Origin of the sequence: Shewanella insulae, from assembly GCF_009831655.1 — a bacterium.
Lineage (GTDB): Bacteria > Pseudomonadota > Gammaproteobacteria > Enterobacterales > Shewanellaceae > Shewanella > Shewanella insulae.
The window spans coordinates 57672-115342 of the sequence record NZ_WRPA01000002.1 but is presented as its reverse complement, the minus strand read 5'-3'; the positions used below and the strand labels follow the sequence as shown (position 1 = coordinate 115342).

Sequence of the window (57671 nt, the reverse complement as noted above, 5' to 3'; positions counted from 1 at the left end):
AACATCGTCGATGTTGTCATTGTAGGCCGCGGCAACATAGTAGTTCTGTGCCTTGAGCGCCTTGTCACCTAAGGTGGCGCTGAGGGCGTACATATTGTCTGGGGTCTTGCGCTCGTTGCCGTCATAGGTCACATAGTTGTCTTCCATCAGATAGGTGGCATTCAATGTGATGAGATTGGCGATCTTGGGTGAGTAGTAGGTGATACCGTCGGCGGTGCGCGACTGACCTGCGGCCAGCAGATCGATATCTGAGTTGGTGTTACCGAAGAGGTCGAAGCCGCCTTCGGATGCCTTAAATACGGTATCGTTACGACCCACCAGGGCGGTACCTGCGGCGCTTCTTAGGCCCAGGTAGGTGTTACGGGCAGCAAAGGTATCGCCCGAGTTGTCAAAGTTACTGACACCAAACTCCATCTGGTAGATCACTTCCAGGCCGTCGCTAACTTTCTCACTGCCCTTCACTCCCAACCAGGAGAAGTTGTTTTCTATTATGGTGCCATCTTTCTGGTTTTGGGTCGCGATGCCATTATCCGAGTGAGTGAATGCAAGATCGGCACGGCCATAGAATTGAGGGCCGTCGGCGACTGCCGAGAATGAGGTGGCTGCGAGAGTGGCGAGGATGCTTGCCGATAGAACAGATTTTTTCATTGTCATCTTCCTGTAGCGATTATGGCCATCTCGAAGAGGGCCTTCTGATTTTAGCTAGCTAGCGTCATCGGCCCAGAGGGAGCATTCTTGGCCGCTAATGCTGTGTCGCGGCATCAGTGTGCCCAGATGTGCAATGTTGAGATGTGATCTGCGTCACGATGCTTGGGTTTAACGTGAGTTTTATCATGTTGTTTTACAATTAAAAACAGTGGCTTAATCTGTTTTTTACCCCATGTCACCCTCTGCTTGCCAAGATGCTGCAATCGCCCTAATGGCTTAACACTTGTTGCAGTTTTTCTTTTTTGGGGTTTTGCCCGGTATTGCGGTAAAATTGGCGGGTTTTTAGTTATCTTAACGGAGCCCATCTTGAGCCAGCCTGAACTCTCTGACGCCTATCTCAATCGCTTTGCCGGTATTGGCCGCCTATATGGTGCCAAGGCCCTGACTCAGTTTGCCCAGTCCCATGTGGCTGTGGTCGGTATAGGCGGAGTCGGCACCTGGGTGGCCGAGGCGCTGGCCCGTAGTGGCATAGGCGAGATCACCCTGATCGATCTCGACGATATCTGTGTCACCAACACCAATCGTCAGCTGCATGCTCTAAAGGAGACGATAGGCGAGTCTAAGGTGGCCGTGATGGCTGAGCGTATCATGCAGATCAACCCTGAGTGCCGGGTGAATCAGGTAGAAGATTTCATTACCACAGATAACCTGAATGACTACTTCAGTGGGCGTAAGCAGGGCGGTAGCCTGGACTATGTGGTGGACTGTATCGATGCGGTGAAGCCTAAGGCGGCGTTGATCGCCCACTGCAAGCGCCAGAAGCTGCCCATAGTGACGGTGGGCGGCGCCGGTGGCCAGACGGATCCCACCCAGATCCAGGTAACGGATCTGGCCAAGACCTATCAAGATCCACTGCTGGCCAAGGTGCGAAATCTGCTGCGCCGCGAATATAACTTCTCCAAGAATGTGCAGCGCCGTTTTAGTATCGAGGCGGTATTCTCTACCGAGCAGCTGGTCTATCCCCAGGCCGATGGCAGCGTATGCAACGTCAAGGCGACGGCCGAGGGTAGCATGCGTATGGATTGCGCCTCGGGATTCGGTGCCGTGACCGTGGTAACTGGCAGCTTCGGCTTCACTGCGGTGAGCCGAGTGCTGACCAAACTCGCCGCCAAAGCCTGATCCTATTGCGCCTCAGCCCTGAGGCGTAAATCACCAAAAATTTGATTTATGTCTAAAGTTGTCCTGGGGTCACTTGTTAGACTCAGGCGACATTTTTTGCTGGTGATTGCTTATGAAACAGGCCCTGCTAAATCGATTCTTACGCTATGTGCAATTTGATACACAGTCTGACGCGAGTCAGACTGACTGTCCCAGTACGCCGGGGCAGTTAGCGCTGGCAGATCAGCTCAGAGAGGAGCTGATCAAGTTAGGCTTCAGTCAGGTGACGCTCTCTTCAACTGGCTACCTGACCGCCTTAGTCCCCGCGACGATCGAGGGGGTTCCGCCCATCGGCTTTATCGCTCATCTGGATACGGCACCAGATTTTAGCGGCGCGCATGTTCGTCCTCAGCTGATTGAAAACTATGATGGCGGTGATATTCCCCTTGGCATACAGCATCGACTCTCTCCCTGTGAGTTTCCCGAGCTGGATCAATATCTGGGACAGACGCTGATCACCACAGACGGCAACAGCCTGCTGGGCGCCGACGACAAGGCTGGGATCGCCGAGATAATCACGGCGCTATCGACTCTTTTACAAGACCGCAACAGCCGCCATGGCGATATCTATCTGTGTTTCACACCGGACGAGGAGATTGGGCGCGGCGCCGACAAGTTTGATTTCGAGGCCTTCAAGGCCGAGTGGGCCTATACGGTGGACGGCGGTGAGCTAGGTGGTCTGGAGTATGAGAACTTCAACGGTGCAACCGCCGTGGTAACGGCTAAGGGTAACAACTGCCATCCGGGCTCTGCCTATGGCGTCATGGTCAACGCCCAGACTATGGCGGCGCGCTTTCATGCCAAGATGCCTCTTGGCGATACTCCGGAGAACAGCCTGGATTATGCCGGTTTCTTCCATCTGATCGAGATGAAAGGAGTTACCGAAGAGGCGCAGCTTACCTATCTCATTCGAGACTTCGACCTGGATCAGTTCGAGCAGCGCAAGCGTTGGCTTACAGAGCGAGTAGAGGCCTGTGATGCCCAGCTGCAACAGGGATCCTTGACGGTTAGCATCACGGATAGCTATTACAATATGCGCGATCAGTTGATCCCTCATCCACATATTGTCGATATCGCCAAGCAGGCGATGGCTGAGCTGGGGATCACACCCAAGATCAAGCCGATCCGCGGCGGTACCGATGGTAGTCGCCTCTCCTATATGGGCCTGCCTTGTCCCAACCTGTTTACCGGTGGTCACAACTTCCATGGCAAGCATGAGTTTATTTGTCTTGAGTCTATGGTGAAGGCTACCGAGACTATCATGGCTATCTGCCATCTGACGGCTAAGCAGCTAAAAAGCTGATGGCGAAACGATTAAAAGCCTGATTGGTTGGAGAGGTTGAGCTCGACGGCCTGGTTGTCCAGTACCTCAACCGGGAAGCTCACCTCGAAACAGGCGCCGCCTAGTTCGCCATCGTCACGATAACGAATATTGCCCTTGAGCAGGGTAACGGCGTTGAAGGCGGCCGAGAGGCCGAGTCCGGTGCCGCCCTCTGAGCGGGTGGTGGTGTAGAAGGGCTCGAAGATGTGGCAGGCAGCCTCCTTGCTTATCCCTGGGCCGTCGTCCTGAATGCAGATCTTGAGCATACCATCGTCCACCTCGGCGTCTATCCTGAGGTGTCCCAGCTGACGATCCTTGAAGCCGTGGGCGTAGGCGTTGGAAAACAGGTTGGTGATGATCTGTTTAAACAGGCTCAGGTTGGTGAGTATGTTGAGATTCGGGTCCACCCTATACTCCACCTCGGCGTGTTTGTTTGTGTACAGAAAACGCATCGACTCATGGTGCTCCTCGAGTCCCTGTTTGAGGTTGATGCTGCGTTTGTCTTCCTGGCTCTGCTCGGCGGCTATGGTCTTAAACTTCTGGATCAGGCTGCTGGCGCGGGTGATATTGCTGATGATCAGCTCGCAGCTCTGCTGATACTCCTCCAGTATGGCATTGATCTCCTCCAGGGTAGCATTCTCGCTGTGGATCAGCGTGATCAGCTCCTCGATGTGAACCAATTGGGTGCTGGCGGCGGTGAGACAGATGCCAATGGGTGTATTGATCTCGTGAGCTACACCCGAGACCAGGCCACCCAAGGCTGCCATCTTCTCCTGCTCGACCAGCACCTGCTGGGCTCGCTTGAGTACCAGTAGAGATTGTTCCAGTTCCTGGGTGCGCTCCTTCACCTGACGGGCCAGCTCATCCTTATAGCTGCGTTCCAGCTCAAGCAGGCGCTCGCGATCTGCCAGGGCATCCTGCAGTTCTAACTTGGAGGCCTTGATGTCGTCGAAGGAGCGCCTGAGTTGTTGCTGCATCTTATTTATGGCATCGGCAACCAGCCAGAACTCGTCATTCTTGTGGCTGTTCTTGACGAATACCAGGGGCTCGAATTCGCCATCCAGGTTGATGTTTTGGCTGTAGTCGCTGAGTTTATGCAGGTGGCGGGTGACCAGATACCAGACCAGGAAGAGAATGAAGCCGGCGACGAAAAAAGTCTTGATGGCGTTGGAGAGGAGTATGATGATGGCACGATCGAGCAGTTTCTCATATACCACCCGCAGATCAGCCTGGACCAGCAGGGTGCCCACGTCGATATTCTCGCTGCCCGAGGTGTATATCAGCTTAAAGCTACGCTCTATGGTGTTCTCTGGGGTCGCCGTGCCCGCCTGCCAGTGTTGGCCGCTGTCGTCGTTTATCTCTATATAGGTGATGTCTGGGAGCTGGATCAGGCCGTCGATCTGGGTGTTGATCAATCGCTCGTCGATCACCCAGATGCTGGCTGCCAATACATCCAGGTTGACCTTCTCTATGTTGTCGAACTGACGTGTGATGCGGTTGACGTCGCTACGATAGTCGTTAATCAACTGAAAGCCTGTGGTGAGCAGGGTGATTAAGGAGCTAAATAGGATGATCGACAGGGTGAGCTTTCTGCCGATGGGACTCTTGAGTAGTTGAGCTGTGTGGTTTGCCATTTATGGGTATCGCTTATCCTAAGCACCATAAGAACGGCCGCGGACTGACGTTAGGTGCACTATCCAAATCACATAGCTTTAAGCATAGCCTGATTCTTATGTTCTGCTCGTTCAATGGCATAAAAATGTCGCCAAGATGATGTTTGTAAAGTCTTTATATGGACATGCGTGTTGGCATTTTACTTGCATTTATCTGGGGTAATGCAGGTTTTTTGACACTAGGTATCAAGATGGAAAAATTAAATCTGATGCTGTTTAAACAGACGAGTCCCAAGCAAGTGATCTTCAATATGATGTTGTGGCTGACCCTGATCAGCGCTGCCTTACTCTTCGCGCCCAGAGCTTTGATGCAGACCCTCAGGCTGGATGAGCTGATTAATCAGTATGCTCATTTCATCGGTCTTGGGCTGATTATCGGTGCCGCTTACCTGCTGACTCAGGTGGCGAACTATTTTCTCGACGAGGCAATCAAACACCTCAAGGGTAAACGCACCAAGGAGACGATTGAGAAGAAGGTGAGGCTGTTGGACCCCACAGAGCGCGCCCTGCTGCGTGAGTTCTTCCTGCAAGGAGAGACGGTACTGACCCTGCCGGAGAACGAGGCTGCGGTTAGGAGCCTACTGGAGGCCAACATCTTGCAGTATCTCGGCAATAAACAGCAATACGCCATTCACGGGCCGACGGCGGATTTTAAGATCGCCATGGAAGCGAGATCCTACCTCAATCGTCAGGTATTGCGTCTGCCCCAGGGAGAGCCTAACCCCGAGCAGCTACAGCTGTTGATCAAGGCCAGACCCCATTTCATTCACAGTGTGGTGCCGAGCCGTAAACACGCCGCCTAATCTCTAAACAGGCCTCGCAATGGGGATGTGCCGGGATATTGGGTGGGAAAATAGCGAAAGTGAGATAAAAAAGTGGGGGCATTAGCCCCCATTTGCATTAGAAATATGATTTTCTGGACCTCTAGGTCCTATCTATTCTGGTTTCGACTTAGAGATAAACAACCACATGATGTATGACATTATGCCAATGGTTGTGAAGATAACTATCATAGATAGCAGACCAATGGGGTTACCAAACATTAAATCTAACCAAAATGCCATGTGAGAAATCCTCTTTCGCAGCTGTTTATATCGTTGTCTAAAGCTAAATTAGCGCGAATGGATATGAGAAATGCTGATCTCGATCAATGAATGCTGTCAATTTGATAACGCCTTGTCATCGTTTTGCTTAGTTTTGTGAGCCATGTGGCGAAACTCCAATGCAAGAATAGGGGGATTAGGCTCGATATTATGGGCTGCGGATGAAAAATCGGCAGTCGGTAATAAAGCTGTCGCAAAAGGCTTGCCATTAGTAAAAGCAAAGGTATAATTCCGTTCACTTACTCGAGACAGAGAGTAAGGTCTGATTGATAATGCCGGAGTGGTGGAATTGGTAGACACGACGGATTCAAAAGTCACAGTGTTTACAGTTTGAACTCAGCTAAAGCATTGTTTTTCAAAGTTAACCTGGAATAGTTAACATTTAAAAACCTTGCAAAGATTTGCAAAGTTTTTTAACTGGAAATTTATACCAATACATTCAATTGGTTATAGATGTCGGGGTTGGGAAAGACTTCCTTTTTAGGTCGTTTAAACGCTCCTTCAGTATGTTAAAACACTATATGCGATTAGCGGCTAAATCAGACAGATAAGATGCAGATGTGGTGGAATTGGTAGACACGCTAGCTTCAGGTGCTAGTGGCTTAACGGCCGTGCGAGTTCAAGTCTCGCCATCTGTACCAACTTATCGATGTTTTGTTATGCCAGAGTGGTGAAATTGGTAGACACAGGGGATTCAAAATCCCCCGCCCTTAAAAGCGTGTCGGTTCGAGTCCGACCTCTGGTACCATCTCTTTTAGAGATATCAAGCCGACATTAAGTCGGTTTTTTTGTGCCTGTTATTCTGGCGTCACAGTTGTCTTAAATACGCCCATTTCGTAATAGCTCATAAAGTTTGGCTCCCAAATGGTGTACATGTCCTGGGCTATCTCGATAGCAAACACACCAAAGTTGGTTTGAAAGATCCCACTCCCAAAATCAAAGTCGATAGCCTTGGCTAGTTCAGCAAAATGACCCGTTCCAACATAGCAAAACTCGGTAATGTAATTAATCTGCCACTGTTCACTATGCCACTCTAGGCGTATTTCGACGGGGCGGTATCCACCCGCTTCGGCGCTGTAGCTCTCGTCTCGAAAATTAAGTGTCACTGCATGGCCGTCAACATCTTTGACTAGTGATGCTAATAGATTGGCAAACGGTTCGGAGATTCGGACGGGTAAGTCGGTGTTTATGGCTTTCATAAGGTTTTCCATTAATAACAGGTCTAACAAAGGGGGCGGTATGCCCCCATCTGAAGGTGTGATGCTGGTTCGGTGTAAGTTGTTACTTACTGGCCTTGTTTGCTGGCTTCTCATTAGTCGCTTGGTTTTTGGTTTTACTGCTGGTCTTACTGGTGTCTGTTGCAGGGGCTTCTTCCTTATCTTTGCTGCTAGCCTTCTTGCCGAATTTGGACGAAGCAGCCAGCAGTTGTTCATCCAGTTCTCCTTTCTCTACAGCATCAATCACTACCTTAATCACTTCAGGTAGCTTGGCTTTCTCTCCAACATCGATAGCAGGGCAGCCTTTTTGCAGTTCAACAGGCTTATTACTAATCCGCACTTCAAAGTAGTAATGGTTTTCGCTGTCGTAATACCAAGGCCTGACGACATAACGGCGACGGATTTTCTTGCGCTCTCCCGTGTCAGGGTCTTTGACCGAGCGCTCTTTGTAGGCCTCAAACTCACGGCCTTCTATCATGCATTCGGCCAATGTCAGTTGTTGCTCGAGCTTTTCTAACAGCTTCATACGTTTACCTAGCACGGGTGGCTTAGGCGCGATTTCAGGGCGAGCGATAACCTTGAGTGAACTCAATACATTAGTCATGGTGGTTTCCTTATTGTGGTGTTAGCGGATAAATCCGATATGGGGTTGCCCTTGCTTACGGCTATTTTCCGCGCAAAGTAAGGCGAGGGCGGTTGTACGATGATTGTGTTTAGGTGTAAAACGTTGGCGTCTCGCTAGGATGGCAAAGTCACCTGGTGTTAAATGGGTTAGGGTGTTTAGTGTCGATAGCTCGATATTTGTCAGGCGCTTAATGCTAAATACTTGCCGAAACAATGCTTGGCGCTGTTCAAATGTTAGGTAGTCACAGATGAGCTTTACGTCAAAGCGACGCATCACAGCACTGTCGATGCGCTCTAGCGCGTTAGTCGCAGCGAATACGGGTACAGTATTACATTCAATCTGAGAGAGCAGTTCGTTGACGAGCTGTATTTCATGCAACGCAACAGCACTGTCGCGCTTGCTAAGCAGACTATCGACTTCATCTATCAGTATCAGCTTCTGCTGTTTGTGTGCGTCTCTGAAGAGCCTAGCGACGTTCTGCTCGCTCTCTCCTACATATTTACTGAGTACGTCAGAGCATTTGATATGCATGAGCTCAAAGCCGTGAGTTTCAGCAAGATGATGTACCCAAGCTGTTTTCCCTGTTCCGGCGGGACCACTGAGCATGACCCTGATAGGCATTGCCTGTTCAAGCGCACTGTTAACTGTGGCTAATATCTCGGTTGTTTGCGATGTGATAGGTGTAAGTTCTTCTTTCACTACCTTGAAGTTCAGCATATTGCTATCAAACTGAAGTTCTCCTTGGTACTTCGGTTCCTGCACTTCTTCATTGCAGGCCTCCAAGGTGGCATCTATTACCTCATCTAACACGCTCTCGGCCTTGCTTCCTTTGAGTTTTAGTGTCATTGCAACATGGGCGGCATTACCTACCATGGCGGGAGTGACATTAGGTTTCTCCGAGAGTAATAACCGATATTCATCAGACACTTTAAGTGGTGTAAGTAACCGCTGACTCATGGCGTACGCAAAGGGTTCATCAGGTACGGGTATCTCCATAACCAGTTTAAAGCGGCGAATAAAGCTAGGCTCTAACAGGTCGACATGGTTGGTTATCCAAATAGCTGGCACGGCATTGTTTTCCAATACCCGCATGAGGCCTTCTTTGGCATAACGTTCATCAGCCTGAACAAATAGGCTTTCGCATTCATCTACCAGTAGTAGGCTTTCGTCACTATGGGATAACAAAGCTTGAAGCAAATTCAGGTACCCAAGGCGCTGCGAAGCATGATCGCGGGTTTGAAATTCTCCAGCTAATTGACCGTCCATCAGCTTTAAGCTGCGAACTTCCAGTAGGCTACGTCTAACAGTCTTGGCTAAGGTGCGAGCTAACTCCGTTTTCCCTGTTCCTGCTTTGCCATACAGCAATACGTTGATGCCGGTATTGTTGGCTTTAGTGATCGCCTTCAGATAGTTCACTAACAGGTCAGTATTGACGTGGACGAACTGGGTTAATGGAAACTGTGCGTCAGGGCTTTTAGAGAGTATGGGGGCAAGTAATTGCTCACAACTTACCAGTTTCTGTTTAACCAATATTGGTACCAATAGCGTTGGCAGTTTCATAAGGTAAGGCATTGCCAATGATGCTTCTTCGATCAACTGACACTGCGCCAACACGGTTAACTGTTCAATGATGGTGGTGCTTTCAAGCCCTGTCTTCTCTTCTAACATCCGTTCGAGGAGTGTTTCATCCTCATCGGTCAGTAAATTGGTGAGCCTTCTTAGGCCAACATTGGCGTTAGCAACAATTAGGTACTCCATAACGGCCTGCATTTGTTGTTGCAGGGCAAAGCACTGGCACAAGAACTGAGCGTTATGACGAACAATTTCACTGGAGCTAGGTACGCGATCTTTGTTTGGCAGCATGGTCAATATGCTGTCCAGGCTGTAGTGCTGACGACTGCTGACACGCTTACCTGTAATGCTTTCGAGCACTGGAGAAGGTATATATTGCTCTTCCTCATTAAATGAGGCATTGATTAATGCCTCGCTAAATTGGGATGCAAGATAGTGACAATGCCGAGCTTGCCTGTGAAGAGACTTAGATTGTTTTAACATCTTCTCCTCCTGCCACGTTGCTTAGGCGTTGGCACATAGTTTAGGGCTGAAGCAGCTTCACGCATAAAGGCATCACCACGCTTATCATAGATAGTGGTGGTGCTGATATCGGCATGTCCCGCCATTTGGCGAACTGTATTGATATCGACGTTCTGCTCAAGTAGTCGAGTAATGAAAGTACGGCGCAAGTCGTGAGGAGAGGCACCAGATATCCCAATATCAATGAGCCTGTCCTTCACCAATCGATAAAGGGTGTCACTGCTGACTGGCTGGGTAACGTCCAGTTTGCCAGAGATATAACACTTACAGATGAGCCAACCTTCTTGTCGGCTACGAAGCTTTAGCCAGGCGCTAATATGTTGCTCAACCCAATTAGGTAAGAACAGTACTCGGCTTTTGTTGCCTTTGCCTGCTATCACAGTGATAGTGGAGTTAAGTCTGTCGTAATCAGCCATTGATAGCGCTGCTAGCTCACTACGGCGAAGACCCGTACCCAAGAACAGTGCAAAGATTGCTAGCGTTCTCAGGCCATAGGCTCCTTTAGCTTTAGCCAGTCGTTCAAACAGCGCATTTACTTGTTTGACGGTGAGTGGATTGCCCTGATGGGCACCATGTTTCATGTTTGCGATGCTCGATATGTGTGCGACTTGCTGCATATCAGATTTTCCCATAAGGGCTGCGACTTTGACGATATTCTTTATCGCTGTCATGGCGCGATTAATCGAACGTGCAGACCATTGCTCATGTATCAGCAAAGCTCGTATCTGCATAGCCTGTTGATAGTCGACGCTGCTCAGTCGTATGTCGATGACTGTATCAGGCCAGTCCATTAATCTGCCTATACTGCGCATCTGTGATTCGATAGAACGCCTGCTGTTAGGCGCAAGGCGGCTCAAATACAGCGCATAAGGGGTCGCTGTAGTCATAGAAATAACTCCAGAAATAGTAAGATTGATTTGTTGCTAGATAATTGAAATAGAAGAGGATAGCGATACCACGCTATGTAACCATGGTATCACTAGAAAAGCGGTATTTCAGCCGGTGTTTTTGACACGGTAGGAAAACTGTAAATGTCGATAAGCAATATAGTTTATAGCCTTTGTTAACGAATTTAGAGCTGTTCAATGTTTTTTTGTCGTTTTGGTTTTATTGGTGGTTTTCGTTTTGTTGGTCGTTTTGGATTTTTGGGTGCTTCTATCTCTTTTTTTAATTTGGTTACTTGATGTTCAAGTTCTTCTTTATCTTTTTTTAATTGGATTATTTGGTGTTCAAGATTTTCTATTTCATTGTTCCTGGCGAAGTTTCGAATATTTACTAGTTTTTCGAAGTTGGTTATCTTTTTCTTTTTTAGCTCTGTAAGTATGGAGTGAATGATTTTGCTTGATTCTCCTTGGTATCTTTTTTCTTCGTCAAATAGTGAATCTGTTGAGTGGCGATTAGATGTGGCCGAGCTGAATTTTTCTAATTCATCGAGAAGGTTTTCTGTTTCAGTTATATTGTGTAGTCCTAATGTTGATAAAGCCTTAAATAACCTCTTGAAGATTTCGTTGTCACTAATATTTTTTTCTTTCTTTGAGTTTCTGCTTAGGTTTAAGAAATGCAATATTTTATCATATATTTCATCATCGATGTAGAAGTCTGTTCTTTTTTCGTCTTGGTCTTTTTGTGTGAACTTTTTTCTCCATTTTACCCAATCTTCACCTAGTTCATTTTTATATGAATTCAGAATATTGAGTGTCTCTAGGGTGTCTATGTCAGAAAGTGCCTCTTTAGTATTTATGTTTGAAATTGCTTTTTGGATTTCGATTTTAGAGGTGGTTTCTATGTTTTTTATATTTGGAAGTGTTTTGGATTCTAAATGCCGGATTGCTATCAGTATTTTTCTATATGGTTCCTGTGATTTTTTCTTTTTTGCAACTATGTTGAGTAACATTCTTCCGTGTGTCAACCAGTCTTTTAAGCTTCTATCTTTTTTACTTCTTCCAACTTTAACTGCTTCTCCCTTTTTGTTTTTTTTCATTTTAACAGCTCCTTTCTGTCTGGTTATTAAAGAATGAGTTAAGCCAACTTATCATTTTGTTTGTCAAAAATAAAGCATGTTCATTTGAAATGATAAAGTATGCTCATGCTTAATATAAAAGCATGCTCATGCTAAATTGTTTGGCATTTTCTTTCGGGTGATAGTCGATTTTTAAGGTTTTCGATAGGTTTTTGTGTCAAGGAGCGTTAGCGTACAAAAGATGTATGCACAATTTTCATAGAGTGTGCTCTGTTTATCATTTGTGGTAGACGTGTTATGGTTCAATGATTTTCATCGTTGACTATTTGTGTTGTGCCAGGGATATAAAACATGAATGCAAAAATAGTGGTCACGCTTGGCATATAGAAGTACTATCCAGCAGTAGATATATGCTTATAATGTCAGAACGATATCAATAATGTAGGAATTCAAGGATGAGTAGTTCTAAGCAGTCTAGTAATCATTCTAATACATCTAAGAGTGGTTTAGACGAAATCAATATTTTCAATGAATTTGTTCCAAGTAAGATTTTTTCTATAGAGAAATATCCACTAGTTCAGCCAGAACTAAATCGAAAGATTGCAAAGCTCACTAACCCTAAGACATTAAACTACACAACTGACATCGCAAAGATTATCAGAGTGCTGCGAGATAGAGAAGTAGTTGAGTATCAACATAGTCTCATGGAAGCAGCTATAGATAACATCAGCGAAACTACAGTTGATATTGATCGTATTCGTATAGGTTTAAACCTCACTCAGAATGATATTGATAAGTTATTGGATAAAAAATCTGGCTTCCATGTTATTAGGAACTCTGGGAGTGATAATAGAAGAACCAATTTAAGGGTTGATTTGTCTTCCTCAAGTCTATCAATAAATAGAGGGTTTGCATATAACAATGCTGATTTTTCAGAAGAGTATATCGTTCCGTTTTATACTAACAGATATGAAATGTTTGTTGATGGTGATGATTATCGAGTGATTAATGTTTATGTGGCCGATATTAAGAATCAATATAATGAGGGGCGAAGACTTAGATATAACTGTGTAATTGATTTTATACCTACCCGTGTTGGTGCTGAATTAGTTTCTTATATGCTTTATCAATTTCATTCTGTATTGGAGGTTAATCGCTATAATTCATTAATGAAGAATGCGCTGTTATTGGAATTGCATACTGGCTATATCATGTATGGCGTATCACAGTTATTCAGTTTTATATTGACAAACAATAAGTCTAGAACCGCATCTACATGTATGCCCAAGAGTAAAAAGCGAGCAAAAGAAACCACCTATATTGGAGAGCGATATCACCATCGTTGTATCGCCTACGATAAAGTTCTTAAGGAAAACAAGGTTTTTGTTAAGAAATGCCTTAAGAGATCGGGGTCAAGGTCCAGGTGGAAGGATATCGTGATTCAGCTTCCGGGTTATAAGGAATGGTTTCCCTCACAGGTGTGCAGTTATCGCGTGGAGTCACGCAAGTACTTTGATCCTGTCGATAAAATACTGCTTAAAGATATCGGCATATTAGACTCATTGCTTTGTGAGGTTCAGTTAATTAAACCGATCTATTTAGCTGAGCTAAAAGATGATGAACTTGAGGCTCTAATTATGAATAAACGGTTACCGGAGGTAAAAAAACTCAGGGATAGGATAGAGAAAAAATATGGTGAAGGGACTGCCTGTTTTGAGTTTGAGCGAGTTAACCTTGATGTTTCATTAATGTTAAAATTGAAGGCAGTGTTAAACGCTATTTTCAAGCCACAAAAACTGTTGCAACCGACAAAAGGCAACTATCGGAAGCAAGTAAATACTGTGCACGAATTCATTAAGCCGATTATCGAATCTCGCAAAGAGGTTAATGATAGTAAAGCGGATATCATTGCTGCTGATAAACGAGCTATCTATGTCGAAGGGTGCCCTGGTGCTGGTAAAACACGTTTGATTGTCGACCGAGTAAAGTATTTATTAGATTCAGGGGTAAAACCTACTTCCATTACTGTACTGGCATACACCAGGTCAGCGAAAAAGGAGTTTGCGGCTAGGATTAGCAAATTGGGAGGCGATTCAAAGCGGGTTGTGGTTGATACTTTCAGCGGGTGGTGCAACAAGTTACTTAATAGGCTTGAAGGGGAGACTAAGAAAGGGCTTGACGTACCTGATGCCAAGGAAATGCTGTCCGATCTTATTTATGATGGTGGTGGCTATGATGATGAAGACAAGGCTTACAGAGATGCCGAAAAGGCATATTCCATCCTTGAAAGAATGGCAAATTTTGAGAAGCAGAGTATCGGTGGTGCTACAAAGCGGGTCAATGCCAAGTGGGTCGATGAGATCGAAACGTTACAGGAGTTATTTGAAGCTTACAAAGCCAAGAAAACTAAATGTAAAAAGCGTGACTTCAATGACATGCTCTTAGATGTAAAGCAACAATTAGAAGACAAAACTGCTAAGAATCGGCTTAAGATCGAACTTCAGCATTTCATTGTGGACGAAGCTCAAGATAGCAATTCAACTCAATGGGAAATTACCAAGCAATTGTATTCCGCTGGCATTAATGTATTCATGGTCGGAGATCCTGCACAGGCAATATTTGAATTTCGAGGTGCTAAGCGTCACTTCATGAAAAAGTTCTATGAGGTGTTTCCTGATAAAAGTGAGCGATTTCAATTACGTTTGAATTACCGTTCAACCCCATCGATCGTTGAACTTGGAAATGCAGTCAGGCGTATGATAAGTACCAATTTCTTTGCCTCTGAAAGTGCTGTAAATGGTGTGAAAGATGCGAAGACAAGGGCAAAATATTGCTCAGATTTTGATGAGTCGTTACGTTGGCTAGTAGAAGATATTAAGCAACATGAATCAGATGCCCCTAACCAATTGATTTTATGCCGCTATAGAAATCATATTTCTAAGGTTAACGAAGCATTGAGTAATGCTGGATTTGATGAGAACAGGCTGAAAGCGGTTACTCATACCTATCATGGTGCAAAGGGGCTAGAAGCTGATCATTGTTATGTATTAGACCCACTGCTCGATGTAGAAGGGCTATCATCGTACAAGGAAGAATTATGCAACACGTATGTGGCAATTACGCGAGCTAAAGTAGCGATGACAATCATAATCAAAGAAAATGGAAGCGCTTTTTACCCTGAAACTACTGGTCAAGGTGGCAAAAGAGAGAGCATATTTCTTAAGCTACCAAAAAATCTCCTTGAGATCGTAGATTAGTAATCTTTAAATTATAGGGAATAATGGTCATGGGACGACGATACAGACGCAGAAGCCAGGTTAATCAGATCATATCTGATTCAGTAGTTATTGGCAGTAGACTACCTTGGTGGGGCGCTTTGCTATTTGGTCTTATCTCATTTGTAGTTTTCTATTACGTGATTCCTCATTGGTTTGAGTCAAGTTTAGCGGATGAAGCCAGTAGCCGTATTTACCCTGCAATGGAAGCTATATATGGCCGTGGTATTCGCTTATTTCGTTACATTGGCATCGGTACGGCCGCTGTAGGGCTGTATTTTGCTGTTCGTAACTACTTCCTACCGTTATCCGCAAATCTCAGCGGAAATCATGTTCTAGCGCTCTTGGCTAAACTCATTGGCCGACAGTTGGACTAACGATTATGGAGCGTCAAAGTTGAGACTGATTTGGCTAATTATAGGGCTATTCTGCACTGGCGCGATGGCAGTAGGTAATACAGAAACTCATCATTCTTAAAATCCAAGAAGTTGATACAACAATAAATGCACTTGAATAGCCCGTTTTCGTAGATACCTTGCTTTGATGCCTCAAAGTGAGGCTGAAAGTTGTTTGCGAAACCAGTAACGATTCATAAAGTTCTAACGAGGTTATGCCCCAAAGTTTGCTAGTACTTGTTTAGTGAATCGAAAACTAACAAACGAGTTGCCCAACAAAATCTCATCTATTTACCTAATGTTTGGTACTACCGTAAAGCGGCTAACAATATATCGGTATACAGTCGTATTTAAATTTAGATGCTTTTGAGTGCTTTTAAACTCTGTTCTGGTCAACTCCAACCGGACACTTTTCTAAAAGAAATTTCAAAACTTATCGGTGACAGATCAGCATTTGCCGAGTGCAGTCGCTCTAGACTGTAATAAATAACATTGCCACCCAAGATTGTTCGGGATGGATTTTCAAGCCCTTGATAATAGGGATTTACGCCCCATTAAAAGTGTTTAAGATGTCCCGTAAAATTTCCGTTGTTTCCCCTATTGTAATTGGATTTTCCGTCCCCATATAAATTTCACTGCCCCATAAAAAGCTTTACAACATCCGGAGTTACTATGCATACAGTTACGTTTTATCCAGTAGGGAATGGCGATACCAGCCTGATTAAAACCACTCGTGGTAGGTTTATTCTGATGGACTTTCACCAGATGAGTAACGCTGAAGATGATAACACGCCTCAATACGACATAAATGCGGCGCTGAGGCAAGAGTTAAAGGATGCAGGCAAAGAGAGTTTTGATGTTGTTGCTTTCACTCATGCTGACAAAGATCACATCAACGGTAGCACAGAGTTTTTTCACCTTGAGCATGCTAAAAAATACCAAGGCGAGGATCGTGTAAAAATTGATGAGCTTTGGGTTCCAGCTGCAATGTTGCTGGAGACAGCTGATAATGACCATCAGTCTGATGAAAATACTATTTGGCGTGAGGAGGCGCGTCATCGTTTGAAAAATAAGTCAGGCATAAAGGTATTTTCAACTCCGGACGACCTGGTGACGTTGATTGAGGGGTGGGAAATGACAGTGGAGGAGTTGGTTGCTCATCTTATTGATGCCGGGACCATTGTTGATACCTTCAGTTTGGAAAACGACGAGGTTGAGTTCTTTGTTCACTCACCGTTTATGAAGCATTGTGACGTGGATGGGAAGGACGTTAAGCAGGTTCGTAATGAGGCTTCGTTGATATTCAACGTGCGTTTTGATGCTGATGGTGAAACCTATGATTACCTGGCCGTTGGTGATTCAGAGGCGGAAGTGCTTGAGGATGTCGTTGCCATCACAAAATGGAAAGAGAATGAAGACAGGTTGGCTTGGGACTTGTTTAACATTCCGCACCATTGCAGTTATCTAGCACTGGCCAAAGAAAAGGGTAAAGACAAAACTATGCCCTTACCTAAGGTCAAAGAATTGCTGGAGATGGGTAAAGCGGGCTCTTATATGATTTGTTCTTCCCAGGCATTTGATTCCGGGGATGATGCTAAGGAAAGGAAGCTGCCTCCACATGTCCAGGCTAAAGTCTGCTACGAAGAGTACCTTCAGAAGGTGGGAGGCCGTAGGTTCGTCGTCACTTCAGAAAATGGCGGAAAAATAAAGCCCAAGCCAGTTGTTATCAAGATAGAAAAGGCTGGTGTCTCTATGATTGGGGCAGCAGCAGCCGTTTCAACAGCAGCCGCTTTGGCTGCATCTCCGGCGCGTGCGGGGTGAGTTTTGACAGATTTCTTTGAACCCCTTGGTGAGGAAATCGATGCTGTTGCTGCCCGGTTGGGCAGCACTAGGGCAATGCTAACTGCGATTGAGCATGCGTCTGATTGCGAATTGGTTTATGTCTTTAAGCGTCAGAGGGGGAATGTTCAGCAAGAGTTTGTTGTCTGTGATATCGCCTGTGATGAGATTCCTTCCAGAAATGAATTTGGTATCAGGTATCGGGAAAGAATCGCTTATTGTTTTGGTAGCGATAAGCGTCTGCCTTCGACTTATGCCTGGCGTAAAACCTTTCCGATAACCATGCATCAGAACTGTAGTCACCCTGGTGAACCAAAATCGCTTTGTCTGTATGAAGAGTCTGATGATGTAACGGAATTGAGGTGGACTCCACAGAGACATCTTCAAAGAACTCAGTGGTGGTTGATTCAGGCCGCACAGGGTCGACTGCACGCTGAGGAGCAGGCTGTTGAGCAGCTGTTTTATGTTCCAAAAACAACTATTGTTATTCCTCATGATTTGCATGCTGGTTTGGCAAAGGGAAAATCTGTAGAGGTTGACATTTTGTTGCCCAAGGTCGGTGGTAACGAAAAGGTTTTTCTTAAAGTTGACTGGTGTAATGGCGGCAGGGTGTTTGGTCGGAAAGTGAATATATTGGAGATTATGTCTCCAGATATCACTCATGGGAGGATCTACTCTCCCGCCACAAAATTCACAGGTATGGCAGAGCAGTTTGATGCGATGGGTGTGGATATAGTCCAGTTAATCCGGGAGCGCTTAGTCAAATTTGTGGAGTCTTCTCAGGGTGATGAGGATGTTAAGGACACTGCTTTTGTCGTGACCTTGCCAATACGTCGTCGTGATGCTTTAGCGCATGAGCGCGAGCAGAGAATCGGGTTTTACTGCTTCAGAACAGTCAAGGATTTGCTTGTTGATTTTGATGTGAAGGTGGTAGAAAACGGCCTCTTGAATAAAGATGCGTCTGGGTCTCTTAGGCCAATGGAGAAAGCACTTCCGGATTATGCGATTGAGCCTATGGAGGTGTTAAGGACTTCGCCTGTAGCGATGCGTCGTGTTCAGTCTGGGTATGCGGGTAACCTTAGAAATGGTGTGCTAGTGGGTGCTGGCGCACTAGGTGGAGCTTTGCTCGATATCTGGGTGCGTGGTGGTTGGGGGAGTTGGACTGTGGTTGATGAGGATGTATTTAAGCCTCACAACTTTACTAGGCACGTGGCTCCAAATTTTGGAATAGGAAGAAATAAGGCTGAATATGCCCAGCACTACTTAAATTATCATTTTCCTGACGCAAAGGTTGTTGGGGTTAATGCTGATGCCTGTAAGTGGGCAGCGGATAATACCGATGGGGTCTTCTTACCTGCGGATTTGGTAATTGACGCTTCAGCCTCTTTGACATATCCGAGAGAGGTCAGCTCTTTCGGCAATGCGCCGCGACACATGTCGGCTTTTTTTGCTCCTGGAGGAAATGATGCTGTCTTGCTGGTGGAGGATATTCGTCGCAAAAGTCGGCTGAGTTACCTTGAAGCTCAGTACTATAGGGCTCTTATCGAATTGCCTGTCGGCGATACACATTTTGCACCGGGCTTATCAACCTTCCGCTCTGGTGTTTCTTGTCGTGATATCTCAACAGTTATGTCTCATGCCAGGGTTTTGTCATTGTCTTCATTGCTTGCCGATCAGATACGTTTGGCAAATGATGCGCCCAAGGCTCAGATACTGATATGGCAGGACAACCTTGTTACTGGAGAGAGGTGTCTGACAAATGTTGAAGTTCGGAAGGCGAGAGTTATAGATGACAGGTTTGGTTCCGGGTTTAAAGTTGTGTGGGACGAGGGGGTTGAGGAGAAGGTTTTCCGTATGCGTAGGGAGGCTCTTCCCAATGAAACCGGGGGTGTCTTGATTGGTTATTTCGACATTGGCCGTAAGTGGGCATACATAGTGGACGCTCAACCTAGTCCTCCGGATAGTGTAGCTGAGCCGACAAGCTTTAAGCGCGGTGAGAAGGGGGTAGAGGCTTCGCTCTTGGAAGTGATGGCGCGTACCGGGGGAAACGCTTATTACATAGGTGAGTGGCATAGCCATCCAGGCCGTTCAGCAGCAATGAGTGGCTTGGACAGAATTCAGTTAGACGAGTTGGTGGAGCGAGTTTCATCAGATGGTTTTCCAGCATTTCAGTTGATAGTGGCGGAGGGGGATATTAAGGTTCATGGAAAAGGGGGCGCCCGTGGTTGATGTGCATAAAAAGGGTTTGGCACTCTCTGGCGGCGGTTTTAGAGCAACGCTTTATGCTGTGGGCTCACTTGCTAGGCTCAATGAAGAAGGTTTGTTGGCAGAGTTAGATACGATTACTGCGGTTTCAGGGGGGGCTATCGCCGCTGGGTACCTTATGTTGAAGTGGTCAGACTTAGAGTTCGAACCAATTGAAGATGGCTCAGGCCGAGTGCGTGCGACTAACTTTCATACTGTTATAGTCGAGCCGCTGGTGGCCTTCTGTTCTTGCACAATTTTAAGCCCCAGAAAGGGTTTATATCATTTAATTCATCCCCGTAGCAGTATGGTAGATTGTGTACGTAAGCAGTATGAATCCAAGTTGTTCGGTGAGATTAAGCTAAAGGATATTCCACATTCGCCCGAGGCTCCCGAGTTTATTTTCTATGGTACCAATCTTGATACAGGGGTGAGTATGCGGATTGGGAAGGAATCCGTTCGAGATTACCATATAGGAAGTGCTAACGATCACGATATTACGCTTGCCCAAGCAGTTTCGATATCAAGTGCTTTTCCACCATTTCTTTCGCCAGTTCACCTTGATGGTTCAAGGTGGACCTGGAACGATAGTGAATACCAAAAACTCCCGGAAGCTGATATAAAAAAACTGCGTAACAGGCTGGCGGTATGTGACGGTGGCCTCTACGACAATATGGGTTTGGAAATGTTGTGGAAGCACGGGGAAAATAAGGAGTTCGGTACGGTTTTCTGTTGTGACGCAGGAGCTCCTTTTTCCGCGCCTTGGAATAGTCGTTGGCGGTTATTCGGTAACTGGTTGGGCAAGTGTTTGAGGATGTCAGACATCATGGTTAACCAGCAGCGGGCACTTCGAAAGCGAACGCTGGCAAGAAACTATCAAGCCGGAGAGTACCGCGGAGCTTATTGGTGTATTGAAAATAGGTTAGATTTCGGAAATTACGATCCCTCGTTTGCTAACCCCGAAAAGCTTGAAAGTTATTTGCATTTGAAAAGGTTAGGTACACAGTTAGACGCTTTTAGCGGTGACGACAATAAAAAGTTGGTCAACTGGGGGTACTTGCATACAGACGAAAGCATTCGGAATTGGTACGACAGCAGTATTAAGCAAGGCTTGGCTCTTCCATATCCTTGTGCTTTATTGTATCCCTAGCCAGCCTGGTGAAGATGGCGAAGCCTAGGTGCAGGATAGTACACCTGATGTTAGTCAATTCAGAAGTGGTTCGCAAAATTCGGACACGATATTAGGGGCTGTCGATCTTTCACATTGGCAGCCATATAATTGAGTAAGCTAAAGCAAGCATGCTTTCGTAATGGGATATGCTGGGTCAGTGTAAACTTTAACTGCGACCCATACATTTACTAATCCCACGATCCAACTTTAGGCTCCCTGCTCTATCGCATTTCTGTCCAAAAGTGAGTCAGAAGCCTGAAACGAATCAAGAGCAGAGTATTTATGCATGTCAATAACTATAACCTGGCTTAAATACTGAAAAAAAAAGCCGAGTGTAGTGCTATGTATGGTTGATTTGAATGGCGAAAATGTAAAGCGATTGGTAAGCCTGCGGATGTAGTGGTTCTATTATGTTGGGTAAATACTGTGAAAAAATTGGCGTATTAACTAAGGTTAAAAACAATCTTTTAAGGTTATGATGAAAATCTTTAATTATGAACAAATAGATGAAGCGTCAAGGGATTGGGTTATAAAGTTTAGAAGAAGCAAGTGCATGAATACTTTGGACTTGATGGTCGATAAGGCTGAAAAGAGCATAAGTCTGATAGGAGAGTTCTTGACGCAATAAACCTAGCCTGGTGCGTCAGAGAACAAGAGATCAAAAACGGTAAATTCATCTAGGTTCCAGCCAAGTACTTGCGTATATCGATACGTTGAGCAATTCCTATGTCATAAAGGCATATTCTAATGCGCAAAGAAGACCTGCCCATCATCGCTAGAACCGCTCTGAAGCACATTCTCCATCGCCATGGGGAAGTAATTTACAGCTCGTATGAAACCTTAGCCAAAGGCGACATCTACCTTATGGGTTTGAATCCTGGTGGAAAGCCGTTCATAACGATAGATGAGCATATTGATCGGATGCTCACTCGAACAAAAAACTCGTACTTGGATGAATTCTGGAAAAACCAAAGTGATGAATCGGTTGTTCTTACCGATGAGCAACGGGAGCCATTGCAGAAGAGGGTTGTGAGGCTATTGGCTGATCTTGGTTATGATGCTCGTAATGTCTGTGCATCAAATCTGATTTTCCCGACAACACGCTCTGCAGAGGGGCTTTGTTTTGGACTAGCCGGCCTGTGTTGGCCAGTCCATGAGGCGGTATTGGAGATAGTGCAGCCCAAACTACTTTTGACATTCGGCAATGGGCCCGAATCACCTTATGCCTTCGTAAAAGAATTGCTATATAACGATGAAAGCGAACAGACCATTGATTCAGGCCATCCAGGTTGGGTCTGTAAAGGATTTCGCGCTGAACTTAATCAACGAAGTATGTTTGTAGCAGGTCTGCCGCATCTGAGTCGATATAACTCTGTCGGGAAAGTCGAAGTTATTACGTGGTTGAAAGAAGCAATAGACTCGATCTGCTGAGAGTAAAATCATCAACGATGTGCATGGTGAATGCGCAATTTTTCATGCAAGCATATCCATCCATTAAAGCAGTAATATCTTGTTTTAATTCATTAAAAATTTCACCATTAGTGCCTAAAACTAAGAGTCACAATGACTAGGCTTTAGGTGTTTAGTGTGATGTAGCTATTCAAGGAGCCGTGCATTGACAAGTACTCCATGTATGGATAGTGTACAAATCGTATGAATTTGTGAAACGGAAGTGCGGATAGTTTTAGAAAAACCTTGAAGCCATGTGGATCGATGAAGTCACAAGAAACTAGAACTCTCTCGTCAGCGTTTGAGGCTGCGTATTGTGGATTTCATATACACAGATCTCTGACGCTTGCTAATACTAGGAGCGACGACTGTGACATACGATGCAATATGTATAGTGCTATTATTAGTATTTACCTTCCTGTTTGCGCTAGGGGTGTATTTGGGATTGAAAAGTCCTACTAATCTCTTTGCAGCTACTTTAATCAGTTCGAGTTGCAAAATCCTTTGCAAGCTGCTTGAGCTATTTAAGCCTTAAAAACAACTTGGCTCTGGCAACAACCAGAGCCTTCTCCGTAGAAACATCATTTTTTACAGCATTGAATTACAAAATGAGTTTTGCAATCTAACAGATTGAGTCCCAAATAATACTAACAGCACAGTTAAGCTTAAAATCTACGTGCGAAGTACTTTTAACTCAGGACTTCATAATTCTGCATGTTAATAACTATTAACATGCAAGTTTCGCGTGTTTATGTGCATATTTGATCTGTTTCAGGAGTAATTGACTGCAAATAGCTGTTCTGATGTAGTCATGCTTATGAAAGTGCATAAATAGTCAAAATTAAATGAATCAGCTAGAGTTTTGTAGATAGCACGATGATCAGCTATCGCATGCATTCACGAACAATGATTCTCGCTCGATACAGCGCGTATCGCTTCACTATTAACATTGAAATGCTTACCGAAGAGCGCATAGCTACCATCAACGCACCCGACTGAGCGAAGATACTGGCTTAAATACAAAACCGTGGCCAATTTTAGTTTACCACTACAGTTAAGTGTTTATCGCCTTCATCCCTTTGGTCGTCAATTTTCACTCAAAGCGCTCTATGCCAGAGCAAATAGCCGCGCCAAGCATGTTAGTCGGGTGGCTTTATCGGTCAAGAAGCCTTTGCTCTGTGAAATGGTGTTGTTTAAGGCGAGAAGTAAAGGGCGAAAAGGTCAACGTAGCACGACAACCGACTGCCATCATACCGCCCAATGGACCTATGAATTGACGGCAAAAGAGCCTTGGGCGCTAGTGACCAATCTAACAATGGAAGCGATGCCGCCCAAGAAGCTGGTCAATCTTTACCAAAAGCGAATGCAGATAGAGGAGACTTTTAGGGACTTAAAAAGTCCGGCTTACGGATTTGGTTTACGCCATAGCCGAACACGTGATGCGGCAAGAATGGATATCTTGCTGATGATAGCCTTGCTGGTGCAATTGGCATTTTGGTGGGTAGGGCTCTTTGGTGAAGCGCAGCAATTGCAACGACATTTCCAGGCCAATACGGTGAAGAAACGTAATGTGCTATCGATAGTGCGTATGGGAAAAGAGCTGATGCGACGGCGACACAGATACCCAATGTCAGTCGATGACCTACTGAATGCCGCCAGGAAGCTGGCAGAATTATCACTCATTCACGGCTGTTGGGGGTATGAATTATGAGGGGATCCTACAGTGTGGGGCTGGTAGAGCTGGATCTGTTACTAGCTGAATGGTAACACTACTACAACTGGGAACGGCCCCACAGCTCGTTAAATGGACTAACCCCGATAGACAGGATTACTGAGATATCTGAGCAAATTCCTTTGTCTGAAGAGGTATCTCAGCACTACCAGATCAAGAAAGAGCGGTTTCAAGAGCAGAACTACAAGCTTGATCTTCAGCTAAGAAAATTGAAACCATCTCTATGAATCACACACATATTTGGTGCGCTCATGGCGGATGACACTCACTCGTTGAGGCAGGATTTTCAGGGTTTCGCTGACTTCCTTACCGCATTCATGTAAAGGCGCATCACAGCAGTCACAATACGGCGCATTTAAGGTGTGAATTTGCACCTCGCGTTCAAGATCAGCTGGCAGCGGTTTACGACCCGTTTTTCTGCGCTCTTTAGGTGAGGAAGGCAACGCGTTTTGCTGCTCGGCTTCGTTGAAGGTGCTTTTGGCGACTTTTTCGCTTTGGGAAGCAAAGCGTTTGGATTTGCTGAGGTTGAGTTGCTCAACAAGTAATTGCACCTGGGTTTTCAGGGCGGCTACCTCCTCTTCCATAGCTTGCTTCTCCTGTTTGAGTTTTAGCAGCATAGCCTTGAGTTGTTCTATATCATCGGGGTAGTTGGTCACTGGGCATCATCTACAGCATTGTATGGTGCCTAGTGTGACGGTTAAAAAGGATCGTTCAAGTGCAAAATTACGATCAGTGTCTAGCATCACACTTCTAGTCCATTTAAGGGCCGATGGGCTTTGCTGTTTTCGATTGACAGCCCTGAGAGCAACCAGTGAAGTTGTGGTTTGCTGATGACAATCACGCCTTGGGAATTCGGGCGAGGCCATTTGAAGGTACCTTTCTCCAAACGGCGATAGTAAAGCCAAAACCCGTTGGTATCCCAAAACAAGATTTTGAGTTTATCGCGTCCGCGATTACAGAAGATAAACCAGGCTTCGCTGAACGGATCCATATCTAGTTGTTCGGCGACAATTAACGACAGCCCATCAATGGACTTGCGCATATCGGTCACGCCGGAGACCAGGAAGACCTTGCCGGAAGGTGTCATTGTAACGCGTCGACCCAATGTTTGATTTGCGCGGGACTGAGTGCTGCGGGCAGCTCTGCACGAATACCATTAGCAAAAAGCAGGACAACAGCCTCAGAGAGTGAATGGCGTGATTCATCAAACTCGATGGGCTGCAACGTCTGTACTGTCTCAGGAGAGCGCAGTCGCTTAGACCAGTAAAAGAAGGTTTGATAGCTAATACCCTTGTCTTCGCAAAACTGCTTAATGGTTAGCTGGCTTTGCTTTTGTTGCTCAATAACTGATGCCCAATGCGTGCGTTTTTGTTCTTGGCTCATAGTGCCTCCGTTGAAAAAGGCACTATGTCAAAGCGTGGGTATTATTGGTATGTGGGGTTTATTAACCGCTTACATTGCTGCATACAATGAATGCGGAACATTGTCTCAAGAGGATAAGGGCGGCGACCGTTGCCGACTTTGGGGCAAAGGGTTCAATCACTTCGAGCAGTTGAGGCCACGGCAACAGGTTGTCCATCCGGGATAAAAATCTCTTTGCGAGTCTGGCGGCGCTTGCTGAAAAATTCACTATCGGCAAAAGTTAGTTTTTGGTTCATGGGTGTTGGTCGTTGTGATGGGCAGTGTCACAATGATCTCACATTAGGGACTTATTCGCACCTTCCTTAGCGTTGTGTTATTCTTAAACTCCAACTGGAAGTTGAAGCACATACACCCATAGAATCAAAAAAGTTGTCCAAGCGAATAAAAAAGCAATACTGAATGGCAGCATTAACGACATTAACGTGCCAATTTTAGCATTCTTATCATATTCCTGAGCGCTTGCCAGTATTAGTCCTAAGTAGCCAAATAAGGGGCTGACAATATTGGTAACAGAGTCACCTATTCGAAATGCAGCCTGAGTGACCTCCAGGGGAATGCCGACATAGAAGAGTGACGGAATTAATACTGGTGCCATTACACTCCATTGTACTACCGGAGAGCCCATAAAAATATTTAGTGCAGCGCTCAGTACCACTACAACTATTACGAGTAGAGCTGGATGCAATGACATGTGTGTAACAAGTGCATTTATTGAAACGGCTAAAACACCTGACAATTGACTTAGCTTAAACAGATAGATTAGTTGTGAAGCAACAAAAATTATCAGTAAGAAAAGCCCTAGCTGACTGATGCTTTTTTGACAGCCTCGGATTAAATCATTCTCGCTTTTAAAGTTCCCAGACAAAAATCCATAAGTTATACCACTCAGGCCGAATGCGCTGGCGATAATCACAGGTAAACCGCGCATAACCTCACTTCTGCCCAGTGCCTGGCCTTCGAATGGTGCAAGCCACCCATTTGAAAGCGCAGCTGAAAAAACAAAAAAAGTGACAATCGAAATAAATACCCCGCTAGCAACCCACATTGCCTTATCATTGGTTTGGGTAACCGTGATGACTTCTCTCTGAGATCGGGCGTTTGTCATCATTTGTTGTCGCTTCTCTACGACAAATATTGAAACTATGGAGCCTACTACGACCAGTAAAACGACACTCGCAGCCATAAAAAAATAATTTCCGAGAGGACTAACAACATATTCAGGATCGATCAGCTGGGCTGCAGAGGTAGTGATACCTGATATCACTACATCATAAGTCGTTACGAAGATGGTGGCATGCGTTCCCCCTGCAACACCTGCAAAAGCCGTTGCCAACCCTGCCAAAGGAGGCCGCCCTGCTGCTTGATATGCACGGCAGGCTAAAGGAATAAGTATGATGTAGCCTACAGAACCAATCACGTTCGATATTATCCCTAAGGCCAAAATACTGGTAGTTAATTGCCATGTTCCTGTTTTATTCACTAGACGTTGAACGGCATAACTGATCAAACCAGATGCATCCGCAAGCCCAATACCTATTGTAACAATGACAATAATACCGAGTGGTGGAAAGTTAATGAACGCATTTACACTGCCACCTAACCATTGGCGGATCATCTTCGGTGAGAGTAGATTTTGTACATATTGAGTCTCTTGGCCCGGTAGATTGTAAGACAACTCCGTTATTGATGCAGCAAAAGAGAGCACTGCCACCAATAGTGAAAGCCAGACAAATATAAAAACGGGGTGAGGCAACCTATTACCCCACCGCTCGATACTATCAAATATAGATCTTTGCATTGATTAGAACTGGTAATTCAGCCCAGCATAAAAGGTACGACCTTGAATCACTTCGGAATAAGTCTTTGGGCTAGATATATCTTCATTGGTGATGTTGTTTACACCAAGTTTAATGTCAATATCATCACTATGGAGGTAGCGTATTCCGAGATCTAAGGTGGTATACGCATCTGCTAATTCATTCTGCCCTAACTCTGCACGAACTTCACTACGGTAATGTAGTCGAGCAAACATGTCGGTGGAGTTGGTAGTAAACCAATTGATTTTGGCTGATACTTCATGCTCTGAAGTGCCAACTAGGCGCTCACCTGTTGTGCCATCTTTTGCATCAAGGTAAGTATAGGCCATATCAAAGCCAACCGATTCAAACTGATGGTCAACGTAGAACTCCAGACCTCGTAAAGTTACCTTGTCTATATTAACGTACGCAAAATAGCCATCACTGCTATTTGGGCGGTAGGCTTGTTGCATGATGTCATCGATTCGATTGTAGAATGCTGTAATATTCGCATTGCTATTGGCGACATTATAGTATGCCCCTAACTCAGAGAAAGTACCTGTTTCGGCTTTTAAATCTGGGTTACCGTATACGTAACATGCCTGCGGTTTTGGCGGGCATTGTGGGCCACTAGCTGGTGCGGTATAAGAATCTGAAATTTGAGCCATTGTTGGTGCTTTAAACGCCGTTCCAAAGCCCGCTTTTATGCTCCATTTATCAGATAAGGTGTGGTTGAGGTATCCACGATAGGTGAACTCACCTTTGAAGAGTGAGTCGTGGTCGTAGCGAGCGCCAAAAGTTAGTTTGGTGTCTGAACTAACTTCAACATCGGCTTCTATATATGCGGCAGAACTCGTACGGCTTGCTGAGCCACCGACAATGCCAATGTTGCTAATTTGACCTTTTCGGCTTTCAGCACCAATAGAAAGATTATTTTGCCCAATTGGCATCACCGCTTTAATGTCTGCGTCATAGTTTTCTTCACGAATATCTGATGACGTGACATCATACTTGACATTAAAATCGCTGTAGTGAAGATTTGCCTCTATATCGGTATAGACTCCTAAATGCTCATATTTTACATTGTAACGCTGCATTTTTCGTTCTTGCTCAAAGCTGCGGCCTCTATACATTGCAGTACCGGATTGGTCTTCATTGGACAGTTGCACATCCAGCTGAATCAAGTTGGTGTTATTGAGAGTCAAATCAAAAGTATTGACAAAGTTATAGTTTACCTGTTTTCTACGCTTGGTTGAGCCGGGATCGTGAAGGTAAAATGACTCGGCCACATCTAAATAGTTACTATAAACGGTGTAGCTAAATACATCATTGATCGGAGTGGAGTAATACAGACCAAAAATCTGACCATTACCTCCGGCATCCCCTTCATTGTACTGGCCTTCAATACTCAAAGCTCCTTCCGGACTGCCGCTATGTTTACGCGTAATTACATTTACAACCCCCCCCATGGTATCAGCACCATAGAGGGTCGACATAGGGCCACGAATGACTTCGATGTTGTCAATTGCCACACTAGGAGTCTGACTAAGAGCATTGTCACTACCACGCCAAAGAGCTTCGCGAGTATAGCTTCGCTGACCATTCAACAGCACTTGAGTATAATCATTACTCAAGCCACGAATGCGTACGCCACGTGAACCATTTGCCTGTGTTGAGATACTGACGCCCGGCACATCGGCAATTAAATCTCCTATGTCAGTGTTAAATTGAAACTTACTTTCTTCTTGAATATTAACGATACTCACGGAGGCTGGAGCTTCAAGTAGACGCATTCCCTTACCAGCGCTCGCAGTAACAACAATGGTTTCAATTGTACTTTGGTTGTCATTGCTTGCTAAAGCAATACTAGGTGCAGTTAACACAAGTAACACAGAGGTAATTCTGAGCATAGAATAATTAAACATTTTTAATCAAATCATTTTTAAAGTAAAACACAGGTTGTCGCAATGATAATCATTTTCATTGCCATCTTCAATGGCTTTATTTGTAAGAAAGATGCAAATAAGTCCCGCGCTTGCTCTGCGAGTGCTTAAAGTGGATAGATGCAAGACACTGTTTGCAGCGAATGGCCCTAGTCCTTCGTAAGAACTGTAACGGGCGTTGTTGCCTAAATCGATTTGAACCATTTTGCTCATCTGCGATCTGATCGTGAAACCTTACAATCAGGTCGCATCATGAGCACAGCCAAGGGCAAAACCATCAACTGGAAGCAATACAATCAAGCCTTAACTCAAAGAGGTTCGTTAACCTTTTGGCTGGACGATGCTGCCATCAAGAACTGGTACAATCAACACCCTTCTGGGCGCAGAGGTCGAAGCAACACGTACAGTGACTCGGCCATCAGTACAGCGCTTATGATTAAGGGTGTGTTCAAGTTACCTCTGCGTGCGTTGGAAGGTTTTATCAACTCAATATTTCGGCTGTTGGATGTTGACCTTAAGTCGCCCGACTATAGCTGTATCAGCAAGCGAGCTAAGACGGTTGAGGTCAACTACCGCCTACCCTGTAAGGGGCCTGCCAGACATATTGTGATTGACGCGACTGGGCTGAAGGTCTTCGGCGAAGGAGAATGGAAAATCCGTAAGCATGGTAAGGAGAAGCGGCGTATATGGCGCAAGGTGCACTTAGCCGTTGATGTCGACACTCACCAGATAGTGAGCGCGGTCGCATCACTGGACAACGTGCATGATAGTGAAGTACTCCCAACGCTCATTAATCCACTTCGTCGCAAGATAAAGCAAGTCTCTGCCGATGGGGCCTATGAGGCGTTGTTGACTAAAAGCATTTTTCACTGCTGCATGCATTCGAACGGTGTTGAATTCTCATTCAACAGGCCACTATGGCGCTTACAAAAGTATTAGCCACAGAGAAAAAATCTGTCAGATTGTTCTAAACTGCGCAGTTGTGCTTTTGTTCAACAACGCCGCGGGTAAACACTGTGAAAATTTGGCTGTATTAACTAAGGTTAAGAACAATCTTTTAAGGTTATGATGAAAATCTTTAATTATGAACAAATCGACGAAATATCAAGGGATTGGGTTATAAAGTTTAGACGAAGTAAGTGTATGAATACTTTGGACTTGATGGTCGATAAGGCTGAAAGAGAACATCAGTCTGATAGGAGAGTTCTTGACGCAATAAACCTAGCCTGGTGCGTCAGAGAACAAGAGATCAAAAACGGTAAATTCATCTAGGTTCCAGCCAAGTACTTGCGTAACACAATACCCTGCCACAACGCTCATTCCTTTAAGGAACTATGAAATGAGCAATCAGATGCATTTCATGAAAAATTCAGTGCGTCATCAATCGATGATTGTTGCTACACTATATCTTACATTGACAAGGATTGTTGAGGGTTAAAATGGAACATGTAGAACCTACTCTAGTTTTGGCTATCATTGGACTAATATGTATCGGATGTTCAATTCTATATTATATATATCACAGAGATTAACTAATCCCTGAAAGTGTTATTAGTCAAAACTAATTTAAAAATACTCAAGATTCAGACATCCCTTTTTGCATTTTAATAACTGTTAACATGTAATTTTTGCGTGTTTACGAGCATATTTTAGCTGTTTCAGGAGCAATTCATAGCAAGTAGCAGTTCTGATGCTTTCATGGATATGACTGCGCATAAATAGTCAAAATTGGATGAGTCAGATAGAGTTCTGTAGGTGGCATTATTATTAGCTTTTGCAAGCATATCACTGATATTTTGCCCCGAAAGCAGAGCCACCTGCTATGCAGGTGGGCTTTTACTTTGTATAGCAACGCTTACAACAGGTACTTCGTAGGTGTCACTGGGTTTACTTGTTATGTTTCGGTGGTTATGGTTGTGAACCACGATTCATTGTTAAAGTGCAAAGATGAAAAATGATTAATTTCAGAAACCAAGTTTTCCATTTTTGAATAGCTGTTTATACCGTTGCTACCGCCGAAGAATGGTGCAACGATAATCAATGTTTTTTCGTCGTTGGTGAGACCGGAATGAAATGCGTTATGATGCTCAATACTTGAAATATCACATTTGAAAAATCTAAGGAATTCATTTGATGAGGATATTCCGGTGCATAAAACCATTTTCGGATTATGTTTTTGAATGAGATTGTAAAAGTGGTTTCCGCGATTTTCTATGCACCATTCTTTATAAACTTGAAAGCTATTAAGCCCGGTTTGTTCTTTTGTTTTTGGGCTCCATGATACAGAGTCTCTATTTTTAAATGAGATAGGAAATGCATTCATTTTGAATCCAACCCCTTCACTACAGAATAACTTATTTTTTATGCTTTCGCTTTTATAATTATCGACATCCCATCCGTATAAGCAGCTGAAAAACCAAGCTAATTTTTGGTTGTACTGATGCCTAAGACAATCAGCAACAGTTTCTCCGTCTGTATCCCATGACCAAAGCTTCAGCGCTTTTAGTTCGCTCTCTGGAATTTCATTATTTTCATATCCTCGTCCCCATTCAAGACCACATGTCCATACAGCAGAATCTAGATTTCCTCCATCACAGCCATAAAATGATAGTGCCATGTCTTTGAATTTTTGAGTTACAGCCATTTCATATCCTTAAAATAAACTCATACTGGTGAAGCTGGTGTGAGAAATATAACGCCTCAATTGAGAGACGGTAATTCCTTTTTAATCAATCAATTGGCGGGTGTGTACGGTACTGTTTGATCTAATCAATTTCGCCAGAAACAAACTAGAACAGTACCATGCGTGACATTGCGATTCAACATGACTCTCTTAGCAATCGATGCGCTTCCATTCACAAAAAACGGCATAACTCTACTTATGGTTACCAACTAGATGGTGATCAATTATCTTTGACCCAACTAGGCCGTAATATGTCTGGTAATGTGGCGCCTAAGCACAGTATCAAACGCATTGACCGCTTGCTCAGTAGCCGCCACATCAATAACGACCGATTGACGATATATCGCGGGCATGCAATGCATCTTTGCGGTGCTAACCCAATGCCTATAGTGCTTGTCGATTGGGCCGATGTGAGAGAACAACTCCGCTTGATGACATTGCGCGCTTTAAATTTGTGTGCCGATGAAAACTGACCACTCTAGGTTACAATTTGTCACAAATGTTTTGTTTTTAGCTTGCACTGTTTTGATGTTGAGGTTATGATTTCACCTGTTTATTGTTTAATCGACTTACAATTTGGTAATCAACGTGACTCTAAATAAGAGAAACATAAGAAACATACTTGCTGTTGCATTTGTTCTATTGACCTTTATTGGTCAATCATTTGCAATTGCCAGCATGCCTTGCCAAATGAATATGCAGGTAAACCCTTCATCCCTCTTTATGAAGATGGAGATGAAGGATGATGCTCAACTAAAACATGGTAATACGCACACTTCATGTCAATCAGGTGAGTGTAAAGACTGTGAGCAACTCTGCTCTTGCCCAATGAATGGGTGTACTTCGATGGTATTAATGACAAGTTTCATACCGTTAAATTCAAAGAAAATCTCATCAGCGCAGATTTTATCAGACGTTTTTTCTCTTAAAAGTTCCTACCCAACGACCAACTATCGTCCTCCGATAGCCTGCTAATACAGGATAGATCTGTCTTTATTTTGACCGTTCTTTCTATTTGTTTTCTGTGTGTTAGCGGGAGATTTTTACTCCTACAAAGTGATTTCTGACGTATCGACGTCGGCTCTGATCAAATCTCGATGGTATTAGTGCTGTACTTTAATCTTTGACGCTTTGAAGTCTTAGGTTCAAGTTTAAATGAATACATTGCACCTAATTCATTTAGAGATATTCCCTGATTGGAGTTCGTCTGGGGGATATTATGTTGCCTTATAAAGTACTCACATTTCTGATCGTTACAATCATTGTATCAATGTTGGTTTTAGCTTGTAGCGATCCAACTAATGGATCGGATAAAACTGTAAACGCAGTCCAACAAGCTCATTCTAAGATTTTAACCGTATATAAAAGTGCCTCATGTGGATGCTGTGGTCTATGGTCTAAAAACATGGACATTAATGGCTTCAAAACTATAGCGGTTAATCGAGATAATCTCACAGAGTTTAAAAGCTCAAACGGCATTCCCGTCAAATACCACTCTTGTCACACCGCACTTTCTAGAGAGGGCTTTGTATTTGAAGGACATGTACCTGCAAAATTTATTAAAAAATTCCTCGAAGAGAAACCAGAAGGCGCTATTGGGCTGAGTGTTCCCGGCATGCCTCTGGGAAGCCCTGGCATGGAGCAGGGGGAGCAATTTACTCCTTACAACGTGGTATTACTGAAAGCTGATGGCTCTGTCAGTGTCTATGCCGAAGTGAACTCATTGAAGGGGCAGTATTAATGATACGAACACTACTGTTTAAGAGCGTTCCCCTGGTTTTTATCATCGTTTTGATTATTGATCTTTGTATTCAGCTGGCATTTGCTGAAGAGGTTAAATCGACTTTGCAACCCGGTTTAACAATAGAGATGGCCATTAAGTTAGCGCAGAAAAATGACCCTTGGCTGGCGGGAAGACGGTACATACAAGATGCTTATGAATCAAAAAGTATCGCAGCAGGGACCTTGCCGGACCCTAAGGTTAATGTCGGTCTGGCAAACATGCCTTTGGATACATTTGATTTTGGTCAGGAAGGGATGACTCAATTTAAGGTAGGGGTGTCACAGATGTTCCCTCGTGGGAATAGTTTGGCGCTCAGGCAGCAGCAACTTGAGCTAGTCGCCAGTCAGTACCCATTTCAAATAGAAGATCGTAAGGCCAAAGTCGCAGTTACGACAGGGCTGATTTGGTTGGATATCTATAAGGCTCAAGAAAGTATCGCCCTAATAGAGAAAGAGCGATTTCTGTTTGAGCAGCTGTCTGATGTGGCAAGGGCCAGTTATTCGGCGGCACTAGGTAAATCTAGACAGCAAGATATTGTAAGGGCTCAACTTGAGGTGACACGTATTGATGATCGTCTTGATATTCTTAAGCAACAGTTGGATATGGGAAAGCAGCGATTATATCAATGGACAAGCCAGTATTTTGTTGATGATTTCTCCTACGACGCTCAGTTCCAGAGTGAAGAAGTTGATGTGAAATTGGCTACTACGCTGCCTAGAATCAAACTGCTTTATCCCGAATTGTATCTAGAAGAGCGGGTGCAACCACAAACTTTGTTTCAGTATTTTTCTCATCACCCTTCTGTAGATGCTATTGAGAAAAATATTCAGGCAAGTAGGAAGGGAGTCGAGTTGTCGAAACAGAAGTATAAACCCGAGTGGGGAGTGAATGCGGGCTATGGTTATAGGGGAGATGATCCTTTGAATAACGATCGTGCAGATCTTTTTACTATCGGATTAAGCTTCGATTTGCCGATTTTTACTTCCAATAAGCAAGATCGTGAAGTTCAGGCTGCTGTATCACAGGCCGAAGAGGTTAAGACACGTAAATGGCTTCGTCTTAGAGAAATGATGTCTGCATTTGGAACCTCAAAGGCACAGCTTAAAAAGCTAGAACAGCGTCAATATCGCTATCGTGTCGAATTGTTACCTCAAATGGAGGAACAAGCGGAAGCATCACTTTCAGCATACACCAACGATGATGGCGATTTTGCCGAAGTCGTTCGTGCATTAATCGCAGAGTTAAATGCACGGCTAGATGAACTGAGTATCGATGTGGACATTCAAAAAACTAAACTTCAGTTGAATTACTTTCTTATGACCACTCCAGAACAGATGATTTTGAGTGATAACGGCGCTATGGAAAGTAATGGAGACAAAAAATGAGCAATAAGGTTAACGTATTGAGTTTGTTGGTTTTAGGAGTGGTTGTAGGGGCTATAGGCACATTTTCATATATAAGTTTGAGAGGACCTGCCACAGATTCAATACAAGTAGTTACAGCGGAACAAGATAAACCTCTCTATTGGGTAGCTCCAATGGATCCTAATTATACTTCTGATAAACCCGGAAAGTCGCCAATGGGTATGGATTTGATCCCTGTTTACAAGAAGGAATTGGGCGGCATAGATGCTGGTCCCGGGACTATAATGATCTCGCCAGAAGTGGTTAATAACCTGGGGGTCCGTAAAGTCAAGGTAAAAAAGGGCTTACTGCATACGAAAATCGAAACCGTAGGTTATGTCAAATATGATGAGGATCTGTTAACTCATGTTCATCCCAGAGTTGAGGGTTGGATAGAGAAACTCTATGTTAAAGCCGCTGGCGATAGGATCACGGCAGGCCAGCCTTTATATCAGCTCTACTCTCCTACACTTGTCAATGCACAGGAAGAATACCTGCGTGCACTGGAGAGAAACAACCAGCGTTTGATCCAAGCAGCTATGGAAAGGTTAAAGGCTCTACAGGTACCAGATGATGCGATAACGGAATTAAAGAAAAGCAGGCAAGTTAAGCAAAACATCACTTTTTTTGCTTCAGAAGGTGGCGTTGTCGATAACCTTAACATTCGTGAAGGTTTTTATGTCAAACCCGGCAATACCCTATTTTCTGTCGGTAATTTAGATCAAGTATGGGTAGATGCTGAAATATTCGAGCGGCAATCCTCCCTTGTTTCAACGGGACAGACAGTTAGCATGACGCTGGATTATCTACCGGGTAAGGTCTGGAATGGCAAGGTCGATTATGTTTATCCCACTATAGATAGTAAGACTAGGACACTAAAGGCAAGATTACGTTTCGATAATCGTCATTGGGAATTGAAACCCAACATGTTTGCCCAGGTAACCATTCATGCCGAGGGTGAAAAGGCGCTGCTTGTGCCTAAAGAAGCCATCATTCGGACAGGGAGCTCAGACCGAGTGGTACTTGCACTTGGTGCAGGCCGTTATAAGTCGATATCAGTAAAGGTTGGCAGATACGATGAGAAATTTGCAGAGATTCTATCTGGTCTCTCCGAAGGTGACAGAGTTGCTTCATCCGCACAGTTCTTACTTGATTCTGAGTCTAGTAAGAGCTCAGACTTCAAACGCATGAATAGCCAAGCTGAAGATGAAATTTCGGTTCCTTCAACCATAACGGTAGAGGCCAGCATTAACAGCCTAATGGCAGGGCACCGCATGGTGAACATGGATCATCAAGCCATTTCCGAATGGAATTGGCCTGCAATGACCATGGATTTCACCGTCGCAGATTCGGTTAACTTTTCAGTTTTAAAGCCTGGTTTAACATTGCGCGTCGAACTAAGTAAGTCGGATGATGGCAACGTTGAGGTTACGGCTATACATATTCCAGACAGTGATAAGTCACAAAGTAATGATTCGGGTAATAGAGCCACTGTTTCTGGTGTCGTTAACTCGGTAATGGCTGGTCACAGAATGGTCAATATCAGCCGTGGACCAATAGAAAAGTGGAATGAACCAGCGTCGGATGTGAGCTTTATGGTAGGTAAAGATCTGGATATGTCGGTATTTAAAGTAGGAGCCATGCTCCACTTCACTTTTGAGAACCGAGACGGTCAATTTGTTATCACCAATATTAACCCCATGCAAATGTCTGGCATCGACGGTGAATAAAAGGAGAGCAAAATGATTGAATCCATTATTCAATGGTCGGTTAAGAATCGCTTCTTCGTATTGTTGGGCGCAGCATTCTTAGTGGGTATAGGGTTATTTTCACTAAAAAACACCCCTGTCGATGCCTTGCCGGATCTATCAGATGTGCAGGTGATCATCAAAACAAGCTTTCCCGGTCAGGCTCCTCAGGTGGTCGAAGACCAGGTGACCTATCCGATGACAACAGCCATGTTATCGGTACCTGGTGCAGTAACAGTGAGAGGATACTCTTTCTTTGGTGACTCCTATGTGTATGTCATCTTCGATGAGAAGACCGACCTCTATTGGGCACGAAGTCGTGTACTTGAATATCTGAGTCAGGTAGCCCCGTCACTTCCCACTAATGCTAAACCACAATTGGGGCCAGATGCTACAGGGGTCGGCTGGGTTTATCTTTACGCGCTGATAGACAAAACGGGTCAACACGACATCAGTGAATTACGTAGTATGCAGGATTGGTTTTTAAAGTATGAGCTGCAAACCGTACCAGGCGTATCTGAAGTTACAGCTTTAGGCGGTATGGTGAAGCAGTATCAGGTTAAAGTTGATCCCGATAAATTACGTGCATTTGGTATTCCTCTCTCACTTATTGAGACAGCGATTAAACGAGGAAACAAAGAGATAGGTGCATCTGTGGTTGAAATGGCAGAAGCCGAATACATGGTTCGCGCCACTGGATATCTGCAGAGCGTGGAAGACATTGGTAGTGTACCACTGGGAGTGAATAACAATGGTACGCCATTATTACTAAAAGATATCGCCGAAATAGGTTTAGGCCCCCAAATGCGACGCGGCGTTGCCGAGCTTAATGGTGAGGGGGAAACTGTCGGTGGGATCATTGTGATGCGTTACGGAGAGAATGCACAAAAAACCATAGATGGTGTCAAGGCAAAGTTGGAACAATTGAAAAAGGGGTTACCTGAAGGGGTCGAAGTGGTCACTGTTTATGATCGCAGCGGCCTTATCGATCGCGCTGTGAAAAACCTAGGCTATAAATTACTGGAGGAATTTCTGGTCGTTGCCTTGGTCTGCATGGTGTTTCTGTTTCATTTTCGTTCATCATTGGTGGCCATCGTCAGCCTGCCAGTTGGTATATTAGCTGCCTTCTCCATCATGTATTTTCAGGGGCTTAACGCTAATATCATGTCACTTGGCGGCATAGCAATCGCCATTGGAGCCATGATTGATGGCGCGATCGTGATGATCGAAAACATGCATAAACATATGGAACGAACACAGTTAACGGACGAGAACCGTTGGCAAATTGTAGCCGAATCCGCTAAGGAGGTGGGGCCAGCCCTGTTTTTCAGCTTGTTAATCATTACAGTCAGTTTCGTGCCGGTGTTTACTCTGGAGGCGCAAGAGGGGCGCATGTTTGCACCGCTCGCGTTTACCAAGACCTATGCCATGGCGGTTTCGGCAGCTTTGGCCATTACCTTAGTGCCGGTATTGATGGGGTATTTCATTCGAGGCAAGGTGATGCCGGAGCATAAAAACCCGGTCAACCGCCTGCTTACCGTGGCTTATATGCCTGTTCTGCGCAAAGTTTTGCAATTTCCTAAATCGACATTGACTGTTGCTTTGGTCGTACTAGGTATAGGTATTTGGCCTCTGGATCGCATAGGTAGCGAGTTTATCCCGCCTCTGGATGAAGGCGATCTCATGTATATGCCTACCACCTACCCAGGGATCTCCATCGGTAAGGCGCGTGAGCTGCTACAGCAGACAGATAGACTCATCTATACCGTTCCGGAAGTGCAGACAGTTTTCGGTAAGGTCGGACGAGCGGAGACGGCAACCGATCCAGCACCTTTAACCATGATCGAAAGCTTTATTCAGCTTAAGCCTAAGAGTGAGTGGCGAGATGGTGTCACCACAGAGAGTCTTAAGAAAGAGTTGGATGCACTGGTAAAGCTGCCAGGAGTGACAAATGCTTGGGTGATGCCGATTAAGACCCGTATCGACATGCTTGCGACAGGGATTAAGACCCCTGTGGGGATCAAGATTGCCGGGCCCGAGTTGGGGGGGATTCAGGATATAGGTAAAGATTTGGAACGTATTCTTAAAAATGTTCCTGGTACGGCGTCGGTATACTCAGAGCGCGTGGCTGGCGGACGTTACATTAAGGTCGATATTCAGAGAGAGAAGGCGGCCAGATATGGACTAAATATCGCCGATGTTCAGCAGGTTATTGCTACTGCTATCGGTGGCATGAATGTATCACAAACTGTGGAAGGCTTAGAGCGCTATCCCATTAACCTACGTTATCCTCAGGATTATCGTAACTCACCTGAGCAGTTGGCAATGTTACCTGTGATTACCCCGCAAGGGGTGCGAATCTCTCTTGCTGATGTGGCCAATATTGTCGTCGAGGATGGTCCTCCTGGGATTAAGAGTGAGAATGCACGCCTCAATGGTTGGGCCTATATAGACATAGCAGGAATAGACATAGGTAGCTATGTGGTCGAAGCTCAGAAAGTGGTCAACGAGCAACTGAAACTTCCGGCCGGTTACTCTATAACCTGGTCCGGTCAATATGAATATATGGAGCGTGCCAAGGCCAAATTGACTTATGTAGTACCGTTAACATTAGGGATAATCGTTCTCTTGCTATATATGAACTTCCGTAACTTTATTGAAGTCGGCATTATCATGGGAACACTACCGTTTGCGATGGTGGGCAGCATTTGGTTGATGTACCTGCAGGAGTATAACTTCTCGGTGGCGGTTGGCGTTGGCTTTATAGCGCTCGCAGGAGTCGCGGTAGAGATTGGTGTCATCATGTTGGTCTATCTTAATCAAGCCTTTGTTCAGATGATTAATGATTGTGAAAACAATGGCACAGTTCCTTGTCGAAATGGATTGAGAGAAGCGGTTATGCAAGGTGCTGGAATGCGAGTAAGACCAGTAATGATGACTGCTGCAGCGATTATCGCTGGCTTGTTACCTATTCTATATGGAACCGGAACGGGCTCAGAAGTGATGAGCCGTATCGCAGCCCCTATGGTTGGCGGCATGGTAACTGCTGTTGCGCTTACTTTAGTCGTCGTTCCGGTTGTGTTTTTCCTTTGGAGAAGTACTCAGTTACAAAAATAGGTCTAAATCGCTAACTATTGTAAGGGAGTGTAATAACTTAGCCTGTTAAAGCTGAGGCTTGGGGACATGGGTAGGATAGCTAAGCTTATCCATGATCTTTCTGCTGTTTCGCATCACAGGCTTAAGGGATCTGTTGCTTAATTTAATTAACAGAGTTTTATATTAAGTCTCAAAACTCTATATAAGGGGGGCATGAAAATCACATTGCTTATCAGGGCTGGGGATATTGCCCAAGCACTCGAATAACATTTTGACGATATTATTCAGCTAATCCTGAAGTTCGCAGGAATTATGAGTGCTGAAGGCTTTGTTTATGTTTGGGTTTAGAAAAGTTGGTTTGGACATGTAAATAGTGAAAGACAAGTTAAGGTGAATTTAATTATTCATCACGTAATGAATGATTATAATTAAGGGGCACCTAATTGTAGGGTATTAGCCGCACCACTACACGCAATAGTTTTCCCTAAAAAATTGGGATGGTATTAAAGGTATTAAAGGTATTAAAGGTATTAAAGGTATTAAAGGTATTAAAGGTATTAAAGGTATTAAAGGTATTAAAGGATAACAAAATGAAATTAGTTAACATCGTTTTATTAGTAACCACTATTGTTGCCAGCAGCTCAGTTTGGGCCCATGTAGGTCTAAGTAGTTCAATGCCTGCCGAGGGGACTATGCTAGATGAAACTCCAGAAAATATGGAGCTTTCATTTTCTGGGGGGGTGCGATTAGTTAAGGTAACTTTGGAAGATAGCAAACAAAATGATTTAAAATTAACCATGCCAACAGATGGGAAATTCCAAGATGAATATTTATTGCCACTTCCTGTATTAAATCAATCAACATATACAGTGAGTTGGATGGCAATGGGACAAGATGGTCACAAAATGCAAGGAAAGTTTCAATTCATGATACATGGTAGTGGTGCAAATACGCGCACAATGATTCCAATGACCATGGAAAAAAACACTACAGAACATAAAGCTCATCAATAAGGTTTAAGTGGAGTAGCCCATGATATTAACCTCATTTGAAATAATGGCACTATTATCAAAATGGTTCATATACCTTAATGTTGCTGCCATTATGGGGGGAGCATTTATGCTGGGTTCGGTTCGTCTTGAGCGGCGTGAAGTTAGCATAATTTGTGACTATGTTAGTTTAGGTGCCATCTTGGGAATTTTTGCTGTGACAGTAAACTATCTAGTTCAGGTCGGGTCATTCGCTGACGATGGGTTTGCCGGCATGCTTGATATTCAAATGTACGTATTTCTATGGGCTACACCTGTAGGGGAGTCGGTCGGATGGCGTTTAATGGGATTTGCATTGGCTCTTTCCGCCAGTCGATTGATGTTAAACCCGGCTCAAGGAGTGAGGCGAGCAGCTTTAATTTCACTTGTTGTGAGCACTGTATTGTTAGCTGCAACATTTGGTTTGGCTGGTCATAGCGTTGAACTACATGTTTTAGCAAGATTTTTTATTTTTGTGCATTTGTTGGCTGTTGGGTGTTGGGTTGGTGCTTTTTATCCATTATGGCGAATGTGTTCAACCTTAGATGCGATTGCGTTAAAACATGTGATGGACAGATTTGGGCTGTTGGGTATAGCGCTTGTAAGTTTAGTGTTGTTTTCTGGCACGGGGTTATTATGGATGTTATTCAATAAGCCCGAAGAGTTCCTCAATAGTGATTATGGTATTGCAGTGAGCCTGAAACTCTTTCTTGTCACTATCATTTTACTATTCGCTGCGCTGCATAAATTCATATTAGTACCTAAATTGGCACATGAAGAACAGCAGGAAATGAAATATAAACTTAAGAATTCTATCGCTTTAGAGTTCATAGTTGGTCTCCTAATCTTGGCTACGACAGCCGTATTATCAAGCGTATTGGGGCCAGAAAGCTTAAGTTAGTTTTCGTAAAAAATTAAAATTAGTGAGGGGGTATAATGATAAGTGGAATAACAAAGGCTCTGATAACTGGATTTACCTTATTGTTTTTGGCTGGGTACTGTAATTTGGTCTTTGCGCATGGCGAAGAGAATCATGATTCTGAATCAATGGCATTTATTGGCATGGACTCAGCTCCAGCCAAATTAGTTAAAAAATTTCATAAAGCCTTGAGAGTTGGTGATGAAGCGACTGTGATGATGGCCTTATCAGAAGAAGTGTTGATCTATGAAGGTGGTAACGCGGAGCGCTCATTAGCTGATTATGTTAGTCATCATATGTATGCCGATATGGCTTATTTAAAAGCTATCAACATTACTCTTAAAGAACACCAAGTGCGAATTATGGGTGATATAGCAATATCTACTTCCATTAGCCACTCAACGGGTGAGTATAAGAGTAAAAAAATCGACTCTACAGGCATGGAAACTTTGGTTTTGGCTAAACAAAGTGGGGGGTGGAAAATTATTCATATCCATTGGTCATAATTTTATGGTATCAACCCATTAGTTGATGGATCAATTAAAGTGCTCCTGTAAGTGCTCCCCAAGAAAATTACAGTCACTTGCAATTTCAAAGATGTTTATTTGAACGGGAAAGGGATTTTCTGATTTTTTGAATGGCGATAAAGATTAATTATTGCTATAGCTTTTGTGTGTGTTTTTTTTGTGTATTGTGGGTAAGTGAATTTTAATTTTAACTGTTTGGGGATTCTGTTTGATTCTAAGAAAATATAAGGTGTTGATCACAGATGAGTTATATTTAAAGTGTTTTTTATATCTTGTTTAGTATAGTTTCTGGGTGTTTATGGTGGTAATTTTCTTAACGGAAATTCTCACGATAATAACAATGTCTAGTGAAAATAAAAAATATGAGGATATGAGATGAACTTACAAAATAGACATTTTAAGTGGCTTCTCGCCGCTTTTACACTTTCCATGGCTCTTAGTGGATGTAGTGATGGTAAAGATGGTAAAGATGGTAAAGATGGTAAAGATGGTAAAGATGGCAGTTCAGTCGCGTATGTCATCAACAAACTTAACCTTGATGTGACTAACGTCAACTATAACAACGGAATCCCAACAATAACTGTCTTTGCGACCAACGAGCAAAACCTCCCCGTTGTCGGTCTAAAAGACCTGGAAGTGAAAAATGCAGTACAGTTACTGCCTCTTGGTGCAACAGGGACAGGTAATGCAGCTGAATGGCAATATATTGGCTCACAAAAAACCTTTACCGACAATAAAGATGGTAGTTACACCTTTACTATTAACGTGGAAGGTTATAACCCTGAGCTGACCCAAAGATACAATATCGTCGCCAGCGCATCAACATTGCTTGACGGTGTAACGGCTGTACCCCGTACTGAGATCTCAGAAGATTTCTCAGGTGAAGGCTATGAAGCCCTTTATACCAAGAATGTTGTCGCTACGGTCAGTTGTAACAACTGTCACGCCCCAGACAAAGTCATCCACTGTGGTTCCACTCAAGTTGAAACCTGCATTTCTTGTCATACCCAAGAGTTGGCTGATGATCGTAATCGCCCACAAGCAGCCTTCAACCATCTGGTCCACAATGTACACAACGATGCAAAAATGTATGGCGGTAACTTAGACCTCAGTGCGGAAACTGCACATAACATAGTGCAAGATACTTGCCAAAACTGCCATGTACAATCTGATGAACTAACTGAATGGGGCAACTGGTCAAGTGTACCCACAATAGGAGTCTGTAGTAGCTGTCACGTTGACGTAGATTTCAAGACGGGTAAAGGCCACTCTCAGCAAAATGACAACAGTAACTGTGTTGCCTGTCATAACGCGAGCTGGACTGAAGAGATCCATACAAAAGCACCAACTCAGAAAAAGATCTTAATCAACCAGTACGGTCTTAATGTTGAATCTGCTATCAACGCTGATACCAAAGCTGCAACCATCAGCATTGAGGTTGTCGATGCCAATGGCGCTGCTGTTGATATCAAGGCCATCCTTCCTATGGTACAACGCTTCGATATCATCACTAACGTAGGGCCTAACAATGTCACCCTTGGTTACCGTGGTAAAGACTCTATCAGCGCTGTGAAAAATGGCGTGCTTGATGCAGCCGCTAAGATTGAAGATGGCAAACTGGTTTACACTACCAGCAAAGACCTTCAACTCGGCGCAGAGGGTACAGATAGCGAAACGGCCTTTACCTTCGTTGGCTGGGCAATGTGTTCAGATAAAGGGGAATTCGTCACCTGTGACGATCCAGCTTTCGATGGTAGCGACACCGAAAAATACACTGGCATGAAAGCCGATATGGCCTTCGCGACCCTATCTGGCCAAGCACCAAGCATGCGCCACGTTAATTCGGTAAACTTCACTGCATGTGCCTCTTGCCACACCAAAGAGTTTGAAGTCCACAAAGGTAGCCATAATGCTGGTTTTGTTCTGTCTGAGCAGTTGTCTCACACCAAAGACGCTAACGATATGCCCATCATAGGAGTCGATGCTTGTGTAGCTTGTCATACGCCTGATGGCACATACGCTGGCGGCGCTAACAAAGGTGCACTAGAGATGAAACTGCACGTAGAGCATGGTGAACAAGGCATCATCAAAGATTGCGCCCAGTGTCACAACGACTTCAACCTGAACGCCTTCAAGGCTAAAGGCGCACTAGCAACAGCTGCAGGCCAGTACAGCACTCCTATCGCGGCGACTTGTACTTCTTGTCATTCCGACAATCTGGTTAAGAGTCATGCCGAAAGCCAAGGGGCTATCATCAATGGTGCCAAAGATGTTGCTAACGATGCGGCGCAGCTAGAAACCTGTTTCTTCTGCCACGCACCGGTTATCGACGATCACACTGCTATGAAGATGTAATTTGCACGTCCAGGTATAAAAAAGGGGATATATTCCCCTTTTTCCATTCTTCATTTTGCAAATACGGGTGTCTATTATGAACATCATAAATCAATTCAAAAGGCTGATTCCTGCGGTGATGGCAGCAGCTGTGCTGTCTCTTGGCATAAGCCAAGGGGCCGTTGCTTCTAAGTGGGACGCTAAGATGACCCCTGACGAGGTGGAAGCCACGCTAGACAAGAAGTTTGCCGAAGGCCAATACTCGCCTAAAGGTGCCGACTCTTGCCTAATGTGTCATGGCAAATCAGAAAAGGTCATGGATCTGTTTAAAGGCGTACACGGCGCTGCCGACTCGAGCAAAAGCCCGATGGCCGGCCTGCAATGTGAAGCCTGCCACGGCCCTATGGGTAAGCATAATCGCGGTGGTAACGAGCCGATGATTGCCTTCGGTCCCGACTCTACCCTGTCTGCAGAGAAACAAAACAGCGTCTGTATGAGCTGTCACAAAGATGACAAGCGCATGGCATGGAACGGCGGTCACCATGACAACGCCGATGTAGCCTGTGCCTCTTGTCACTCGGTGCACACAGATAAAGATCCTGTGCTCTCTAAGAACACAGAGATGGAAGTCTGTACCAGCTGTCACACCAAGCAAAAAGCCGATATGAACAAGCGCTCTTCTCACCCGATGAAGTGGGCGCAGATGGTCTGTAGCGATTGTCACAATCCACACGGTACCCTGTCGGACTCGGACCTGGTCAAGCCCAGCGTTAACGAAACCTGCTACTCGTGCCACGCAGAAAAACGCGGCCCAAAGTTATGGGAACATGCGCCCGTAACTGAAAACTGCGTTACCTGTCACAACCCACACGGCAGTGTTAATGAGGGCATGTTGAAGACCCGCGTCCCGCAACTTTGTCAGCAGTGCCACGCTAGCGATGGCCATGCCAGCAATGCTTACATGGGCAACACTGACCAAGGTTCTACTGTGGGTGGTAATGCCTTTACCGGTGGTCGCAGCTGTCTGAACTGTCACAACCAGATCCATGGTTCTAACCATCCATCTGGCAAACTGTTCCAGCGCTAAGGAGACGAGAAGATGAAATTCAAACTCAATGTAGTCACCCTCGCCCTTATCGCTAATGCCGGTATCGCAATTCCTGGCATGGCGCTGGCCGATGGCTATGGCATTCAAAACGCCAACACAGAAAAAGTGAAGTTCAATAACTGGGACTGTAAGCGCTGTAAGATTGAGACAGGCGTCAGCGGTACTATCGGTGCAGGTGTCGGTTACAACGACAGCGATGATATACGCTCAGCCAACGCTTTTGCCGCCGAAAATGAATTTGCCGGTAAGGTCGATGCCGATGTCAGTTACGTTAGCGAATCTGGTTACCGTGCCAGTATAGAAGCGCAAAACCTAGGCATGGAAAACGGATCTCTTGATCTCGAAACAGGCAAGGTAGGACAGCACAAGCTGAGCCTCAACTACCGTCAAATAGCCACCTACAAGACTGACAAGGCAATGAGTCCTTATCAAGGCGTAGGCGGTGACCACCTCACTCTGCCCGACAACTGGCAGACTGCAGGCTCAAGCCTGGATATGAGTGAACTGTACAGCAGCCTTAATCCCCTTGAACTTTCCCTCAAGCGCAAGCGCGCTGGCCTGGGCTTTGAGTATCAAGGTGAAGAGCTGTGGAGCACCTACATCACCTATGAACGTGAAGATAAAACTGGCCTTAAGCAGGCATTGGGTAGCTTCTTCAATCAGTCAATGATGCTGGCCGAACCGGTGGATTACACCACAGATACAGTTGAGGCAGGCGTTAAGTTCAGGGGGGATAACTGGTTTACCGCCCTGGCCTACTCAGGTTCGAGCTTTAAGAACCAGTACAGCCAGCTGACCTTTGACAATGCTTTTAATCCGACCTTCGGCGCGCAAACTCAGGGCACCATGGCCTTAGACCCAGACAACGAGGCGCACACAGTCTCGCTGATGGGCCAATACACGGCGGGCAGCACCATCATGAGCGGCCGCGTGCATTACGGTCAAATGAGCCAGGATCAGGCACTGGTCACCTCAGGTTATGGTTACCAGACACCTGTGGATGTGCTAGATGCCAAGGTGGATATGAAAGGCGCTAACCTCAAGGTAGTATCTCGCATCAACCGCACGGTACGCGTTAACGCCAGCTATGACTATAGCGACCGCGATAACAAAACCAATGTGGAAGAGTGGACTCAGATCAGCATCGACTCCACCACAGGCAAAGTAGCTTACAACCCCCCTTATGACTTCACGACACAAAGGGGGAAAATAGGCACCGATTTCCGTATCACCCGTGGTATGAAGCTTGATGTCGGTTATGACTACCGCCGTGACGAACGCAGCTACCAAGACCGCGAAACCACTGATGAAAATACGCTATGGGCTAAGTACCACCTAAGCGCATTCGATAAGTGGGATATGTGGATTAAGGGTAGTTATGGCGAACGTGATGGCTCCGAATATCAAGCCTCTGAGTGGACCTCAAGTGAGTCGAACAGCTTACTGCGCAAGTACAACCTTGCCGATCGTAAGCGCACCATGGTTGAGGCTCGTATAAGCCACACGCCAATCGACGCCCTGACCATTGACTTTGGTGGCCGCTACGCTCTGGATGACTACAACGAAACCCAGATCGGCCTAACTGAGTCAAAAGATGTCAGCTATGACATCAACCTCAGCTACCTGCTCAGCGACGATATGATGGTTAACGCTTTCTACGATCGTCAAAACATTGATTCACAGCAGGCTGGCAGCAACAACTTCGCCGCACCAAACTGGTTTGGCTTAGTTGAAGACCAGGTCGATGTAATGGGCGCTGGGTTCAGCTACAACAATCTGTTAGAGAAGAAACTACGCCTGGGCGTGGACTACACCTACTCAGATTCAAGCAGCAATACCCAGGTACAGCAGGGTCTCACCGGCGATTATGATGATTACTATGCCAAGGTTCATAACGTCAATTTCTATGGCCAATATCAGGCCACTGAAAAGATGGCTGTCCGTCTAGACTATAAGATGGAAAAATATAAGGACAATGACTCAGGTAACAACATTGCGCCAGATGGTATTTGGAATGTCGTCGGCTTTGGTTACAACAACCACGACTACAATGCTCATCTGATCATGCTTAGCATGAGCTACAAGATGTAATTGCCTAAAACCTGTAAAAAACGCCGTATTCGCGGTTTTCTATTATTGGCACTCTGAAACCACCTCCATAGGAGGTGGTGATTGTTCCTTATGGGCTAATCCCTGAGGAGTCCCCTGATAACTTTGAAATAAATCGAGAGATTAGAGTGAATTTGTACCTTGAAGTGTGATTTACGAGAAAACTCTACTTTTGCGGACTGTTTTTTTTGGGGGCTACCTCAGTATTGTCCAGAAATTCATCAAAAGCGTCTAAATACCCTGCCGGGCTCTCATTGATTCAGACCGTCTTACATTGGCCGCTTTAGGTCACCATATTGATGGAACTCATGCGCAAACCAAGCATTCGATAAAACGTATGGACAGGTTACTTGGCAACCTTCATCGTGAGAGATTAGCTGTCTATCAATGGCATGCTAAATGGTTACTGACACAGCACGCTATGCCTATCGTTTTGGTGGATTGGTCTGATATGCGTGAAGGACGCGAACTCATTGCTCTGAGTTGACAACAAAAGAGTCTTGGGTGCTACTGATCAATCTAACAATGGAAGCGATGCAGCCCAAGAAGCTGGTCAATCTTTACTAAAAGCGAATGCAGACTGGAGAGACTTTTAGGGATTTAAAAAGCTCTGCTTACGGATTTGGGTTGCGCCACCGCACAACCCGTAACGTAGTAAGAATGGCTTTCTTGCTGATGATTGCTTTGCTGGTGCAATTGAGATTTTAGTGGGAAGAGGGGGCCTTTTGGTGAAGCGCTGCAATTGCAGCGTCATTTTCAGAACAGTACGCTGTAGAATCGTAATGTGCTATCAATAGTGCGTATGGGGAAAGAGCTGATGCGACACCGATAGTCGATGACGGCCAGGACGCTGGCAGAATTATTAGTCATTCACGGCTGCTGGGGGGATGAATTATGAACAGAGATGAATCCGCTTCTCACGTTTTCCATCGTTGTCAGTATTATAGTGGGAAGGCTAAGGTTGGGAATTCCGGCAACAACTAAAGCTTTCATAAAACGCAAAGGCACCCTATAAGGGTGCCCCAAAAGTAGAGCCACCTACTATGCAAGTGGGATTTTACTGTTTGGTTTTGTTGAGCGAAAGCTGCATTGTAGTAATGCAGGTACGACTATTTCCATATGTTGAAAGCACTTCTTTAGCCTCACGATATATGCCATTTTTATCACCATAATGAAAAGTAAACGCTAACTCGCGATTGCGAGGCACCCAAAAATCAATAAAACCATCGTGTTGAGTCGTTACCATCTGATTAAGGATCTCTTCACCTGTGTTGACATCCACAGCCGACATATGCATTTTTTCGCCAACGAGTTCCCCTGTGCACCCAGTTGGTACGTGATTAGTACATGGGTGGGTGTTAGTTAAGAAAGGTGCAATAGATAGAAAGAATTTATCTTTTGGTATTCCTACGGTAGCTGAAGTGCCATCAGCAAATGAAGCGATTACCTCATTTGGTAGAACTTTAACCATAATGCCTTGGTTATTCTTATATAGCTTATGCGCTTCAAGTACTGCCTCTTTATAACTCAACTGTTTAAAGCTCTTTGCATCTATTAGCGTTTGTGAGTGAGCGGGACTGTTAGCGCCTAATGCTAGTAAGCTACTGATAAATATGAGTTTTAACATGGTGTATCCTTTGGGCGTTATAAATGGGTATTACTGTTGGTTGTTATTTACCAAGCTAATACCAATTGATTATTAAGTGTTTAATAAACTGCGGCACTTTAGGCTTAAGGAGGTGGGGCTAGACCAGTTAACAGGGTTGAGCTTGAATCTAGCGTGCGATCTAATATAGATTCTGATTTTGATTGGTTGAATTCAAAATAACATGAAATGAGGACAGCTGCAGGACTATGCCATCGGTCGCAGTGGTCGCAGTGGTCGCATTCATGTTCACATTGTTGTCTGCTTTTTAAGGTATTTTTTATGCATGAAGAGTATTCGCTGCAACAGCAACTGATAGCTTGCTCATTATCTCGACTAGTATACGGGGTTATGCTTACAGATTCTTGTACTAAAGCATTATCGAATTGAGTTATTAATAATCGATGGTATTTTTTTTGAGATACTAAATGGTCATTCATCGCCATGCTTGATGAACCGAATCCTTGAAGAGTTAAAGCAAACATTATTAATAATATTACGTATATTCTCATCAGTTGAATCCAGGCCACTTAGTGAAGTGAATTTTATCACTTTTGAAATTCAGCAGTGGGAGGCATTTATTAAAATGTGACGCTATTAACAGATTCAAAGCGTTTTGAGCGATTCTGGACTGCCCCAAATCTTATGGACAAATTTCACTTAAGCTTTTTGCATAGGAGATAATGTAGCCCACTAAATGAATCATCACTGATTTCCTAGACACCTTTTAGTTAGATAAACTAGCTAAAAAGAGGTGTTCATGAACAATAAACGTTACCCCTGACCTTTCCCCTAGATTAGTACCAATCCCTTAATGAGATTTTCCAGCTTATGCCGCTTGTTTAGCATATTCAACCGGCGGCATGTAATTCAGTGAACTATGTGGGCGAACATGGTTGTAGTGTTCACGCCATAGCTCGATTTCGTATCTGGCTTTGTCCAAGGTTCTGAACCCGTGCTGGTGTAAACATTCGGTCCGGAATTTTCCATTAAGGCTTTCCACAAAGGCATTTTGCGTGGGCTTCCCTGGCTGGATAAAGCCCAGTGTGACGCCTGTTTCCTTACTCCAGAAGAATATTGCCTTACTGGTAAATTCTGTCCCGTTGTCATGGGTAACCTTGTTGGGTTTACCACGCTCTTCCATCAACTGATCCAGAAATCTTGCGACCTGTCGGCCATTGATGGATATAGAGACTAATTGACCGACCATTTCACTCTAATAATCATCTACGACATTCAGTATCCGAAAGCGCCGATCACTGCTGAGTTGGTCTGACACAAAATCCATAGACCAACGCTGATTGGGTGCAGTTGGCACCTCTATGGGTTGTCTTGGCCGGGTTAGCTTCTTGCGTTTCTTAGTCCTGACTTGCAAGCCCTCCTCCGTCTAGAGCCGATAGGTTCGCTTACGATTTTGCATCCAACCTTCGCCTTTGAGCAAACCATGCAGCATCAGATACCCATGAATATTGTGCCGCCAGCGCCTTCAGCCGCTGCCTGAGCTCATTGTCAGCCTTATTGATAGCGAAACGCAGTCCGGCTCAGTTCTGTCAGCTTACAGGCTATACGCTCACAGAGGTTAAAACATTCAATCAAGCGTTGGACAACAAGCTTTTTTGCCGCTGGCGTTACCACTTTTTTGACAGCACATCCTTCATGGCTTCGACTTCCAGCATCTTATCGGCCAAAATCTTTTTGAGCTTGTTGTTCTCCACTTTCAGCTCCCTTAGCCGCTTCGCTTTATTCACTTCCAGCCCGGCATACTTGCTGCACTAGTTATAGAAAGTGCCCGTGGATATGCCCATTTCACGGCAAATATCATCGACTTTTGCCCTAGCCACATGCTGCTTGATGGCTTTAATGATTTGTTCTTCAGTGTAGCGTTTCTTCATGTTGAGATCTCCATTGGCTTCAGTGTATTGGAAATCCCATTAATGTCATGGTGTTAAATTTGGGGAATAGGTCATTACTTGAAACTATGGGCTACTTGACCAAGTTTTTGTAATGAGTTATACGATTCACAGCATAGTAAATACTTATTAGTTATTAACCTAAAAGCAAAATATTGACTACGATCAATAAATATAGAATTGGTTAATTTTTCCATAGAAACATTTGCCTAACATATGTTATTTATTTCACGAATTCTCTCAGTAGTGTAGATAGCGTTTTATATGCGTAATTTGCTATTAATAGTGACATTAATAATGATGCTAACCGGTCAGGCGATTGCTCCTAGGCTGGCTTTTGCTATGCCGATGTCACAGCAAACTACTGAAATAGCGCAAATGCAAAAAGCCCATTCTTCGATGAAGTGTTGCCAAGGGGATATGGGATGTAAATGCGATATGAATAAGAGTCACTGCGGGCAATCAGGACAGTGTTCTAGTCATTGTAATAATCTGGTATCGGTGATCGCACCAATTCATTTACTTCCAATCGAGCCATCTGTAACACAGGAGATTTCTGGTTCTACTTGGAGCAATCGTTCCATAACTGTAGGTGTTCAAACCCCTCCGCCAAACATCCAGTAATTTTAATTAAAACAATAGCCTGATAAGCAAAATGCTTTGAGCCAAGATGTTGTGTTTTTAAAAATTCTGGAGAAACAGTTATGTTCTCAAAATCTATTCTTGCAGCCATTGCTGCGTCATCTCTGTCGATGTCATTTTTCATTGCGCCGCCATCAGAGGCCGCTCAAATTTCATTCTCTGAAGAATTAGAGCTGCTTAATGTGGACGGGAATTTCAATAACAGCATTGATAGTTCACTAGAGTTATCGCCAGGTTCACATGTATTGGTTGTGCGGTATAGAGATTTATTTGAAGGTGTAAATGCTGATGAGTCATCCACTTGGGTAAAGTCACAACCTCTTTTTCTAAAGCTAGTTATTAATTCAAAACAAATCACACTAGCTCCTCCTAAGTTAGATGATGTGAATGCAGCTAACTCATATTTAAAGCAACCATATCTAACGGTTACGCCAGATGTCGGCGCGAATAAAGAGCTAACACTACAGCCGATGACAAGCGTTATCGCTAACGTTCTGTCAGCCAAAGATTAATTTTGAAAGAGTTATCGAGGCTCAGCGTTACATTGATATCACGTTTCGTCGTTTGAAATAGATATTAGCCAATTTTGCGATAACAGCTGCGTTGTTGAAGTGCTCCTCAACTCCAGTGGTTACTGCAATCTCAGCAAAGGACTCAGCATCGGCTGTTATTGAGTGAATTAACAATGGATGACTTGGCTATTGGCTTCTTAGCAACAGTCATATTACGTCCACCTATTGTCGTAACGTTGTTGCCTCATTTTCTCTTTCATGGAGTCATTTCGTATCTAACATGTTAACTACTTAGTAGCGACAGTAGGTGTGAGGTGAATATTACTGCATTGGTCAGAAGCATTTGGTGTGGAACCTAGCTAGGCCACTGTAAAGTGACTAAAATCATAGAAGGGTAAATGATGAGTAATAAAAACCTATCAGTATTAGCGCTAAGTTTAATTTGCAGTACTTCAGCTTTTGCAAATGAACCGGCTTCCAGTTTTGATAAGTGGTTTTCAGAAGGAAGTTTTCATGGTGCGATGAAGTCATATTACTTCGTGCAAACCTTTGACAAGGAGGGCAGCCACCAAAGTCAAATATGGGCGAATGGTGGCAATATTGTCTTTAGCACTGCCGAACTTAACGGGTTTGAACTAGGGGGGGAGTTTCAAGGATCCTATATAACGAGTAGGGATGATCCAGATGGAAAAACTGCGGGTAGTATGGATGCTGATGGTGCTGTTTTGTCGGAATCCTATTTGAAGTACACATTAGGTGATACAACCTTCAAAGGGGGAAGACAGCATTTTTCATCTCCTTTTGTCGCCGATTCTGGTTCTAGGCTCATCAAGGAGTCGTTTGAAATGTATCAGATTCGCAATAAGAGTTTATTAAACACTGAGATATCTGCAGGATATGTAACTAAATATCAAACACGGACAGACAAATCATATTACAGAGATAATGACTTTGTAAAATTTGAACAAAATGGAATAGGTCGTCCTGGGGGATTTTATGATATTGGTGACAGTGGTATGTGGTTTACACAGATTAATACCTCTCTATCAAATGAAATTAGAGTTAAGGGTCAATATGCTGATGTCATTGGTGAGGTTAAAGCATTATATGCTGATGTGAAATATACACTACCCATTCCATTAAAAAGCTATATTGCTGCTCAGCTTTATACTAATTCCTGGGATAATTCTGATTTCACCAATAACAATCTATTTGGAGTTAAATTTGGCGCAAACCATAACGACTTAGAGTTTTTTGCTGCAATTACAACTGTTAGTGGTTCAGCAGGAGAGTACCGAGTATTTCGAGGTGTTGGACAAGGCGCATATTCTCAATTCACCAAAACCACAAAAACAGCCGGTGTTGCAGCCTTCGAGGCTGGTACTGACTCGTATCAGCTTGGTGTTGGATATAGATTCAATCAACTAGATGGCAAATTAAGAGTTACTTCGTTTGATAACCCTGAAGTGGGTAAAGATCTTGATGAATGGACATTGAACTTGGTTTATGGTTTTGTTGGTGATTTTAAAAACTGCATTATTTCAGTTGATTTCACCGTGCTGGATTATGAAAACAATGATAAAGATGCTACTGATTTAAGAGCTAAGTTTACTTACAAGTTTTAAAATTTGTTTCTCAACCTGATCTTTCCCTGATGAATTTGAATTACAGTATTTATCAGCAAGCTAGGTGTCTACATAATCGGGGGAAGATCACTGCATGTTAATAACTAGACAAGTAAGAAGTATACGCATAGCCCTTACTACTATCAGTATTAATTTATTCTTTTTTAACTACACCTTTATTAGTCTTTGGTTAACGATGTTTTTTGCGTAAATAATATCCATAGACAAGTTAAAAAATAGGTTTTCTAAGGTGTTGATTTTAATGTGGTATCTGTTTCGGTAAAAATTCAATGTTAGAAATTCATTGCTTTGATGATTCCGATAATGATTTTTTTGTTGACACATGTTACGGGGTTGTGTTTTATTTTCGGCTGTTGATGTGCGTCACAAAATTATTTACTGTGGTGTGATAGCTCATATATCAATTTGGATTGATATGATGTTGAGTACAGGGATGTGGTATGTCTAGTTTATTCCGAAAACAGGCCGTTGAGGCGCAAAAGCAAAAGCTACATGGTGATGTGTCGCTGGCACAGCCCCTGTCTATTTATAATTCTGCGTTTATTATTTTTGTCGTTGTTACCGCTATAGCTGTATTTCTCTCTTGTTCCCACTATGCCAGAAAGGAAACCGTTCGAGGGTATTTGGTTCCTAATAAGGGGCTTATTAAGACATTCGCCAATCGTAGCGGTAACGTTGAGAAACTGCACGTGTCAGAGGGAGCGCTAGTTCAAGAAGGAGATCCTTTAGTGACTATCGTTCTCAGACGTAGCATGACCTCCGGTGTAGAACTCAGCGAGTCTTTAATTGGCGAACTGAAACAACAGTTAGACTTGCTCGAGGCTGAACGAGTAGTCAACCAAAGAATGTTGGCAGATGAGTCTGCTAGGTTAAGAACAGCGATTTCAGATAATCAAAGCTCACTCTCTGTCATTAATAATCTGGAGAAACTGCTTTCTGAAAAACTGTCGATTCAACTGTCTCAGCAAAATCAGCATAAGAAGTTATATCAGGACGGTTTTCTTTCTGAGCTCGATTATCAGTCTCAGCAAGAGAAACTTATCAATATTCGACAAGAAATTGAAAATATTAAATCCAATAAAGTAACCGTTTCTAGTCAGTTAAATGCGTCACAAGCTGAGCTTAAGCTGTTACCCCACCAGTACGCATTAAAAGAGAGTGAGCTTAAAAGACGTCGCTCAGACCTTCAACGTCAAATCGATGAAACTGAAAATAATTATCGCTATGTTATCCGCGCTGCAGAAGCGGGAACGGTTGCCGCAATACAAATTGTTGAGGGAGAGTTTATTGCGACAAATCGCCCGTTAATGAGTCTTATCCCTCAAGGCGCAGAGCTCGTCGCTGAGCTACTTTTACCTACCCGTAGTGCAGGATTTGTTAGAGAAGGGGATGAGGCTAGATTACGCTTTGATGCCTTTCCCTATCAGCGGTTTGGGTTCCTTGAAAGCCATATTTCTCGCATCGATAAGGCGTTATTGCTCGATGGTGAAGCCAGAGTACCTGTTAATTTGTCAGAACCTGTTTACCGTATTCGGACCCAGTTGTCTAAGCAGGATATGCTGGCTTATGGAGAAGCATTTCCGCTAAAAAGTGGCATGTTGCTTGAGGCTGACATTGTGCTCGATAGACGAAGCTTACTCGATTGGCTGCTTGACCCAATATACAGCCTGAAAGGGAGGGTCGGCTGATGAATGCTTCTACAGATATGACTACTGAGTCCTCTCCAATTGAACTGTTGGAATTTTCAGGTAAGAAACGCGTACCGCTTATATTGCAGGCAGAAATGGCTGAATGTGGTTTGGCTTGTATAGCCATGGTTGCTAGCTTTTATGGCCACAAACTAGATATGGCGGCGTTAAGGAAGCGTTTTAGTGCAGATTTAAAGGGGATGAATCTGCAGCAGATGATTGGCCTCAGTGACAGCATAGGGCTTGCGAGCCGTGCGCTGAAGTGTCCGATAGAAGAAGTCGGTAAGCTCACATTACCTTGTGTGCTGCATTGGGACATGAATCATTTTGTGGTGTTGACCGGGGTGACTAAGTCCGGCGTGAGCATTAATGATCCGGCGTTTGGGAAAAAGACCTTTACCTTTAGTGAGTTTGCCGAGCATTTCACTGGCATTGCGTTAGAGTTGACCCCAGCCAAAGGGTTTGAGCAGGTTGATGAACGCCAGCAGATGCGCTTATCTCAGCTTTGGAGCAAGATGACTGGGTTAGGACGAGCATTAACAACCCTTTTCGTGTTGTCATTATTGTTGCAAGTCTTTGCACTGGTCACGCCTTACTACATGCAATGGGTGGTTGATGAAGTGCTCATTAGCCAAGATAAACCATTACTCATAGTGTTGGCAGTAGGCTTTGGCTTGCTTGTGGCTATCAACGTAATTACCACTAGCGTGCGTAGTTGGTTGGTGTTGCGTGTATCGAGCCTGCTCAATATGCAGATGGGTGTCAATTTATTGCGTCACCTGCTTAGACTGCCCATGAGTTATTTTGAAAAGCGCCATGTTGGTGACTTGGTTTCGCGGTTTGGCTCACTTGCCCAGGTGCGAGAGCGTTTAACTACCGGTTTAGTTGAAACGGTTGTCGATGGTGTCATGTCAATAGCCGTGCTGGTGATGATGTTAATTTATAGCGTCAAATTGACATTAGTAGTTGTTGCAGCAATTTCACTTTACGCCTTATTGAGGTTTGCGCTTTATCGGCCGCTGCACCGTGCAACCGAAGAGTCCATACAATCGAGCGCCAAAGAGCAAACGAATTTCTTAGAGAACATTCGCGGCATACAAACCATTAAGCTGTTTACCTGCGAGCCCCAACGCCAAAGTTTATGGCAAAACCGTTACAGCGAAGTCATTAATGCAGATATCCGTTTAGGCAAGTTAAAAATTAGCTTCGATGCCATGAACAAGTTGCTGTTTGGGGTGGAGAACATCATTGTGGTTTACCTGGCGGCAACGATCGTGATGAGCGGTGGCTTAACAATCGGTATGGTGCTGGCTTTTATCGCATACAAGAATCAGCTGACAGAGCGTTTTGCTAGTCTGATTGAACAACTTATTTTGTTTCGCATGCTGCGTTTGCACCTCGACCGTATCTCTGACATTGCGCTGCACGAACAGGAAGCAAATAGAGAGAGCATCACTTCCTTCAACCAGGTGACTGGACAGTTAACGCTTGAGCGGGTGAGTTTCCGATACGCACCAAATGAGCCCTGTATCATCGATGATGTGTCGGTAACCATTAATGCCAATGAATCCGTTGCCATCGTGGGGGAGTCTGGTTGTGGCAAGACAACGTTAGTAAAGCTAATGCTTGGGCTGTTGACCCCGACACAAGGGCGAATTTTGCTGGATGGGCAAGATATTACTCAAGTTGGCTTGATAGCATATCGAAAACATATCGCCGCGGTCATGCAAGACGATACTCTACTATCGGGCTCTATCGCAGACAA

General features: G+C 44.3%; 36 protein-coding genes, 2 tRNA genes and 8 pseudogenes (2 of these 46 cut by a window edge). 29 read left to right on the top strand and 17 right to left on the bottom strand.

Translation table 11 applies throughout. The features are described from left to right. Nucleotides 1-648, bottom strand: the 5' portion of a protein-coding gene (locus tag GNT65_RS03430) for a porin (RefSeq protein WP_160793718.1). It extends 411 nt beyond the left edge of the window; only the first 648 of its 1059 coding nucleotides appear in the window; the start codon lies at nt 646-648; the stop codon falls past the left edge of the window. Nucleotides 649-1014: 366 nt separating this feature from the next. On the opposite strand from GNT65_RS03430, the gene tcdA reads away from it, so the two are divergent. Continuing rightward, the gene (tcdA, locus tag GNT65_RS03425; RefSeq protein ID WP_160793717.1) at nt 1015-1827 is read left to right on the top strand and encodes a tRNA cyclic N6-threonylcarbamoyladenosine(37) synthase TcdA; all 813 of its coding nucleotides are present in this window, start codon (nt 1015-1017) and stop codon (nt 1825-1827) included. 112 nt (nt 1828-1939) lie between these two features. Then, complete coding sequence (gene pepT, locus GNT65_RS03420; RefSeq protein WP_160793716.1) at nt 1940-3169, top strand: peptidase T; 1230 nt, start codon at nt 1940-1942, stop codon at nt 3167-3169. Between the two features lie 11 nt (nt 3170-3180). On the opposite strand, the gene GNT65_RS03415 is transcribed toward pepT, so the two are convergent. Further along, nucleotides 3181-4821, bottom strand: a complete 1641-nt coding sequence (locus GNT65_RS03415; RefSeq protein WP_160793715.1) for a sensor histidine kinase — start codon at nt 4819-4821, stop codon at nt 3181-3183. A 230-nt stretch (nt 4822-5051) separates the two neighbouring features. On the opposite strand from GNT65_RS03415, the gene GNT65_RS03410 reads away from it, so the two are divergent. After that, on the top strand, nt 5052-5663 hold the full coding sequence (locus GNT65_RS03410) for a superinfection exclusion B family protein (RefSeq protein WP_160793714.1): 612 nt from the start codon (nt 5052-5054) through the stop codon (nt 5661-5663). A 132-nt stretch (nt 5664-5795) separates the two neighbouring features. Here the strand turns inward: GNT65_RS03410 and GNT65_RS03405 are convergent, their stop codons facing one another. Continuing rightward, nucleotides 5796-5924 (bottom strand): DUF3149 domain-containing protein, encoded by a 129-nt coding sequence (locus GNT65_RS03405; RefSeq protein ID WP_011867043.1) that lies wholly within the window; start codon nt 5922-5924, stop codon nt 5796-5798. Between the two features lie 593 nt (nt 5925-6517). On the opposite strand from GNT65_RS03405, the gene GNT65_RS03400 reads away from it, so the two are divergent. Together GNT65_RS03400 and GNT65_RS03395 are read left to right on the top strand one after the other, a co-directional pair. After that, a tRNA-Leu gene (locus GNT65_RS03400) sits at nt 6518-6604 on the top strand. A 20-nt stretch (nt 6605-6624) separates the two neighbouring features. Next, nucleotides 6625-6711, top strand: a tRNA-Leu gene (locus tag GNT65_RS03395). A gap of 49 nt (nt 6712-6760) precedes the next feature. On the opposite strand, the gene GNT65_RS03390 is transcribed toward GNT65_RS03395, so the two are convergent. The 5 genes from GNT65_RS03390 to GNT65_RS03370 all read right to left on the bottom strand — a co-directional run bounded on the left by GNT65_RS03390 (nt 6761) and on the right by GNT65_RS03370 (nt 11880). Next, nucleotides 6761-7162, bottom strand: a complete 402-nt coding sequence (locus GNT65_RS03390) for a DUF2787 family protein (RefSeq protein ID WP_160793713.1) — start codon at nt 7160-7162, stop codon at nt 6761-6763. 82 nt (nt 7163-7244) lie between these two features. Beyond that, nucleotides 7245-7784, bottom strand: a complete 540-nt coding sequence (locus tag GNT65_RS03385; RefSeq protein ID WP_160793712.1) for a hypothetical protein — start codon at nt 7782-7784, stop codon at nt 7245-7247. A gap of 21 nt (nt 7785-7805) precedes the next feature. Next, on the bottom strand, nt 7806-9860 hold the full coding sequence (locus tag GNT65_RS03380) for an AAA family ATPase (protein WP_160793711.1): 2055 nt from the start codon (nt 9858-9860) through the stop codon (nt 7806-7808). Further along, entirely contained in the window at nt 9854-10786 is a 933-nt protein-coding gene (locus GNT65_RS03375; RefSeq protein ID WP_160793710.1) for a tyrosine-type recombinase/integrase, read from the bottom strand. Before GNT65_RS03375 ends, GNT65_RS03380 begins: the two co-directional genes overlap by 7 nt. Nucleotides 10787-10971: 185 nt before the next feature. After that, entirely contained in the window at nt 10972-11880 is a 909-nt protein-coding gene (locus GNT65_RS03370) for a hypothetical protein (RefSeq protein ID WP_160793709.1), read from the bottom strand. Between the two features lie 434 nt (nt 11881-12314). Here GNT65_RS03370 and GNT65_RS03365 point away from each other — a divergent pair, with 434 nt between their 5' ends. The 7 genes and pseudogenes from GNT65_RS03365 to GNT65_RS03335 all read left to right on the top strand — a co-directional run. Next, entirely contained in the window at nt 12315-15116 is a 2802-nt protein-coding gene (locus GNT65_RS03365) for a DEAD/DEAH box helicase (RefSeq protein ID WP_160793708.1), read from the top strand. A 1085-nt stretch (nt 15117-16201) separates the two neighbouring features. Further along, a complete protein-coding gene (locus tag GNT65_RS03360) occupies nt 16202-17350 on the top strand; it encodes a ComEC/Rec2 family competence protein (protein WP_160793707.1) in 1149 nt (382 codons plus the stop codon). Between the two features lie 3 nt (nt 17351-17353). Further along, nucleotides 17354-19597 (top strand): ThiF family adenylyltransferase, encoded by a 2244-nt coding sequence (locus tag GNT65_RS03355; protein ID WP_160793706.1) that lies wholly within the window; start codon nt 17354-17356, stop codon nt 19595-19597. Further along, nucleotides 19572-20762, top strand: coding sequence for a patatin-like phospholipase family protein (locus GNT65_RS03350; protein WP_160793705.1), 1191 nt, complete (start codon nt 19572-19574; stop codon nt 20760-20762). The genes GNT65_RS03355 and GNT65_RS03350 overlap by 26 nt, the downstream gene beginning before the upstream one ends. Nucleotides 20763-21530: 768 nt before the next feature. After that, complete coding sequence (locus GNT65_RS03345) at nt 21531-22214, top strand: hypothetical protein (protein WP_219822453.1); 684 nt, start codon at nt 21531-21533, stop codon at nt 22212-22214. Nucleotides 22215-23286: 1072 nt separating this feature from the next. Then, a pseudogene (locus tag GNT65_RS03340) lies at nt 23287-23943 on the top strand (IS4 family transposase); the annotation flags it as partial. A gap of 11 nt (nt 23944-23954) precedes the next feature. After that, nucleotides 23955-24191, top strand: a pseudogene (locus GNT65_RS03335) (integrase core domain-containing protein); the annotation flags it as partial. A gap of 3 nt (nt 24192-24194) precedes the next feature. On the opposite strand, the pseudogene GNT65_RS03330 reads toward GNT65_RS03335, so the two are convergent. The 6 genes and pseudogenes from GNT65_RS03330 to GNT65_RS03305 all read right to left on the bottom strand — a co-directional run. Further along, nucleotides 24195-24620: pseudogene (locus GNT65_RS03330) on the bottom strand (transposase domain-containing protein); the annotation flags it as partial. Between the two features lie 86 nt (nt 24621-24706). Beyond that, nucleotides 24707-25051: an IS66 family insertion sequence element accessory protein TnpB gene (gene tnpB / locus GNT65_RS03325; RefSeq protein WP_160793704.1), complete on the bottom strand. Its 345-nt coding sequence runs from the start codon at nt 25049-25051 to the stop codon at nt 24707-24709. Further along, complete coding sequence (gene tnpA, locus GNT65_RS03320; protein WP_160793703.1) at nt 25048-25347, bottom strand: IS66 family insertion sequence element accessory protein TnpA; 300 nt, start codon at nt 25345-25347, stop codon at nt 25048-25050. Before tnpA ends, tnpB begins: the two co-directional genes overlap by 4 nt. 74 nt (nt 25348-25421) lie before the next feature. Then, nucleotides 25422-25622, bottom strand: a pseudogene (locus tag GNT65_RS03315) (transposase); the annotation flags it as partial. An 83-nt stretch (nt 25623-25705) separates the two neighbouring features. Continuing rightward, on the bottom strand, nt 25706-27184 hold the full coding sequence (locus GNT65_RS03310; protein WP_160793702.1) for an AbgT family transporter: 1479 nt from the start codon (nt 27182-27184) through the stop codon (nt 25706-25708). A gap of 3 nt (nt 27185-27187) precedes the next feature. Continuing rightward, on the bottom strand, nt 27188-29107 hold the full coding sequence (locus GNT65_RS03305) for a TonB-dependent receptor domain-containing protein (protein WP_160793701.1): 1920 nt from the start codon (nt 29105-29107) through the stop codon (nt 27188-27190). 270 nt (nt 29108-29377) lie between these two features. Between GNT65_RS03305 and GNT65_RS03300 the strand changes: the two are divergent. Further along, nucleotides 29378-29968 (top strand): annotated as a pseudogene (locus GNT65_RS03300) (IS5 family transposase); the annotation flags it as partial. A 1051-nt stretch (nt 29969-31019) separates the two neighbouring features. On the opposite strand, the gene GNT65_RS03295 reads toward GNT65_RS03300, so the two are convergent. Next, nucleotides 31020-31769, bottom strand: coding sequence for a hypothetical protein (locus tag GNT65_RS03295; RefSeq protein WP_160793700.1), 750 nt, complete (start codon nt 31767-31769; stop codon nt 31020-31022). 158 nt (nt 31770-31927) lie between these two features. On the opposite strand from GNT65_RS03295, the pseudogene GNT65_RS20620 reads away from it, so the two are divergent. The 12 genes and pseudogenes from GNT65_RS20620 to GNT65_RS20615 all read left to right on the top strand — a co-directional run. After that, nucleotides 31928-32254 (top strand): annotated as a pseudogene (locus GNT65_RS20620) (IS4 family transposase); the annotation flags it as partial. Between the two features lie 773 nt (nt 32255-33027). After that, nucleotides 33028-33549, top strand: a complete 522-nt coding sequence (locus GNT65_RS03290; RefSeq protein WP_181006141.1) for a DUF411 domain-containing protein — start codon at nt 33028-33030, stop codon at nt 33547-33549. Continuing rightward, a complete protein-coding gene (locus tag GNT65_RS03285) occupies nt 33549-34976 on the top strand; it encodes a TolC family protein (protein WP_160793699.1) in 1428 nt (475 codons plus the stop codon). The genes GNT65_RS03290 and GNT65_RS03285 overlap by 1 nt, the downstream gene beginning before the upstream one ends. Next, on the top strand, nt 34973-36724 hold the full coding sequence (locus GNT65_RS03280; protein WP_160793698.1) for an efflux RND transporter periplasmic adaptor subunit: 1752 nt from the start codon (nt 34973-34975) through the stop codon (nt 36722-36724). Before GNT65_RS03285 ends, GNT65_RS03280 begins: the two co-directional genes overlap by 4 nt. A gap of 12 nt (nt 36725-36736) precedes the next feature. Further along, entirely contained in the window at nt 36737-39859 is a 3123-nt protein-coding gene (locus tag GNT65_RS03275) for an efflux RND transporter permease subunit (RefSeq protein WP_160793697.1), read from the top strand. Between the two features lie 569 nt (nt 39860-40428). Then, nucleotides 40429-40851, top strand: a complete 423-nt coding sequence (locus GNT65_RS03270; protein WP_160793696.1) for a copper resistance CopC family protein — start codon at nt 40429-40431, stop codon at nt 40849-40851. Nucleotides 40852-40870: 19 nt separating this feature from the next. Next, on the top strand, nt 40871-41767 hold the full coding sequence (locus tag GNT65_RS03265; RefSeq protein WP_160793695.1) for a copper resistance D family protein: 897 nt from the start codon (nt 40871-40873) through the stop codon (nt 41765-41767). Between the two features lie 35 nt (nt 41768-41802). After that, a complete protein-coding gene (locus GNT65_RS03260) occupies nt 41803-42291 on the top strand; it encodes a YybH family protein (protein WP_160793694.1) in 489 nt (162 codons plus the stop codon). 396 nt (nt 42292-42687) lie between these two features. Continuing rightward, complete coding sequence (locus GNT65_RS03255; protein WP_160793693.1) at nt 42688-44667, top strand: OmcA/MtrC family decaheme c-type cytochrome; 1980 nt, start codon at nt 42688-42690, stop codon at nt 44665-44667. A 76-nt stretch (nt 44668-44743) separates the two neighbouring features. Then, nucleotides 44744-45733 (top strand): DmsE family decaheme c-type cytochrome, encoded by a 990-nt coding sequence (locus GNT65_RS03250; protein ID WP_160793692.1) that lies wholly within the window; start codon nt 44744-44746, stop codon nt 45731-45733. A gap of 12 nt (nt 45734-45745) precedes the next feature. Continuing rightward, entirely contained in the window at nt 45746-47845 is a 2100-nt protein-coding gene (locus GNT65_RS03245; RefSeq protein ID WP_160793691.1) for an MtrB/PioB family decaheme-associated outer membrane protein, read from the top strand. Between the two features lie 159 nt (nt 47846-48004). Continuing rightward, a pseudogene (locus GNT65_RS20615) lies at nt 48005-48761 on the top strand (transposase). A gap of 159 nt (nt 48762-48920) precedes the next feature. Here the strand turns inward: GNT65_RS20615 and GNT65_RS03240 are convergent. Together GNT65_RS03240 and GNT65_RS03235 are read right to left on the bottom strand one after the other, a co-directional pair. Continuing rightward, complete coding sequence (locus GNT65_RS03240; protein WP_160793690.1) at nt 48921-49490, bottom strand: CueP family metal-binding protein; 570 nt, start codon at nt 49488-49490, stop codon at nt 48921-48923. A gap of 847 nt (nt 49491-50337) precedes the next feature. Continuing rightward, nucleotides 50338-51400: pseudogene (locus GNT65_RS03235) on the bottom strand (IS3 family transposase). Between the two features lie 722 nt (nt 51401-52122). Between GNT65_RS03235 and GNT65_RS03230 the strand changes: the two are divergent. The 4 genes from GNT65_RS03230 to GNT65_RS03215 form a co-directional block, all read left to right on the top strand. Continuing rightward, nucleotides 52123-52572, top strand: a complete 450-nt coding sequence (locus GNT65_RS03230) for a DUF2057 family protein (RefSeq protein WP_244952087.1) — start codon at nt 52123-52125, stop codon at nt 52570-52572. Between the two features lie 398 nt (nt 52573-52970). Continuing rightward, nucleotides 52971-54197, top strand: a complete 1227-nt coding sequence (locus GNT65_RS03225; protein ID WP_244952086.1) for an OprD family outer membrane porin — start codon at nt 52971-52973, stop codon at nt 54195-54197. Nucleotides 54198-54658: 461 nt separating this feature from the next. Next, nucleotides 54659-55906: an HlyD family secretion protein gene (locus GNT65_RS03220; protein WP_160793689.1), complete on the top strand. Its 1248-nt coding sequence runs from the start codon at nt 54659-54661 to the stop codon at nt 55904-55906. After that, nucleotides 55906-57671, top strand: partial view of a peptidase domain-containing ABC transporter gene (locus tag GNT65_RS03215; RefSeq protein WP_160793688.1) — the 5' portion only. 403 nt of this gene lie beyond the right edge of the window; only the first 1766 of its 2169 coding nucleotides appear in the window; it begins with the start codon at nt 55906-55908; its stop codon lies off the right edge, out of view. The genes GNT65_RS03220 and GNT65_RS03215 overlap by 1 nt, the downstream gene beginning before the upstream one ends.

Coding starts and splice junctions, on each gene's coding strand:
- GNT65_RS03380 (WP_160793711.1), bottom strand. CDS start 9,860: ATGTTAAAACAATCTAAGTCTCTTCACAGGCAAGCTCGGCATTGTCAC.
- GNT65_RS03290 (WP_181006141.1), top strand. CDS start 33,028: ATGTTGCCTTATAAAGTACTCACATTTCTGATCGTTACAATCATTGTA.
- GNT65_RS03415 (WP_160793715.1), bottom strand. CDS start 4,821: ATGGCAAACCACACAGCTCAACTACTCAAGAGTCCCATCGGCAGAAAG.
- tnpA (WP_160793703.1), bottom strand. CDS start 25,347: ATGAGCCAAGAACAAAAACGCACGCATTGGGCATCAGTTATTGAGCAA.
- GNT65_RS03225 (WP_244952086.1), top strand. CDS start 52,971: ATGATGAGTAATAAAAACCTATCAGTATTAGCGCTAAGTTTAATTTGC.
- GNT65_RS03360 (WP_160793707.1), top strand. CDS start 16,202: ATGCATACAGTTACGTTTTATCCAGTAGGGAATGGCGATACCAGCCTG.
- GNT65_RS03245 (WP_160793691.1), top strand. CDS start 45,746: ATGAAATTCAAACTCAATGTAGTCACCCTCGCCCTTATCGCTAATGCC.
- tnpB (WP_160793704.1), bottom strand. CDS start 25,051: ATGACACCTTCCGGCAAGGTCTTCCTGGTCTCCGGCGTGACCGATATG.
- pepT (WP_160793716.1), top strand. CDS start 1,940: ATGAAACAGGCCCTGCTAAATCGATTCTTACGCTATGTGCAATTTGAT.
- GNT65_RS03220 (WP_160793689.1), top strand. CDS start 54,659: ATGTCTAGTTTATTCCGAAAACAGGCCGTTGAGGCGCAAAAGCAAAAG.
- GNT65_RS03310 (WP_160793702.1), bottom strand. CDS start 27,184: ATGCAAAGATCTATATTTGATAGTATCGAGCGGTGGGGTAATAGGTTG.
- GNT65_RS03285 (WP_160793699.1), top strand. CDS start 33,549: ATGATACGAACACTACTGTTTAAGAGCGTTCCCCTGGTTTTTATCATC.
- GNT65_RS03365 (WP_160793708.1), top strand. CDS start 12,315: ATGAGTAGTTCTAAGCAGTCTAGTAATCATTCTAATACATCTAAGAGT.
- GNT65_RS03240 (WP_160793690.1), bottom strand. CDS start 49,490: ATGTTAAAACTCATATTTATCAGTAGCTTACTAGCATTAGGCGCTAAC.
- GNT65_RS03405 (WP_011867043.1), bottom strand. CDS start 5,924: ATGGCATTTTGGTTAGATTTAATGTTTGGTAACCCCATTGGTCTGCTA.
- GNT65_RS03270 (WP_160793696.1), top strand. CDS start 40,429: ATGAAATTAGTTAACATCGTTTTATTAGTAACCACTATTGTTGCCAGC.
- GNT65_RS03280 (WP_160793698.1), top strand. CDS start 34,973: ATGAGCAATAAGGTTAACGTATTGAGTTTGTTGGTTTTAGGAGTGGTT.
- GNT65_RS03410 (WP_160793714.1), top strand. CDS start 5,052: ATGGAAAAATTAAATCTGATGCTGTTTAAACAGACGAGTCCCAAGCAA.
- GNT65_RS03275 (WP_160793697.1), top strand. CDS start 36,737: ATGATTGAATCCATTATTCAATGGTCGGTTAAGAATCGCTTCTTCGTA.
- GNT65_RS03390 (WP_160793713.1), bottom strand. CDS start 7,162: ATGAAAGCCATAAACACCGACTTACCCGTCCGAATCTCCGAACCGTTT.
- GNT65_RS03370 (WP_160793709.1), bottom strand. CDS start 11,880: ATGAAAAAAAACAAAAAGGGAGAAGCAGTTAAAGTTGGAAGAAGTAAA.
- GNT65_RS03375 (WP_160793710.1), bottom strand. CDS start 10,786: ATGACTACAGCGACCCCTTATGCGCTGTATTTGAGCCGCCTTGCGCCT.
- GNT65_RS03230 (WP_244952087.1), top strand. CDS start 52,123: ATGTTCTCAAAATCTATTCTTGCAGCCATTGCTGCGTCATCTCTGTCG.
- GNT65_RS03305 (WP_160793701.1), bottom strand. CDS start 29,107: ATGTTTAATTATTCTATGCTCAGAATTACCTCTGTGTTACTTGTGTTA.
- GNT65_RS03260 (WP_160793694.1), top strand. CDS start 41,803: ATGATAAGTGGAATAACAAAGGCTCTGATAACTGGATTTACCTTATTG.
- GNT65_RS03385 (WP_160793712.1), bottom strand. CDS start 7,784: ATGACTAATGTATTGAGTTCACTCAAGGTTATCGCTCGCCCTGAAATC.
- GNT65_RS03265 (WP_160793695.1), top strand. CDS start 40,871: ATGATATTAACCTCATTTGAAATAATGGCACTATTATCAAAATGGTTC.
- GNT65_RS03295 (WP_160793700.1), bottom strand. CDS start 31,769: ATGGCTGTAACTCAAAAATTCAAAGACATGGCACTATCATTTTATGGC.
- GNT65_RS03255 (WP_160793693.1), top strand. CDS start 42,688: ATGAACTTACAAAATAGACATTTTAAGTGGCTTCTCGCCGCTTTTACA.
- GNT65_RS03345 (WP_219822453.1), top strand. CDS start 21,531: ATGCGCAAAGAAGACCTGCCCATCATCGCTAGAACCGCTCTGAAGCAC.
- GNT65_RS03250 (WP_160793692.1), top strand. CDS start 44,744: ATGAACATCATAAATCAATTCAAAAGGCTGATTCCTGCGGTGATGGCA.
- GNT65_RS03350 (WP_160793705.1), top strand. CDS start 19,572: ATGGAAAAGGGGGCGCCCGTGGTTGATGTGCATAAAAAGGGTTTGGCA.